Origin of the sequence: Burkholderia sp. Ax-1720, assembly GCF_011753035.1 — a bacterium.
GTDB classification, from domain to species: domain Bacteria; phylum Pseudomonadota; class Gammaproteobacteria; order Burkholderiales; family Burkholderiaceae; genus Burkholderia; species Burkholderia gladioli.
In genome coordinates, this window is record NZ_VWWK01000009.1 from 56,091 (window position 1) to 98,660 (window position 42,570).

A 42,570-nucleotide genomic window follows, 5' to 3' on the forward strand; every position below is an offset into this window, starting at 1 on the left:
CGTGGAAGAGAAATGCATCGGCGCACCGCGCTCGCTGCCCCTGTCTGACGAGAAGCAAGCCTAGAGGCGATGCGCCGATCCAACAATTGAAATGATTTTATTGCAGCGATTACGGATGGTGATGCTTGGCTCGCGCGATTGCCGCCGCGAAGGCGGCCTCGCCCTCAGCCCGAGCTGGTCGAATCGCGCAGCAGCCCGAGCCGCACCAGGCTCTCGGCGGTCGCGACGATCGCCTCCTCGCGCGAGCGCGGCGCCCAGCCCAGCAGGCGCCGGGCCTTGTCGGCGCTGGCGTTCATGTCGACGCCGAGCAGCGGCACCATGGCCCGCATCGACGGGTTGGCGAGCGCGATCAGGCGCATCAGCCAGTTGGGCAGCACGCGGGTCGGCACCCGGCGCGCATCCGCCCCCATGCGATCGCGCAGGACGCGGGCGAGCTCGTCCATCCACATGCTTTCGCCGGCGATCGCCAGGAAGCGCTCGCCCTTGGCGGCGGGATGCGTCATGGCGAGCAGGTGCAGGTCCGCCAGGTCGCGCACGTCGACATAACCCGAGTTGATCCTCGGGCATCCCGGCTGGCCGTTCATCAGGCTGGTAACGATGCGAATCGAATGCGAGTAGTCAGGGCCCAGCGCCGGGCCGAGCACGGCGGTGGGATTGACGGCCGCGAGTTCGAGCCCGCCCCCTTCCCTGGCGATGAAATCCCAGGCGGCGCGTTCCGCGAGCGTCTTCGACTTCTGGTACGGCGCGATCGGGCTGGACAGGTCGCTCCAGTCGGCCTCGGTGAAGGGACGGGGATGATCCGGCGCGTGCCCGACGCCGACCGCGCCGAACGCGGAGGTCAGCACCACGCGCGCGACGCCGGCCTCGCGCGCGGCACGCAGCACGCGCAGATTGCCGTCGACGGCGGGCCGGATCCACGCCGCTTCGTCCACCTGGTCGCCCGACGGGGTCGGCGAGGCGCCGTGGAGCACGTAGCGGCAGCCGGCGGCGGCCTCGGCCCAGCCGCGGTCGTCGCCCAGGTCAGCGGCGACGAAGGCAAGGCGCTCGCCCGGCTCGGCGCCGCCGGTCCTGAGATTGGCCCGCACCTCGGCTTCCCGCCCTGGCGAGCGAACCGTGGTCCGCACTCGATAGCCGCATTTGAGCAGCGCCAGGATGCAGTGCTGGGCGATGAAGCCGGTGCCGCCCGTGACCAGTACCCACTCGTTGTTCATGTCGATTTCCTGAAGGCCGCCCGGCGGCCGATGGTCGTCGCAGCCCGGGCGGTGCCGCGGGCTGGGACAAGGAAACGCGAGATTACGGATGAGTCGCCGAGCCGGGAATGCTCGAACGTGCGCTTTACTTGCGCGATCGGACGGGAAACCGCGCCGGTGTGGTCAGGCGCGTTCGTGAATGGGCAGGAAGATGGCGATGATTAAACGGATCGCGGCGACGCCGATACAGCCGGCGTCGCGCGCTCAATCGCGCGTCGCGCCCTTGGCCGGACGTCCGGCCCAGTAGCCGGCCAGCAGCGAGCCCGACAGGTTGTGCCATACCGAGAACAGCGCGCCGGGCAGCGCGGCGATCGGCGTGAAATAGAGCTTGCCCAGCGTCGCGGCCAGGCCCGAGTTCTGCATGCCGACCTCGATCGCCAGCGTGCGGCACACGGCTTCGTCGAAGCCGAGCAGGCGCCCGCCCCAGTAGCCGCCGAGCAGGCCGATCGCGTTGTGCAGCACCACGCCGACCATCACGACCAGGCCCACCGAGGCGATGCTGTTGCGCGTGCCGGCCACCACCGCGGCGATGATCAGCAGGATCGAGACCATCGACACCAGCGGCAGGTAAGGCTCGATCGCGTTCACCGCGCGGCGCAGCAGGTGGTTGACGATCAGCCCGACCACGATCGGCAGCGCGACGATCTGCAGGATGCTCATCAGCATGCCGTGCACGTCCACGGCGATCGAGGCATCGACGTACAGGCGCGTGAGCAGCGGCGTGGCGAATACGCCGACCAGGGTCGACAGCGCGCTGATCGTGACCGACAGCGCGACGTCGCCGCGCGCGAGGTAGATCATCACGTTCGACGCGGTGCCGCTCGCCACGCTGCCGACCAGCACCATGCCGGCGGTCAGGTCGGGCGGCATGCGCAGGACCTTGGCGAGCCCCCAGGCGGCCAGCGGCATCACCAGGTAGTGCAGCACGATGCCGGCGATCACCGGCGCGGGGCGCGTGAACACGCGCCGGAAATCGGCGAGCGACAAGGTCACGCCCATCGACAGCATGATCAGCGTGAGCAGCGCGGTGACGTGCGGCGCGACGGGCGAGAAGGAAGCCGGCGAGAAATAGGCGGCGAGCGAGATCAGCACGGCCCACAGGGGGAAGAGTCGGGTAACCCGGGCAAGCATGAGGCGAATCCTTGGTCGATCTTGTGTTGGAGGCGAATGGCGGTGCCGCCCCGGATGCAGCGGGCGCAATCGGCCCGGGCGGGCCTGGCCGGCATCTCGATCGATGCGCGAGGCGCGGAGCCGATGGCGGGTTCGCCGCCGATCGGCCGGATGCCGGCCCGGGTGGGGAGCGGCACGCGTCCGGGAGAAGCACGAAACCGGCGATTCTACTCCGCGAGCGCTCTCCATCCCTTCCGGTGCCGGCGCCCTGCCACGGCCAAGCTCGGGGCCCGGCGCCGACCGCCCTGCAAGACCGGCCCGGATCTCGCCGCCGCGGCCGCCCTCGCAAGATCAAGACCCAATCGTCCTCAACGCCCCTTGCTCGCCGCCGCCACCCACTGATCGAAGGTCGCCTTGTTCGCGGCGATCCACTGGTCCGCCAGCGTCGTGACGATCGCCGACGATCCATGCGCCTGGCTGATCGCCAGCTCCCAGTTCGACCAGGTCGACGAGGGAAAATGGATCTGCTCGACCAGCGCGCGCACCGGCGCATTCGCGGCGATGAAGCCCTTGTTGGCCACCGCGCTGTAGTTCCACGAGGCCATCGCCATCCGGCACGGATTCGCCCCACCCGCGCAGCCCGGCACGTCCTTCACCAGCGCCGAGCCCGCGTTCGGCACGTTCGGCGGCAGCGCGTCGGCCGGCGTGGGCAGCCACACCACGTCCTTGCCCGGCACCAGCTCGCTGGTGGTCCAGGACGGGCTCCAGGCATAGAAGAAGGCCGGCTCGCCGCCCTTGATGCGCGACACCACGTCGGCCATCAACGCCTCGTACTTGCCGGTGACCGGCTTGACGGTCTGCCGGAGCCCGAACTTGTCGAGCTGGTAGTTCACCACGTCGCCGCAACTCCAGCCGGGGTCGCAGCTGATCAGTTGCGCCTTGCCGTCGTTGCCGAACAGCGCGGCGATCTTCGGGTCCTTCATCTGCTCGAGGCTGGTGATGTTGTGCGCGAGCGCCGTCTTGCGGTCGATCAGGTAGCCGTTGATGCCGCCGCCGTCGATCTGCCCGCGGCCCACCTGCACGGCGCGATCCTGCACCGCGCGGAAATCCGGGTCGCTCTGCGGGAAGTTGACGTCGGTTTCCAGGTCGACGTCGCCCTGCGCGACGGCCTGGAAGAACAGCACGGTGCCCATGGTCTTGAGCTTGACCTCGTAGCCCATCGCCTTGAGCGCCTTGATGGTGATCTGCACCGACACGTAGTTGGCGCCGAGGCCGTCGGTCTGCGCATAGTTGATGGTCTTGCCGGCGCCCGGCAGCTCGGCGGCGGATGCCGTCGCGCCGCCGGTAGCGAACATCGCGACGCACGCCAGGGCGGCCAGCGCCGGTTTCAGTCTGTTCATGATCGATCTCCATGCCTGTCTGGATAGGGTGTGCTGCATGCCGGCACGCCAGGCGCGCCGGTCTGTTCTTGTATTCCACTTGCCGAGAACCGCCTCAGCGGGCCGACAGGTTCGCGTCGGACGCCCAGGACGGCAAACCATCCACCTTGGTCTTGACCACCTTCGTCACCACGTAGGTGAAGTACCGCTCGATGCCGAGCTGCGCGCCGAGCAAGCCGTCGATGAACTGCTGGTAATGCTCGATGTCGCGCGACAGCACCTGCATGACATAGTCCACGCCGCCGCCGGTGGCCAGGCACTCGACGATCTCCGGCGCCGCCGCGACCCGCTCCTCGAAGCGCCGCATGTCCTGCGCGGTGTGCCGCGCGAGCGTCACCTCCACCACCACGCGGCTGCCGGTGAACGCGCCGGCCCAATCCACCTCCGCGCGATAGCCGCGGATCAGCCCTTGCGCCTCCAGGCGCTTGACGCGCTCCCAGGCCGGCGAGATCGACAGGTTCACCTCCTGCGCGAGCCGCGATTTGGTGATGCGCCCCTCGGTCGAGAGGATCCGCAGGATCGCGATGTCGTAACGATCGAGCTTGATCCGCCCCGCCCCGGCGCCTGCCTGTTCAGCCTTCATGGTCTCCCCCTATCCTCGACTGGAGGACCTACCTTAGGGGATGCCAAAAAACCGTGCTTCCTCCGAAACGAGGAAAGCGGGCCGCGGCGCTCCGTCGTTCGCTAGCAGCGCCGCCCGGCTCTCGTGCGTTCCGCGGGTTTACCTGGCGCCGGCCGCGACGCGATCCGCAACCTGGTCGACCGCCTGCTTCACCCGCGCGACGATCTCGTCGGCCTCGCCGCGCGTCATCACCAGCGGCGGCGCGAAACCGAGGATGTCGCCGTGCGGCATGGCGCGTGCGATCACGCCGCGTTCGAGCGCGGCCGCCGACACCTGCGCGCCGATCTTCAAGGCCGGATCGAAGGGCTGGCGCGCGTCCTTGTCGGACATGAATTCGAGCGCGGCCAGCATGCCCACGCTGCGCACCTCGCCCACCAGCGGATGGGCGCCGAACTGCTCGCGCAGGCGCTCGCCGAAATAGGCGCCGACCTCGGCCGCGTTGCCGGCCAGGTTCTCGCGCTCCAGGATGTCGAGGTTGGCCAGCGCGGCCGCCGCGCAGACGGGATGCCCCGAATAGGTCCAGCCGTGCCCCATCGGGCCATGCTCGCGCGAGCCGCGCGCGATCACCTCCCACACGCGCTCGCCGACGATCACGCCCGACAGCGGCGCATAGGCGCTGGTCAGCCCCTTGGCGACGGTCACCAGGTCCGGCTCGATGCCGTAATGCTGAGCGCCCATCCTCGAACCGAGCCGGCCGAAGCCGCAGACCACCTCGTCGGAGATCAGCAGGATGTCGTGGCGGCGCAGCACCTGCTGGATGGCGTCCCAGTAGCCGGCCGGCGGCGCGATGATGCCGCCGGTGCCCATCACGGGCTCGGCGATGAAGGCCGCGATCGTATCCGCCCCCTCGCGCGCGATCAGCTTCTCCAGTTCCTCGACGCAATACGCGACGAATTGCGGCTCGCTCATGCCGGCCGGCGCCTTGCGATACCAATGCGGGCAGATCGTATGCCTGACGCGATCGATCGGCAGGTCGAAATGCTGGTGGAAGCTCGGCAGGCCGGTGAGGCTGCCGGTCACGATGCCCGAGCCGTGATAACCGCGCTCGCGCGAGATGATCTTCTTCTTGTTCGGCCGCCCCAGCACGTTGTTGTAGTACCAGACGATCTTGACCTGGGTTTCGTTGGCATCCGAGCCGGACATGCCGTAATACACCTTCTTCATGCCCGCCGGCGACCACGCGATGATGCGCGACGAGAGCTCGATGATCGCGTCGGAGGAATGGCCGACATAGGTGTGGTAATAGGCCAGCGCCTTCGCCTGGGCATGCATCGCGTCGGCCACCTCGGTGCGCCCGTAGCCGATGTTCACGCAATAGAGCCCGGCGAACGCGTCGATATACTCGCGCCCCTGGTGGTCCTCGATGCGGATGCCCTTGCCGCCGCGGATGATCTTGCCCGGCAGGGCGCCGGAAGCATGGTCGTAGGCATGGGTCGACGGGTGCATGAAATGTTCGCGGTCCTGGTCGAACAGCGTGTCGAGCGGCTGAGTCATGGAATCTCCTGTTGTGCTTGCGTCAGGCCGTCGGCGTCACGGGCAGGCCGAGATCGCCGAGGCAGAAGTACTTGGTTTCGGTGAACGGCTCGAAGCCCTCGCTGCCGCCCTCGCGGCCGAGCCCCGAAGCCTTCATGCCGCCGAACGGCACCGGCGCGCCGGTGAAGCTCGAACCGTTCACCGAGATCATCGCGAAATCGAGCCGGCGCACCAGCTGGAAGATCAAGTCGGCGCGCGTCGCGCACACGTAGGCGGCCAGGCCGTATTCGGTATCGTTGGCCGCCGCGACCACCTCGTCCAAGGTGTCGAAGGCGCTGACGGCCGAGATCGGCGCGAAGTTCTCCTCGTCGACCACGCGCATGCCGGGCCGCGCGTCGGCGATCACGGTGGGCTCGAAGAACCAGCCGCCCAGCGCATGCGCGCCGCCGCCGGCCAGGATGCGCGCGCCCTGCTCGCGCGCATCGGCCACGCGCGCGGCGGTGGCATCGAAGGCGGCCTGGTGCATCAGCGGCCCGATCTGCACGCCAGGCTCGAACGCCGGGCCCACCTTCAAGCCCCGCACGGCGGCGGCATAACGTTCGAGGAAGGCCTCGTAGAGCGGCCGCGCCACGTAGATGCGGTTGGCGGCGCAACAGTCCTGCCCGGAGGTCTGGAACTTCGCCTCGACCGCTACCGCCACCGCCCGTTCGAGATCGGCGCAGGCGGTGACGACGAAGGGCGCGTTGCCGCCCAGCTCCAGCGCCACCTTCTTGATGCCGGCCCCGGCGACGGCCTGCATCACCAGCTTGCCGACGCGCGTCGAGCCGGTGAAGCTGACCGCGCGCACGCGCGTGTCGGCCACCAGCGTCTCCATCGCCATCTGCGGCTCGCCGAGCACCACATTGAACACGCCGGGCGGGAAGCCCGCTTCCTCGGCGAAGTGGGCCAGCGCGAGCGCGGAGAACGGCGTCTCGTGCGCGGGCTTGACCACCACGCTGCAGCCGATCGCCATCGCCGCGGCGGCCTTGCGGGTGATCATCGCCATCGGGAAGTTCCAGGGCGTGATGAGCGCGGCCACGCCGACCGGCTCGGCGATCGTGCCCAGCTGGGCACCGTCGATATGGGAGGCGATGGTGCGCCCTGCCGGGCGCCTGGCCTCGTTGGCGAACCACTCGATGAAGCTCGCGCCGTAGCGCAGCTCGCCCCGGGCCTGCGCCAAGGGCTTGCCCTGTTCGAGCGACAGCAGGGCCGCGAGATCGTCGAGATGGCGCAGCAGCAGCGCGTGCCAGCGCAGCAGCAAGGCGCTGCGCCGCGCCTGGGGTACCCAGCGCCAGCTTTCGTGGGCGCGTTGCGCGGCATCCACCGCCGCCACGATCTGCGCCCGATCGAGCATCGGCACCTGGCCGATCACCGATCGGTCGGCGGGATTGCGCACCTCGAGCGTCGCGCCGCTGTCGCTCGACAGCCAGCGGCCGTCGACATGGCACAACGAGCGGATCGGGACGGGATGTCCGGTAAGCATGGCATCGACTCCAGAAGGAACGGTATGGCCATTACTATGTCCCGGCGGGCTGCCCGAAACTTTTGGTTCCGGGGCGCCCGGCTTGCGGTTTTTTCTGCTTGTCGGGCGGCGCGCGGAAAGAACCGGAACCCACGCCGCCCTGCCCGATTCAGCCCCAACCGATTCAGCCCAGCGCGCCCTCGCTCAGCAGCACCTCGTGCGCGGCCTTGAAGGCACCGAGGCCGTGAGGAATTCCGGAATACGCCGTCGCGTGCAGCAGGGCCGCCTTGATCTCCTCGACGCTCACGCCGTTGTTCAAGGCGCCCTTCACATGCAGCTTGAGCTCGTTGGTATGGCCCGCCACGGTCAGCAGCGCGATCTGCATCAGGCTGCGGGTGCGGCGGTCCAGGGTCTCGTCGCCCCAGGCCCATCCCCAGGCCCAGGTGGTAGTCGCACGCTGGAACGCCATCATGAAATCGTCGGCCTTCGCCATCGAGGCATCCACATACTCGGCACCCAGCACCTCGCGGCGGATCGGCAGGCCCTTGCGGAACAGCGCGTCGTCTTCGTTCATCTCCATTCTCCTTTCGTCGGGCGAAAAAAAAGCGCACGGCTCGCCGTGCGCCCGGTCGAGGCCATGCCTTACTTCGCCTGGCTGGCCACCGTGATCCATTGATCGAGCTGCGCCTTGTTGCCGGCCATCCAGTCGCCGGCGAGCTGCGTGATCAGCGCCTGGCTGCCGCCTTTCTTGCTGATCGCGTATTCCCAGGCGGACCAGGTGGTCGAGGGGAACTTGATCTGCTCGATCAGCGAGCGGATCGCCGGATTGGCCGCGATGAAGCCGCGGTTGCCCACGGCGCCCCAGTTCCAGGACGCCATCGCCATCCGGCAGGGGTCCGCGTCGCCGGCGCAGCCCTTCACGCCGCTCACCAGCGGCGAGCCGCTGTTGGGCATGTTGGGCGGCAGGGCCGCTTCCGGCGTCGGCAGCCACACCACGTCCTTGCCCGGCACCAGGCTGCTGACGGTCCAGGACGGGCTCCAGGCATAGAAGAAGGCCGGCTTGCCCTGCTTGATGCGCGCCACCGTGTCGACCATCAGCGCCTCGTACTTGCCGCGCACCGCGCGCACCGTGTCCTGCAGGCCGAACTTCCTGAGCTGGAAGTCGACCACGTCGCCGCAGCTCCAGCCCGGATCGCAGCTGATCAGTTGCGCCTTGCCGTCCGAGCCGAACAGCGCGGCCAGCTTCGGGTCCTTGAGCTGGGCGAGATTGGTGATCTTGTAGGCGTCGGCGGTCTTCTTGTCGATCAAGTAGCCGTTGATGCCGCCGCCCACGATCATGCCGGTGCCGACGATCTGCGCGTCCTTCTCGACCGCGCGAAACGCCAGCTCGCGCTGCGGGAAGTTCACGTCGGTGGCGAGGTCCTCGTCGCCCTGCGCCACCGCCTGGAAGAACAAGGTGGTGTTCATGGTGGTCAGCTTGACCTCGTAGCCGAGCCGCTTCATGGCCGCCATCACGATCTGGGTGGCGACGTAGTTGCCGCCGAAACTGTCGCCCTGCGAATACTGGATCGTCCTGCCCTTGCCGGGCATGTCCTGCGCGAACGCCGGCACGCCTGCCATCATCACCGCCGCGAGCGCTGCCGCGCCGCATGCTGCCGCCAACCTCTTCATCGAGCTACTCCTGCGTGTGGATACGATCGTCCATGGACGATGCTTGCTGGGAATCGATCCGGCGCCATGCCGGCGACCGGGAACACGGCGCGGCCGCCCCGCGCGGCCGCGCGCCTGCGCTGCATGACGTCAGAGCGCCTGCTTGGGATCGCTGCGCTCGGGCAGGGCCGGCGCCGCGGCCTCGCCGCGCCCGCCGCCGCGTACCAGCCGCGCCAGCACCGAGCGCAGCGAACCGCCCGCGCCGGGCTGCGAACGCGCCAGCTTCTGCGTCACGCGGTCGAGCATCATGGCCAGCAGCACGATCGCCACGCCGCCGATCGCGGCCTGCCCCACGTCGAGCCGGCCCAGGCCCTGCAGCACCACCAGGCCGAGCCCCTCGGCGCCGATCATCGAGATCACCACCGACATCACCATCGCGGTCAGCACGGTCTGGTTCAGGCCGCCGAGGATGGTCGGCACGGCCAGCGGCAACTGCACCTCCCAGAGCAACTGGCGGCGATCCGCGCCGAACGCGAGGCCGGCCTCGACCAGCTCGTGGTCGACCATGCGGATGCCGAGATTGGTGAAGCGGATCAGCGGCGGCATCGCGGCCGTCACCACCGCCACCTCGCCCGACACGGTGCCCACCCCGAACAGCATCACCACCGGCACCAGGTACACGAAGGTGGGCGTGGTCTGCATGATGTCGAGGATCGGCTGCACCACGCGCCAGACCCGCTCGCTGCGCGCGCAGGCGATGCCGACCGGGATCCCGATCACCGCGCAGAAGGCGATCGCGGTGACGATCAGCGCGAGCGTGGTCATCGCGTCCGACCAGACGCCGAGCACCGCGATGGCCAGCAGCCCGAGCAGGGTGAAGGCGCCGATCGCGCGGCCCGCGAAGCGCCAGGCCAGCAGCGCGCAGACCAGGCAGAACAGCGGGAACGGCACCGCGTGCAGGGCGTCGATATTGGCCTCGAGCAGCTTCTGGATCGGCCACTTGACGGCCAGGAACAGCGGACGCAGGTGCAGCGCGATCCACTGCACGGCGGCCTGGATCCACTGCGCGATCGGGAATACCGCCAGATCGTCGGCTTTAAGCATGATGAGCTCCGTTGACGCTGCCCGCGCCGATGCGTGCGAGGACCTGCCCCGCTTCCAGCCGGCCGACCAGCCGGCCCGATTCGTCGAGTACGCCGAGCGCGCGCGCCGTGCCGAAATGGCCGGCCACGTCGATCAGGCGCGCATGGCCCGGCACGCAGGCGAACGCGCCGTCCAGCGGCGGCAGCGCGGCGCCGTCGCGCAAGGCCTGCAGTTGCGTGTCGCCCACCGCGCCGAGCATGCCCAGCACGCGCGCCTCGCCGTCCACCACGAAGGCCGGCCCCGGCCCCGCGCAGCCGAGCACGGTCCAGCCCTCGCGGCGCACCAGCGGCGCGAGCGGCGTCATCGAGGCTTCGGCGTTGAACAGGCGCGAACGATCGACCTCGCGCGTGAAGGCGGCCACGTAGTCGCTGCCGGGCGCGGTCACGATCGACTGCGGCGTGCCCTCGCGCACCAGCTTGCCTTCCGACATGATGGCGATGCGCGTGCCCAGCTTCAGTGCTTCCTGGAAGTCGTGCGTGATGAACAGGATGGTCTTGTTGAGGCTGCGCTGCAGGCGCAGCAGCTCGTCCTGCATCTCGGTGCGGATCAGCGGATCGAGCGCGCTGAAGGCCTCGTCCATGATCAGGATGTCGGCGTCGGTGGCCAGCGCGCGCGCCAGGCCCACCCGCTGGCGCATCCCGCCGCTCAGCTCGTGCGGCATCTTGCTGGCCCAGCGCGCCAGGCCCACCACCTCCAGCACCTGCTCGGCGCGCTTGCGGCGCGTCGTGCCGTCCACGCCGCGCAGCTTCAGGCCGAACTCGACGTTCTCGATCACGCGCCGGTTCGGCAGCAGGGCGAAATGCTGGAACACCATCGAGATGCGCTTGCGGCGCACCTCGCGCAGCTCGCGCTCGCCCAGCGCGCAGAGGTCGACGTCGTCGAGCAGGATGCGCCCGGCGCTGGGCTCGTTGAGCCGGTTCACGCAGCGCGCCAGGGTCGACTTGCCGGAGCCGGACAGGCCCATGATCATGTACATCGCGCCGGCCGGCACGCTCAGCGACACGTCGTCGAGGCCCACCACCTGGCCGGTGTCGCGCAGCACGTCGGCCTTGCTGGCGCCCTGGCGCAGCATGCCGAGCGCGCGCTCGGGGCGATCGGAGAACACCTTGTACAGATGCTCGATTTTCAGGCGTTCAGTCATCAAGCTCACTCCTTCGGTGGAACGGGCCGGGCACCCGGCTCGGCCTGCCCGGTCGGCAGTTGTTGCAGCGGCGAAAACGCGGTCGGCACCAGGATCCGGTTCTCGGCCTGCTCGATCAGCTCGGACAGGCGCGGAATGAAGGCCTGCCAGCGCGGGTCGGCGGCGAGCCGCTGGCGGCGCAGGCGGCGGTCCTCCAGGTCGGCATAGCCCCACCAGTGCACCACCTGGGACAGGCAGCCGATCTCGGTGGTGAAATACCCGAGCAGGTTGCCCAGCGTCGGCTGCTGCATCGGCAGCGCCTCCTCGGCCACCAGCTTCAGGAAGCGTCCCATCGCGCCGTTGCGGATCCGGTAGATGCGCTCCTCGACGATCATCGGGCCGCCTCCCCGCTGTCAATCAGGAACTCCCGCATCAGCGCGGCCACCTGCTCGGGCGCCTCGTTGAGCAGCGAATGGCGCAGCTTCGGCAGGATCGCCAGCCGCGAATCCGGAATCCGTTCATGCATGTAGCGTGCCATCCGCGGGTTCGAGCCGGCATCGTGCTCGCCGGTCGCGATCAGGGTCGGCATCGCGATCTGGTCGATCAGGCCGCCGAAATCGGTCTGCGCCAGCACCCGGTAGGCCGCCGCGTAGCAGTCCGGATCGTTCTGCGCGTTGCGCCGGCGCAGTTCGTCCACCAGCGCCGGGTGCCGCGCCTGGAAATCCTCGCTCAGCCAGCGCGACAGCGAGGCGTCGTAATGCGCGCCGCGCTCGCCCGCCTGCAGGGCGGCCAGCCGCTCGGCCACGCGCGCGCGCTCCTCGGCGGTGCGCCCGGCCACGGTGGCCAGCAGCATGAGCCGGCGCAGCCGCGCCGGATGCGTCAGCGCGAGCCGCTGCGCGATCAGGCCGCCCAGCGAGAAGCCGGCCAGGTCGAAGCGGGCGAAGCCGGCGTGATCGGCCAGCGCCAGCACGTCGCCGACGAAATCGTCGATCTCGTAGCGCCCCTTCACGCGCTCGGAGCGGCCGTGGCCGCGCAGGTCGAAGCTGAGCACGCGAAAGCCGCGGCCCAGCGCGTTGATGGCGCCCTGCCAGGCCTCGAGATAGGAGCCCACGCCGTGGATGCAGACCAGCTCGCGCGGCCCCTCGCCCTGCAGGCGATAGGCCAGGCGCACGCCGTCGACGTCCAGGCTGCCCTCGATCGCGTCGGGCGGCGCCTCGGGAAGTGCGTCGCGCATGGCTCAGGCCCCCGCCGCCGCGGCCTGGCGCTCGCGCTCGCGCGCGGCGAAGTGCGGCATGATCTCGTCGATGAACAGGCGCAGCGTCTTCATCTGCAGCTCGAAGGGCAGGTTGAACGACAGGCCCAGGCAATACTGGTCGACGCCCTCGTCCTCGTAGATCTGCAGCTTGCGGATCACCTCGTCGGGCGTGCCGAACATCAGGTTGTCGCGCACCGCGGCGGGATCGTAGTTGGCGCGGTTGGCCACGGTCTCGAAGGGCACCGCTTCCGGGAAGCCGTTGTGCACGGTGCCGATGTTCTGCATCAGGTTCTCGAAGTAGCGGCCGTAGTCGACGCTGTGGCGCACCGCGGTCTGCCAGTCCTCCTCGCGATCGTAGACGCAGGTGCGCCGCTGCATCATGAAGCGCGGGCGCGGATGCTCGGGATGGTCGGCCACCGCCTTGCGGAATTTCGCGCCGAGCACGGCCACCTCGGAAGGCGGCGCCGACAGCGGCGTGGACAGGATGTTGGCGCCGATGCCGACCGCCCAGTCGAAGCTGCCGGGGTCGCGCGTGGCCACCCAGATCGGCGGATGCGGCTGCTGCAGCGGCTTGGGCACCGAGGTGGCGAGCGGGAAGCGCCAGTAATGGCCGTCGTGCTCGTAGTCGCCTTCCCACAGGCGCTTGACGGCCGGCACCAGCTCCTTCATGTAGGCCACGCCTTCCTGCTGGGGAATGCCGCCGGCCATCCGGTCGAACTCGTATTGGTAGGCGCCGCGCGCGATGCCGAACTCGAGCCGGCCGTTGCTCAGGTGATCGCACATGGCGGCCTCGCCGGCCAGCCGGATCGGCGACCAGTACGGCGCCACCAGGGTGGCGGTGCCCAGCCGGATGCGCTCGGTGTGCTGGGCCAGCCAGGTCAGTACCGTGAACGGGTTCGGCGAGATGGTGCATTCGATGGTGTGGTGCTCGGCGGTCCACAGCGTCTCGAAGCCGCCTTCGTCGGCCACGCGCGCCAGCGCCAGCAGCCGGTCGCGCGCCTCGGTCATCGACGCCTCGGGGGAGAACCGCTCCATGCTCAGTGATACGGCGAATTTCATAGATGCCTCGTGTCGGATGGAAACGCGCGTTTCAACGCAGACGAATGACGAACGGGTCCTGCATCGCGCCCGAGTAGTCGAGCACCACGTTCTTGAGCCGCGAGAACTCGCGCATCACCTCGAAGCCGCCGCGCCGGCCGTAGCCGCTGTGCTTGAGACCGCCGTTCGAGGACATGTAGGCGGCCGAGCGGTAGGTGTTGATCCAGACCGTGCCGGCGTCGATGTCGCGCGCGAAGCGCATCGCGCGGTCGATGTCGCGGGTCCAGATGCCGGAGGCCAGGCCGTATTCGGTGTCGTTGGCCAGCGCCATCAGCTCGGCCTCGTCGTGGAACGGCACCACGCCCACCACCGGCCCGAAGATCTCCTCCTGCATGAAGCGCATCGAGTTGGTGGCCTGGGTCATCACGGTCGGCTCGAAGTACCAGCCCTCGGCCAGCGCGCCCGTGTTCGGGCGGCGCCCGCCGGCGGCGATCCGCGCGCCCTCCTCCACGCCCGAGGCCACGTAGCGCTGCACCTTGTCGAGCTGGGTGGCCAGCGCGAGCGGACCGATATCGGTGTCCTCGTGCATCGGATGGCCCACGCGCACGCGCCGGGTTCGCTCCACCAGGGCCTCGACGAAGCGCTCGTAGACCGAGGCCTCGACGAAGCAGCGCGAGCCGGCCACGCAGGTCTGGCCCGCCGCGGCGAAGATGCCCGACACCACGCCGTTGACGGCGCGCTCGATCTCCACGTCGCCGAACACCACGTGGGGAGACTTCCCGCCCAGCTCCATCTGGCAGGGCACCAGGTTTTGCGCGGCATTGCCGGCGATCTTGCGGCCCGTCACGGTGCTGCCGGTGAACACGTACTTGGCGACGCCGGGATGGCGCGTGAGCGCCTCGCCGGTGGTGGCGCCGTCGCCGGTCACCACGTTGAACACGCCGGGCGGAATGCCCGCCTCGATGGCCAGTTCGGCCAGCGCCAGCGAGGAGGCGGTGGCGTGCTCGGAGGGCTTGACCACCACCGTGTTGCCGATCGCCAGGCACGGTGCGAGCGTGCCGGTCAGCATCATCAGCGGCGAATTCCACGGGATGATCATGCCGACCACGCCGATCGGCTCGCGCAGGTTGAAGTTCAGCATGTCGAGCTTGTTGACGGGGATCGTGTCGCCCTGCAGCTTGTCCGCCATGCCGGCGAAATACAGATAGGAATCCGGAATGGCACGCATCTGCGCGCGCATCTCCTTGAGCAGCTTGCCGTTGTCGCGGCATTCGAGCAGGGCCAGCGCGTCGGCGTTCTCGAGCACCAGCTCGCCCAGGCGGCGCACCAGCTTGCCGCGCTCGGTCTGGGTCATGCGCCGCCAGGCGGGGTTCTTCAGCGCGGCCTGGGCCGAACGCACGGCCGCGTCGACGTCGGCCGCGTTCGACTGCGCGAACTCGTACCAGGGCGTCGAGGTGGTGGGGTCAAAGCTCGGGGCGTAGCTGCCGCTGGCCGGCTCGACGAAGCGGCCGTCGATGAAATTGCCGATGCGGGCATGCTGCAGGGTTTCGACTGTGGTCTTCATGAAATGTCCTTGGTCATCCAGCCTGGGTTCAGGACTGCACGTGATGGCGCCACGGCTGCGCGGCGCCAACCGTCGCGACGCGGCCGCCGTCGTGCGAGCCCATGTAGATCGAATAACTGCCGCCGCCTGCCGTCTCGCGCACGAAACGGCGCAGCATCGCGCGCATCTCGACCGAGGCGATTTCGTCATAGGGAAGCGCGTCGGGGGCGAAGAAGCGGAATTCCGGCGGCAGCGCCAGCGCGCCGCGCGGCTCGGCCAGGCGGGCCCGGTAGATCAGGTAGCCGGAATCGTGGCCGTCGGTGTCGTAGACGGAATAGAGGAAGGTGTCGTCGGGCACCAGCGCCAGCGAGCCGCCGCCCGCCACCGGCAGGCGAGCGTCCACCAGCCGGCGCGGCGCGGTGGGCAGCACCCAGCCGCCCTTGCCGTCGGCCACCAGCAGCACCTCGCCCTGCGCCTCGATCAGGTAGCCGACGATCATGTCGGTGGACGACAGCCAGCCCGGCGGCAGCGGGTCCTTGACCTGCGCGTAGCGGCCGCGGCAGAAGCCCAGCGGCGCCGCGGGGCTGGTGCCGAAGGCCTGCACGCGGCCGATCAGGATCAGGTGGTCGCCGGCCTCGACGCGGTCGTGCATCGAGCAGTCGAACCAGGTCAGGCAGTCGGTCAGCACCGGCGCGCCGGTATGCACCACGTCGTGGTTGATCGCGGCGAACTTGTCGGCCGCCTTCGAGGCGAACAGGTTGGAGACATCCACCTGGCTGTCGCTCAGCAGGTTCACCGCGAACTTGTCGGCGGCGGCGAAGGCCGGGTAGCTCGACGCGCCCGCGCCGACGCAGACCAGCAGCAGCGGCGGGTCGAGCGAGACCGAGGCGAAGGAGTTGGCCGTCATGCCGCGCGGGCGGCCCTCGGCGTCGATGGTGGTGAGCACCGTCACGCCGGTGACGAAGGTGCCGAAGGCACGGCGCAGCGCCTTCGGGTCGATGGTGGTTCGGTTATCGGATACTGCCGCTTGCATGGCCATTCACCTCGTACATCGTTGTCCTGAGGTGAATGTAGGTGGCTGAAATCGGGCTGGCTTCCTGCGGATCGAAGGAGAACCGGGGGAACCTCACCTGCTGTTCGTCGGACCGGGAAAACCACTAGTCGGGACTTCACAGGCGAGCTGGTGACGGGGCCCGCGACGCGCGCGGGCCCCGCCGGCAGGCGCTGGCGAGGGCGTCCCGCCTAGTGCGCGCCGTGCGCCGCCGCGGCCACCGGCGGGCTGCCCTCCAGCAGGTTGTGCAGTTGCAGCGCGAGCTCGATTGCGAAGCGCCGCTCGGGCGTCTCCACGTCGATGCCGAACAGGTCCGAGATACGCGACAGCCGGTAGCGCAGCGTGGTCACGTGCAGGCCCATCGCGTCGGCACAGGCCTGGCTGCGGCAGCCGTGGCGGATGTAGATCGCCAGCGTGTCGAGGTAGGAGGCGCGGTGGCTGGCGTCGTATTCGACGATCGGCCCGATGGTGCCGGTGATGAAGGCCCGCACGTCGGGCGAATCGGCCGCGCCCATCAGCATCGGCAGCGGCCCGAGGTCCGGCACGCTCAGCGCGCCGGTCTTGCCGAACGAGCGCGCCACGCGGATCATCCGCCAGCAGCGGTCCCATTCGTTGGCCAGCTCGGTCAGGCCCGCCACGCGGTCGCTGGCCACCAGGGTGGGCTCGCCGCCGAACAGCGGGCTCAGTGCCGCGCACAGCTGGCGCGCGAAGGCGTTGATGCTGGCCAGCGGCCGCTGGCCGTCGTCGGGCAGCAGGCAGACCAGGCCGCCGCCGACCGTCACCGGATGCGCGGCCAGCTTGTGCTGGGCCGCGATCAGGCCGGCGGTGCGATGGCATTCGGCCGAGCGGTCCAGCGCGGGGCCCTCGCGGCGCGGATAGTCGACCACCAGCAGGCGCATCGGCGCGCCCAGCGCAATGCCGAGCCGGCGCGAGCGCTCCACGATGTCCTGCTCGTCGCGCCAGCGCCGCTCGACGATCTCGAAGAACAGCTCGGTCAGGGTGCGCGTCTCGGCGCGAAAGCGGATCACGCTACGCATCAGCTGCACGCTCATCGCGAACTTCGCGCTCTCGATCGCGAGCGCCTGCAGGTCGCCCTCGGCGCGCCCGCCGAAGCTCAGCAGCGCGCCCACCGTATCGCCGTCCACCGTCAGGGGCTCCACGTCGGCCGTGAGCGGCACCCCGCCCGGCAGCTCGAAGCGCACCCGCCGCAAGGCATGGCGCGCGATCGCCTCGCGCGCGGTCTCGCGCATCTGGCGGCCGGTCTCGCCGTCGAGCAGGGCGCGCCAGGCGGCGCCGTCGAGCCCCTCGACGGGCGGGCGCGAGGCCAGCAGCTCGCCGCCGTAGAAGTCGATCACCAGCACCGGCGAGTCGAGCAGGTCGGCCAGCATGCCGGTCAGCGTGTCCATCGAGCCGCCCACCAGCACCTCCTGCAGCATCGCGCCCTGTACCGAGAGCACGCGCCGCAACTGCTCGGCGGCGGCCTGCTGGGCGCGCTGGCGATGGGCGCGCTCGATCGCGATCGCGCCGAGGTGCACCACCAGCTCCATGAAGGCCAGGTGCTCGGGTGCCACGTCCACCACCTTGCGCGCCGACACCACCAACACCATCGGCCGCCCCTCGGCATCGCAGCTCGCCATCGGCAGCACCAGCACGGTGCGGTAGCCGCGCTCGGGCGCCTCGCGCCGGTAGCCGAGGAATTCGGTGGTCTCCAGCGCGTCGCGGATATAGACCGGCTCGTTGCGCTGCAGCGCGACCAGCGCGGGGCTGGTGGCCAGCTCCCAGCGGTCGGCCAGCGCGCGCTTGAGCAGGGTCGGGTCGCGCCGCGCGATCACCAGCGCATAACCGTGCGCGATATCCACGCTCATGATCGAGCCGAGATCCCAGGAGCCGTGATGGCAGGCCAGCTCGATCAGGCTGTGCAGCAGCGTGTCGACGTCGGCATCCGCATTGATTCGGCTGGCGACGTCGCGCAGGGACGACATGAGCGACAACGTATCCGGCATCGAGAGCTCCTGTTGGGCGTGGCTGACTATACGACTTATCGCAGTGTCAAAAAAGTCGTGCTTCCCCCGGAACGGAGGAAGACGCTCGAATTGACGCTACTTAGCATGCCTCGCATCGATCACGTCATCCGATGGGAGTGCTGATGAATACCGATTTGCAAGTGCGCAAGATCTCGACCTTCGTCGAGGAACTGATGGTCGAGGGCGGGCGCGCGGCGCCGCGCCCGATCACCACCGTGGTGGTGGCCGCCGTGCTGAAAAACCCCTGGGCCGGGCAGGGTTTCTGCGAGGACCTGCAGCCGGAGATCCGGCGCCTCGCGCCGCCGCTGGGCGCCGAGCTGACGCGCCGGCTGGTGGCGCTGATGCCGGCCGCGCGCGTGGAAGCCTATGGCAAGGCCGCCGTGGTGGGCGTGAACGGCGAGATCGAGCACGCCTCGGCGCTGATCCACACGCTGCGCTTCGGCAACCTGTTCCGCGAGGCGGTGGACGGCACCGCGTTCCTGAGCTTCACCAATACGCGGCTCGGGCCGGGCTCGATGGTCTCGCTGCCGATGATCCACAAGTCGGCCACGGGCCAACGCTCGCACTTCCTGACGGCGACATTTCAGATCGCCGACGCCCCGGGCCCCGACGAGGTGCTGGTGGCGATCGGCGCGGCCGACGGGGGACGCGCTCATCCGCGCATCGGCGATCGCTTCATCGACATGGCCGAGATGGAGGCCCGCAAGCCGGCCGAGGCGCAGAACTGGGGCGACTGAGGCGCGGGCGCGCCCTGGCGGCGCGCCTGCTCCGAGCCCCGGCGCCGCTGCTCCGCTTTTCCTCCGATTCGCAGCAAACCCCGGCGCGCCGCACGGCGCGCCCGCTCCACCGTTTCCGCCGCCACGGCACCCGCCATGAACGACATCATCATGCTGGCCACCCGGTTGCCCGCCGGGCAGGAGGCCGAGTATCGCGCCGCGCTCGCCGCGGCGATGCCGGACGAGACCATCGTGCCGCTGCGCGAGGCCGATGCCGATGCGCGCGCCGGCGCGAGGATCGCGATCGTGGCGCGTCCCGATCCCGCCGAACTCGCCGCCCTGCCCCGGCTCGCCTGGATCCAGAGCCTGTGGGCCGGCGTCGAGCAACTGGTCGAGAGCCTGCCGGCCACGGCGCCGCCCGTGGTCCGGCTGGTGGACCCGGAAATGTCGCGCACCATGGCCGAGGCGGTGCTGGCCTGGACCTACTACCTGCAACGCGAGATGCCCGCCTACCGCGCCCAGCAGCAGGCGCGCGAATGGCGGCAGCGGCCATATCGCAAGCCCCAGGACATACAGGTCGGTATCGTCGGCCTCGGCACGCTCGGGGCGGCCGCCGCGACGCGCCTGCTCGAGGCGGGCTTTCGCGTGGCCGGCTGGAGCCGCTCGCCCAAGCGCATGGCCGGCGTGGATGCCCATCACGGCGCCGAGGGCCTGGCGCGCCTGCTCGGCGCGAGCGAGATCGTGGTGTGTCTCGTGCCGCTGACCGACGAGACGCGCGGCCTGTTCGACCGGCACACGCTGGCGGCCATGCGGCCCGGCGCGGCGCTGATCAACTTCTCGCGCGGCCCGGTGGTGGTCACCCCGGATCTGCTGCAAGCGCTCGATGCCGGCCGGCTCTCGCATGCGGTACTCGACGTGTTCGAGGTCGAGCCGCTGCCCGAAGCCTCGCCGCTCTGGGCCCATCCCGCCGTGACGGTGCTGCCTCACATCTCGGCGCCGACCGACCTGCACACGGCGGCGGCCGTGGTCGCGGCCAACGTCGCCGCCTATCGCGCCAGCGGCCGCATTCCGGCCGGCGTCGATCTCTCGCGCGGTTACTGAGCCGGCGCGAACCCTTTCGTTTCATCCGGCCCGAGCCGCGCCATCGGTCGTCTTCGTCCGCTGGTGTGTACCCGCACGCCGGCGCAGTGCCAGCAAGGCTTCGATTCATGCAACACGACCACCACCAGGGGAAATCATGAGCAAGGCAGCAGGCTTGGAAACACGCATCGCGGCAGCGGTGGCGACGGCGCTGGCGATACTCGCCGGCAGCAGCACGGCGGCGCAGGCACAGAGCAGCGTCACGCTGTACGGCATCATCGACGAAGGGCTCAACTACACCAGCAACGCGAAGGGACACGGCACCTTCCAGATGAAGAGCGGCGACACCTTCGGCAGCCGCTGGGGCATCGCCGGCTCCGAGGACCTGGGCGGCGGCACGCGCGCGCTGTTCCGCCTCGAGAACGGCTTCGACGTGAATAGCGGCGCCTTCAAGCAGGGCGGCCGCGAGTTCGGCCGGCAGGCCTGGGTCGGCCTGCAGTCGGACCGGCTCGGCACGCTCTCGTTCGGCCGCCAGTACGACCCGACCATCGATCTCTGGAGCGGCCTGACGGGCGCGGGCGGCGTGAGCGGCGACGTCGCCTCGCATCCGTTCGACAACGACAACGCCGACTTCGATTTTCGCGTCAACAACTCGGTCAAGTACACCAGCCCGAACTTCAACGGCCTGAAGGCCGAGGCGATGTACGGCTTCAGCAACGACACCGGCTTCGCCAACAACCGGCTCTACAGCGCGGCCCTGCAATACAAGCTGGCGGGCCTGACCGCCGCGCTCGGCTACCTGAAGATCGACGCGGGCGGCTCGGCCAACGGCGCGGTGTCCACCGACACGGTGTTTACCGGCTCGTCCGAGCAGAACATCGTGGCGGGGCTGTCCTACGCGTTCGCGGCCACCAAGCTGGGCCTGTCCTATTCGCATGTCGACGTCTACGACCCGACCGCCAACGCCTATATCGCCTCGACGGCCACCCAGCCGCCGGGCGGCCGCTGGCAGTCCTGGAAGTTCGACAACTTCGAGGTCAATGCGAAGTACGCCTTCACGCCGTCGTTCTGGCTGTTCGGCGCCTATACCTTCACCGAGGCGAACCTGCACGCCAGCACCGGCGATTTCGAGCCGAAGTGGCACCAGCTCTCGCTGATGCTCGACTACGACCTGAGCAAGCGCACCTCGCTCTACATGCAGGCCGCGTACCAGCACGTGGTCAGCGCGCATACCGGCACGGCCTTCGATTTCGCCACCACGCCCGCCTCGGCCGGCGCCTCGTCGGGCGAGAACCAGACGCTGGTGCGGCTCGGCATGATCCATCGCTTCTAGACGCGCTCGCGCGTCGTTTCCGCGGCCGGTTCGCTCGATGCGCCGGCCGCGTCCCGATCCCCCGGCGGATCCCTTTTCGAGGTAGCAGATGCAGAAAGACCTTCTGGTCGACGCCGATCGTCGACACCTGATTCACCCGGCCGTGGCCTATCGCGCGCACGAGGCGCGCGGCGTGACGATCCTGGATTCGGGCCACGGCGTATGGTTGCGCGACGCCGACGGCCGCGAGCTGCTCGATGCCTTCGCCGGGCTCTGGTGCGTCAACACCGGCTACGGCCAGGCCAGCATCGTCGAGGCGGCGATGCGCCAGATGAGCCGGCTGCCCTACGCGACCGGCTATTTCCACTTCGGCTCGACGCCCGCCATCGAGCTGGCCGAGCGGCTCACCGCGCTGGCCCCGGCCTCGCTGTCGCGCATCTACTTCACGCTGGGCGGCTCCGACGCGGTCGATTCCGCGGTGCGCTTCATCACCTACTACTACAACGCGATCGGCAAGCCGGCGAAGAAGCACTTCATCGCGCTGGAACGCGGCTACCACGGCTCGTCCTCGTTCGGCGCGGGGCTCACGGCGCTGCCGGTGTTCCATCGCGGCTTCGACCTGCCGCAGGCGACCCAGCACCATATCCCCTCGCCCTATCCGTATCGCAGCGCCACGCCGGACGACCCGCGGGCGATCATCGCAGCGTCGGTCAAGGCGCTCGAGGACAAGGTGGCGGAACTCGGCGCCGAGCACGTGGCCGCCTTCTTCTGCGAACCGGTGCAGGGCTCGGGCGGCGTGATCGTGCCGCCGACGGGCTGGCTGAAGACGATGCGCGAGGCCTGCCGGCGGCTCGGCATCCTGTTCGTGGCCGACGAAGTGATCACCGGCTTCGGGCGCACCGGCCCGCTGTTCGCCTGCGAGGCCGAGCAGGTCGAGCCGGACCTGATGACGGTGGCCAAGGGCCTGACGGCCGGTTACGCGCCGATGGGCGCCGTGCTGATGGCCGAGCATGTCTACCAGGCGATCGCCGACGGCGCGCCGGCCGATGCGCCGATCGGCCATGGCCAGACCTATTCCGCGCATCCCGTCAGCGCGGCGATCGCGCTGGAGGTGCTGCGCCTCTATCACGAGGGCGGGCTGCTGGAGAACGGCCGCACGCGCGCCCTGCAGTTCGGCGCCGGGCTCGATGCCCTGCGCGAGCATCCGCTGGTGGGCGACGCGCGCCATCGCGGCCTGCTCGGTGCGCTGGAGCTGGTCAGCGACAAGGCCGCGCGCACGCCCTTCGATCCCGCCGTGAAGCTGCCCACGCGCCTGTTCGACGCGGCCGGCCGCAACGGCATCGTCCTGCGCGCCTTCGGCGACGGCACGCTCGGCTTCGCGCCCGCGCTGTGCCTGAGCGAGAGCGAATGCGAGGAACTGTTGGCGCGCGTGAAGCGCGTGCTGGACGAGGTGCTCGACGAGACGGAAGTGCGCGCGGCGCTCAGAGGCCGGCTCGTGGCCTGAGCTTGCGCGCGCGCCGCATCGCCTGATCGGGGGCCGTGCCGCCGATCAGGCCTTGCTCGTCGACGCCGCTTCGTGAAGCTCGGCATCGCGTGCGCGACGGCGCCCATGCCAGCGCGCGTAGGCGGCCGCCGCCAGGGGCGCCAGCAGCGAGGTGACGATGGTCGAGGCCGCGATCTGCGGCGTGGCCATCGCCACCAGCGAGCCCAGGCGCGGGTCCACCGCCGCGATCGCGGTGGGTGTCGCCACCGCATTGCCGGCGGTGGTGGCCGCCGCCATGCCGGCCACGCCGGTGCCGCCGGCCAGCCGCGAGGCCAGCACGTTGCACACGGCGCCCGCGGCCAGCGTGATGAGCCCGAGCAGGATGCCGGACAGGCCCGCGCCGAGGATCGCGTGCAGGTTGATCTGCGCGCCGAGGCCGAAGGCGAAGAAGGGGATCAGCAGGTCGCCGCCGGACTTGAGGAAGCGCCGCATGTCCTCGTCGAGGTTGCCGAGCACCATGCCGATCACGATCGGCAGCACGGTGGCCACCAGGTCGATCACCGGGATGGTCGCCAGCCCGGACAAACCGAGCGCCACCATCGTCACGAACGGCCCTTCGAGGATCGAGAGCACCGCCAGCGCGCCGCGGTCGACCTCGTCGCCGAACTGGCGCGTCACCGCCGCGTACAGGCCCATGTTGGCATTGGTCACCGCGGCGATGATCGCCATGCCCGACAGGCCGAACAGGCCTTGAGGCCCGCACAGCCGGCTCACCGCGAAGCCGATCGCCACGCCGCTGGCCAGCTTGGCGAGCGTGATCGCCGCGCCGTTGCGCAGCGCCCGGGGGGCGGTGCGCAACTGGATCTCCGCCCCCATGCAGACGAAGAACACCGCCAGGATCGGCAGGGCGCCGTGGGCGAGCTGGGTGGAGAAGCTGCCGATGGCGAGGACGTGCGGCGCGAACGTGTTGAGCACGCTGCCCCACAGAAGGGGAATCACCATCATGCCGCCGGGAAAGCGCTCGATGGCTCGTTTGATCTTCATGCCGAGTCTCCGTCCGGTGCGCACTGCGTGGCGTCGCGTCACCGGCACTTGATTGGTATTGCGAATCGAATCGATCGCGGCGGGCCGCTTCCTCGCGCCTGGCGCCCGCCGTGCCGCCTTACATCTGCGCGCCGATCATCCAGGGCACGAATTCCTCGTTGCCCACGCCGAGCGCCTCGCTCTTGCTCTTGCCGCCCGAGGCGACCTCGATGATCATGCGGAAGATCTCCTCGCCCTTCTGCTCGACCGAGGCGCCGCCCTCCATGATCTCGCCGCAGTTGATGTCCATGTCGTCCACCATGCGCCGGTACATCGCCGAGTTGGTCGCGACCTTGATCGACGGCGCCGGCTTCGCGCCGAAGCAGGAACCGCGTCCGGTCGTGAACACCACCAGGTTGGCGCCGCTGGCGATCTGGCCGGTCGCGCCCATCGGGTCGTAGCCCGGCGCATCCATGAACACCAGCCCGTTCGTGTCGACCGGCTCGGCGTAGCGGTACACGCCCATCAGCGGCGACGAACCGCTCTTGGCCACCGCTCCGAGCGACTTCTCCAGGATCGTGGTCAGCCCGCCGGCCTTGTTGCCGGGCGTCGGATTGTTGTCGATGCTGCCTTTTTCACGCTCGGCATACGATTCCCACCAATGGATGCGCTCGACGATCTTCTCGCCCACCTCGCGGCTGACCGCGCGACGCGTCAGCAGATGTTCGGCGCCGTAGATCTCCGGCGTCTCGGTCAGGATCGCGGTGCCGCCGTGGCTCACCAGCAGGTCCACCGCGGCGCCCAGCGCGGGGTTGGCGGTGATGCCGGAATAACCGTCGGAGCCGCCGCATTGCAGCGCCACGCTCAGGTGGGAGACCGGCAGCGGCTCGCGGCGCGCCTGGTCGGCCAGCGGCAGCATCGCCTCGACGGCGCGGATCGCGGCGTCCACCGTCTTCTGCGTGCCGCCCTCCTCCTGCATCACCAGCGGCACCAGCAGCGGCCCCGGCTCCACGCCCTCGGCGACGAACATCGCGCCCATCTGGTTGGCCTCGCAGCCCAGCCCGATGATCACCACGCCGGCAAAGTTCGGATGCCTGACGTAACCGCCGATGGTGCGCCGCAGTTGCTGGATGCCCTCGCCGTGATGATCGATGCAGCAGCCGAAGCTGTGCGTGATCGGCACGATGCCGTCCACGTTCGGGTAGGCATCGAGCGCGCCGGGCGCCGCGAAGTGCTGGCTCACCAGCTTGGTGACGGTGGCCGAGCAGTTGACGGTGCTGATCACGCCGATGTAGTTGCGGGTCGCCACGCGCCCGTCGGCGCGGCGAAAGCCCTGGAAATCGAGCGGCGCGGCGGCGGGCGAGACCGGGCGGAGGTCCTCGCCGAACGCGTAGTCGCGATTGAATTCGCCGATCGACAGGTTGTGCACGTGGACATGCTCGCCGGCGCGGATCGCCTGCGTGGCGAAGCCGATGATCTGGCCGTAGCGGCGCACCGGCGCGCCCTGCGCGACGTCGCGGCAGGCGATCTTGTGGGCGGGCGGAATCTCGGCGCTTGCGACAAGATCGTCGAATTCGGCGAGAATCGTTCCCGCGGCGATCGCGCCGCGCGCGATCAGCACGTCGTCCTTGTCGTGCAGCTTGATGGCGAGCGTGGGCTGGCTCATGTGATGCCTCCTGATTGTGGGGTCGAGCTGCCGGGCCGCGCCTGTCGTGTGGAACGCCGCATGCGCTGGATCGGTTGCAGGCATCATCCGGCGAAGGCCGACGGCGGCGCAAATTGGTCAGGCCACTTTTCCGGGCGGCCGGCCAGGCGGGTCAGGAGTGGAACGGGGTATGAAAAGCACGGGTGCGCTGAATCGGACTGTCCGGCAGATCGAAACCGGTATTTCGGAGGGACGATGGCTGGCCGGCGAACGCCTGCCGGCCGAACGGGCGCTGGCCGAGTCGCTCGGCGTGTCGCGCGCGACGGTGCGCGAGGCAATCGGCCGGCTGGTCAGCAAGGGCTTGCTGGAGAGCCGGCACGGCAGCGGCGTCTATCTGCTGGGGAACAAGCCGGTGGGCACGGCGGCGCCGTGGATGCAGCTGATCGCGGAAACCCCGCCGCTGCGCTCGGAAACGCTCGAATTCAGGATGGTGTTCGAATGCGCGGCGGCACGCTTCGCCGCGCAACGCGCATCGGCGCAGCAGGTGGAGCGCTTCGAGGGGATACTCGAGCGCATGCAGGCGGCCGTGCAGCAGGCCGATGTCGACGAGGAAGCGCGCACCGATTGCGAATTCCACGCCATGCTCACGGCGGCCTCGCACAACCGCATGCTGGACCAGTTCTATGCCGGCGTGATCACCATGCTGCGCGAGCATATCGCCAGCAATACCTACGACGCGACCGTCAACAACCTCAATGCGGCGGTGCAGGCGCGCGATCGGCTGCTCCAGCACGAAACCATCTATCGCGCCATTCGCGACCGCAATCCCGACGCGGCGCAGGACGCGATGTTCGCGCACATCGACTATGTGGGGCGGCAGTTCAACGTCGAGTTGGGCGGGTAAGTGAGCAAGTAAGTGGTCGAATAAGCGGCCGACGCTTTCCGCGAAACGCGGCCTGCGCCCTCGGCGGGACGCGAGGCCTGGTTTCGCCTGCCTTCCGGCGGGAATCAGCGGAACGGATCGGCCGGCAAGCGCAGCTATATCTGCCCGAGCAGGACCAGCACGATCACGATGACCAGCACCACGCCCAGCAGGCCGCTCGGCCCGTAACCCCAGCTGCGACTGTGAGGCCAGGTGGGAATCACGCCGACCAGTATCAGCACGATGATGATCAGTAAAATCAGTCCCAGTGACATGTCGTACCTCCTTGGATTTGTATGAATGACGCCTTGTCCGGGCGAATCCCTGGCCGGAGCTCCCCTGGCCTGGGCGTCGGAATCGATGTCGCAAGGCGCGTACCCAGCCCGCCGCCCGCGCGACTTGCCGGAAACCGCGCCATGCCCGTGGCGCCTCGCCTGGGTCGACGACATGCCGGTGACGCGCCATGGCACGGATGTCCGGGCATCCTTCATCACCGCCGGAGCAAGCGCGCTCGCCCCACGCGGCGTATGTCGGCAAGTGCGTCGGCAAGTACATCGCCGACGGTAAGATTTTCACGAGTTCGCATCAAGGAAAGGGAAGGCGCGGAAGACTTGCGCCGTTCGAGCCGAACGGTGAACGCGGTCACTCAAGACTCGCGCCGGCGGCTCCGGAAGAATGCCCAGATCATCGCGGTGGCATCCGGGCCGCGCGCCGCGTTGAACGGCAGTCGATCGTCGCCGCCGCTCCAGGCGTGGCCGAGCCCTCGCACCATGCAGACCCGCACGATCGCGCGCCGGCCGCGCCGGTGGTCGATCACCAGGCGGTCGCCGTGCTCGGTCAGCACGCGCGTGCCGGCAATTTCCGCGCCGTGCTCGTCGACCAGGCCATTGGCCCGCAGCCACTGGCGTGCCGCCTGCTCGGCATTGATCTTCGCGACCACGCCGTCGAGTTCCCCGTGCACGATCAGCACCGGCATGCCCGGGTAGCCGCCGACCGTCACCATCGCGTCGACCAGCGAAACCGGCTCGTCGCGGCTGCCGTGCTGCATGACGCGCAAGGCATTGACCGACGAACGCGCGGCACCGACCACCGCCCCCGAATGAAGCGCGAGCGCGGCGAACAGCGACGGCTCGTGCAGGCCGAGTTGCGCGGCCAGGCTGGCGCCGGCCGACATGCCGGCCAGGTAGACCCGCCCCGCGTCGAAACCGTGCCGCGCGATCATGGCGCGCACCAGCGAGCCCACCGCATCCGTGTCCGAACCGGGCGCCGGCGGATCGAACCAGTTCCAGCAGCGATGCGCATGCCTGCCGGTCGACTGTTCCGGCAACAGCACCGAAAAACCATGGCGATCGGCGAGGCGGTCGATGCGGGTGCCGAGCGCGAACGCCTCGGCGGTCTGCTTGCAGCCGTGCAGCATCACCACCAGCGGGCCATCGGGCTGCACGCCGGGCGGCTGGTACAGCAGGTAGCCGAGGTGATTGACCAACTGGCCCGGCGCGGGCCGTGCCGAATGGAAGGAGCGCGTCCATCTGCCGAGCCGCGACAAGCTCGGCCGGGCGCGCACGCCACGACCGGCTGCCGAGGGCTTGGCCGGCTTCGGCGAGGCCGCCGCGGTGCTGCCGGTCCCCTTGCGCGTGGCGGGCGAACGCCTGGGCGGCGCGGGCTTCGAGGCCGACTTGGCGGGTTTCACCGCGCCGCCTCGCTTCGGCTTGCGCGTCGCCGGGCTCAGGAAGCTGCCGAGCAGCTTCAGCCAGGCGTGGGAAGATCGACGAGGCATGGTCGGATAGGCGTGCATCGTGGCGCCGTCAGCGCCGCGATCGCATTGGGATGAGGATGGGTTCAACCATACAGGAAGACCAGGTAACGCTGCCCGCGGCCCGGGGCGAGCACGGTATCGAGCCACCGCCGGCATCGCTCGCGCACCCAAGCGCCGCGCTCATTGCGTCGGTCGATCGTCGAAATCCCGGCGGGCCCTTTCCACCGCCTCCAGGTTGTTCGCGGCCCAGACCCATACGCCACAGAACGCGGCGCCCAGGGTGATGCCCAGGTCGGTGAGCCGGTACTCCACCTTGGGCGGCACGACCGGATACACGGTGCGTACCACCAAGCCATCGCGCTCCATCGCGCGCAAGGTCTGCGTCAGCATCTTCTGGCTGATGCCCTCGACCTGTTCGGCGAGACGGCTGAAACGCAGCGGCGATTGCTCCGTGAGCACGTCGAGGATCAGCATCGTCCACTTGTCGGCGACACGACCGATCAGTTCCCTGACCAGGGAAGCGATCCGCGGATCGATATCGATCGGCGGCGTGAGGCTCGCGTAGTACTGCGCGGCCGCGATCTGCTCCTTGGTGAATTCGGGGATTCGTTTCATCGCCACACTCTCCGCTGGGTAAGTATATGACTTTCAGGTGCCTTCTTCCCTTCGGGAAGCATGCCCGCCAGACTACGCTCATGCTCAACCTGGCGGGAGCCAAACCATGAAAATGATCGGAAGAACCGTGTTGATCACGGGCGGAACCAGCGGCATCGGCCTCGAACTGGCGAAGCAACTCACCACGCGCGGCAATCGCGTGATCGTCACGGGACGCAGGGCCGACAGGCTGGAAGCCGCGCGGCAGGCCGTGCCGGGCCTGCACACGTTCGAGAGCGACGTGCGCGATCCGGCGAGCATCGAGGCGCTCTACCAAACCGTGTCCGACAGGTTTCCCTCGCTGGACACGCTGGTGAACAACGCGGGCGTGATGCGCAACATCAAGCTGGACCAGTCGTATCGGCTGGATGACCTGACCGCCGAGATCGACGGGAACCTGAAGGGATCGATCTGGATGGTCCAGGCCTTCCTCCCCTTGCTGCTGCGCCGGCAAGGCAGCCTGATCGTGAACGTGTCCTCAGGCCTGGCCTTCGTGCCGTTTCCAGCCGCGCCGATCTACAGCGCGTCGAAGGCCGCGATGCATGCCTATACGCAGTGCCTGAGGGCGCAACTGGACGGCAAGGCGGTATCGATCGTCGAGCTGGCGCCGCCCGCCACCGAGACGCCGCTGTTTCGCGACGAGTTCGCCGAACAGATGCAGGGAGAAAGCGCCATGAACGTAAGCGTGCTGGTGAAGCACGCCATCGCCGGCATCGAGGCCGGGAAGCCGGAGATTCGTCCCGGGCTGAGCAACGTGCTGAAAATCGCCAGCCGCGTGGCGCCGAGTTTCATGCTCCGGCAGATGGTGAAGCTCGGGCGGCCGAAAACATCCGGTGCATGAACTTCCCGACAAGGGCGTGCCGATCGGAAAACTCAACGACCTCGGGCTGCAGTGAATGCCGCGGCGGGGATAAGCGCCGGATAGCGACGCGTTGCGAATCCGCTCCGCGAAACACAACTGCCTCGCGCTAACCGTCGGAAAGCACCGCCGCGAAACGCTTCCGATATTGCCCCGGTGCCGTTCCGACGATACGGCGGAAGTGCTCGCGCAACGAGGTCGCGGATCCGAAGCCGGCCTCCTGCGCGATCTGCTCGATCGATAAGGCCGTCGTCTCCAACAGCGCCTGCGCGCATCGCACGCGCTCGGCGAGCAGCCATTGCAGCGGCGGCATACCGGTTTCCGTAACGAATCGCCGAGTGAGAGTTCGGGTGCTCGTGTGCGCCCGATGCGCGATGGCTTCGAGCGTCAGCGGCACCTTCAACTGCAGCTGCATCCATTGCAGCAGCGGCTGCAAGGAGGACGACGCGGGCGCGGCGTCGTAGCGAATGAACTGCGCCTGTCCGCCATCGCGGGCAAGCGGCACCACGGCGAGGCGAGCCGCGTCGGCGGCCGCCGACGCGCCATAGTCGCGACGGATCAGATGCAGGCACAGATCGATTCCCGCCGCCGCGCCGGCCGAGGTCAGAATGTTCCCCTCGTCGACAAACAGCACCGCCGGATCGACCTCGATTGCCGGATAGCGCCGGGCGAGCTCGGTCGCCGCCAGCCAGTGGGTCGTCGCCCGCCGGCCGTCCAGCAAGCCCGCAGCGGCGAGCACAAAGGCGCCGGAACAGATCGACGCGATCCGCGCGCCACGGGCGGCGGCGTCGCGCAAGGCCGCCAGCATCTTGGGCGACAAGGGCAGGCGCGGATCCGCGACGCCCGGCACCACGATCGTGTCCGCCTGCGCCAGGAAATCAAGTCCTCGTTCGATCTGTGCAACGAAGAAATCACTCCTCACCCGTCGCGTCTCGCCGCACAGCGTCACCCGGTACGGCTGTTCGACGCCCGCGACGTGGGCTCGCGAAAACATTTCACCGGGGATCGCCATGTCGAAGCTGACAAAGCCAGGCAGCAGCAGAACCGCAATGGTATGCATGAGTTGGGGTGGCCGGAATCCGTCGAATAATGGCATTTTAGCCAATGGTGCCCGTCGGTGCGGAAAGGGACAATGCAGTCCGATCCCATCGCCGAGTCAAGCATGAACAGCACCGTTGCCAATCCAACACGCAGTCTCCGCATCATGGCAGCGGTCGAGGCCAGCAGCCTCGTGCTGCTGGTATGCGTAGCCGTGCCGCTCAAGCACCTCGGCGGCATGCCGATGGCTGTCCAGTGGCTGGGGCCGCTGCACGGCGCGGTGTTCGTCCTGTATTGCTGGATGGTCGTCAGGCTGGCGTCGAGCCAGGGGTGGAAGGCCGCCGAGGTGATCCGGCTGGTATTGGCTGCAATGGTGCCGTTCGTTGGCTTTACGAGCGTGGCGTGGCTCGCTCGCAAGCAGGTTTCATGATGATCTATCTGTTGATCAAGGCGCTCCACGTCGCGTCGGTGATGACCTTCGTGGCCGGAACGCTGATTCTCGCCATGTGCATCTCGATCGATAATCTCGTGGTCCTGCGCGCCATGCGCCGCTGGAATTCCAGCGTAACGACACCGGCGCTCACCCTGGTCTGGATCACGGGCCCGTCGATCGCCGTGATGGGACATTGGTTCGGCGCGGTGTGGCTGAGCGTCAAGCTGGTGCTGGTGGTCGGATTGTCGATACTGCACGGCGTGCTGAGCGGCTCGCTGCAACGCGCGCAGCACCAGGGCCGGCTATGCCATTCATCCATGTTTCGGTTTCTCGCGCCTGCCACCTTGGCGCTGGCGCTCGTGATCGTCGGTTTGGCGGTAATGAAATCCGCCTAGCGGCATCGAGGCTACAGGAGGCAATCCGAGCTGGCGCGCGACAACCGATGGTCGTGCTGCATGCCCGCTTCGAGCCGATGTCGCAGATCACCCAGGCGTTCGCGCAGACACTGGGCGAACTCGACATCAATGCGTTGCGCCGGCCGTGCGGCAGCGCGGCGGCCTGATCGCCCATGCCGCCACGAACGGGAAATCGTGGCGCGAACGATCAGGCCGTATACCGTGCCAAAAATTTCCTGGCACGCTCGGTGCTCGGCTGCTGGAAAAAAACCTCGGGCGAGCCGGTTTCCACCAGCTTGCCGCCATCCAGGAACACCACCTGGTCCGACACTTCGCGCGCGAAGCCCATCTCGTGGGTGACCACCAGCATGGTCATGCCTCGCCCGGCCAGCGCCCGCATCACGCCGAGCACCTCGCCGACCATCTCGGGATCGAGCGCGCTGGTGGGCTCGTCGAACAGCAGCACGTCGGGACGGATCGCCAGCGCGCGCGTGATCGCCACGCGCTGCTTCTGGCCGCCGGACAGACGATGCGGATAGGTATCGGCCTTGTCGGCCAATCCCACCTGCTCCAGCAAGGCCATCGCCTCGCCGCGCACCTCGGCGGCGGCGCGCCCATGCACATGGAGCGGCGCGGCCATCACGTTCTGCAGCACCGTCATGTGCGGCCAGAGCGCGAAATTCTGGAACACGGTGCCGATCCGGCCGCGCGCGGCGGCCAGTTGCGCGCGCGACATCGGCCTCGCCGCGGCGCCCTCGCCGATGCGGCCGATCGGCTGGCCGCCGAGCTCGATGGTCCCCCTGCCCGGCACCTCCAGCCAGTTGATACAGCGCAGCAGCGTCGACTTGCCCGAGCCGCTCGGGCCGAGCAGGCAGGTGGTCGTACCCTGCGGCACGTCGAAACTGATGTCGCGCAGGATCTCGACGCCGTCGTAGTCCTTGCACAGCCCGCGCACGCTGATCGCCGCGGATGCGGTTGCTTTCATGTTCACCTCGAAGGGGAGCGGCCGAGCCGGCCGATCGTCCAGTCGGTCAGCAGCGACATCAGCCAGTACAGCAGCATCGCCAGCAGAAACGGGGCGAATGGCGAGAAATAGTTGGTGCTGACGAAATTCGCCGCGAAGGTCAGTTCCTCGACGGTGATGATCATCAACAGCGCGCTGTCCTTGATGATCATCACGGCCTGGTTGACGAGCACGGGCGCGGCCGCCGCCAGCAACTGCGGAAACACGATGCGCCGGTACAGCGCCAGGCGCGTGAAGCCGAACGCGTCGGCCGCCGTCAGCGTGTCCTGCGCCAGCGACAGGCCCGCCGCGCGCAGGATCTCGACGAAATAGGCGGCGTGGTAGATCGCCAGCGAGCTCAGGCCGGCGCCGAGCGCGTTGAAGCGCAGCCCGACGGCCGGCAGGCCGTAATAGACCACGTAGGCGAACAACAGGAACGGCACGCAGCGCATCAGGTCCGCCAGCAGGCGCACGACGCGCGCCACGGGCCGCGGCCCCTCGCGCAACAGCACGTAGCCGAGCATGGCCAGCGGCAGGCTGACGGCGAGGCACAGGGCCACCAGCACCACCGACGTGGCGGCGCCCGAGGCCAGGACCTCGCGCGAAGCCCAGAGCGAAGTCAGGCTGTTCATGAGGACAGGTATCCGTAACGCTGGGCGGCGCGCCGTTCCAGCAGGCGTTGCCCCTGTACCCCGAGCGCGATGATCAGCGTGTAGAGCACGGTGGCGGCCAGGAACGGCGGCAGCGGGTCGTAGGTATCGGCGCCGATGCGGCCCGCCGCGCGCGTGATGTCGACGATGCCGATCACCGAGGCCGCCGGCGTGATCTTGAGCAGCAGCGTGATTTCGCTGACGAGCGGCCCGAGGCTGGCGCGCCAGAGCTGCGGCAGCACGATGCGAACCAGGGTCTGCCATCCCGAGAAACCGAACGCCGTGCCCGCCTCGAGCTGGTCGACCGGCAAGGCGAGCAATGCCGCGCGCCAGATCTCGCAGTTGAAGGCCGTCGTGTTCAGGCTCAGCGCCAGCGCGGCCGCGGCCATCGGCGGCAGGTCCAGGCCGGCGGCCGGCATCACGAAGAACACCAGCAGGCACAGCGTCACGACCGGCGTGGGTCGCATCACGCTGACATAGGCGGCGATCGCGCGACCGAGCACCGGTACCCGGCGCCAGCGGGCCAGCGCCAGCAGCAGGCCCAGCGGGATGCCGACCGCGACGGCGCACAGCGCCAGCAGCAGTGAGACGCCCGCGCCCTGCAGCAAGGCCAGATAAGAGCTTGTGGTCATGGTGAAGATCGGCCGCGCGACGGATGAGGGCCGCGCGGCGCGTCCGGTGAGGTTCGCTTCAGTTGCCGCTCAATGCCGACAGCGGCATCGATTCGAAGGTGGTGCCGAGCCACTTGCGCTGCAGCGCGTAGAGCGAGCCGTCCGCGCGCGTGCTGGCGAGGAAGCTGTTCAGGTAGCGCAGCAGTGTCGTGTTGCCCTTGGCCACGGCCCAGGCCGCGTAGGTCGGGGCGCCGACCGCGGTGCCCATGCGGAACCGGTCCGGATGCTCGTGGACCAGGCTGGTGAGATTGACCACGCCGTTGATCACGTAGTCGAGCCGGCCGTTCGACAGATCCTGGTATGCCTCGGGAAACGACGCGTACTGCACCACCTTGCCCACTTGCCCGCCATGCGCGGCCAGGGTCTTGCCGAGATCGGCGAGCGCGGCATACGAGCCGCCGCCGGCCTGTACGCCGACCACCTTGCCCGCCAGGTCGGCCACCGACTTGATGCGCGTTTCACCGTTGCGGACTACGTAGTACTGGGTCGCATCGGCCACCGGCATGGTGAAATCGAGCGTCTTCGCGCGCTCCGGCGTGACCACCACCGAGGTCAGCGCCACGTCGTACTTGCCGGTAGTCACGCCCGGCAGCAGCCCCGACCACGGAATGATGTTCTGCTCGATCCTGAAGCCCGAACGCTTGCGCAACTGCTCGAGCAGCGCATTGTCGAGGCCTGCGGGCTTGCCGTCCTGGATGAATTCGAAGGGACGGAAGTCGTCCTCGGTGGCGACCGTCAGCACGCCCTTGGCCTGGACCTGCTCCAGCGTCAGCGCGCTGGCGGCATCGGCGCAGGCGGCGAACACCACGCAGGAGGCGACGGCGTTGACAAACCAGTTCTTCAGCAACATGACAATCTCCTTGAATCAGCGAGTGGTGTCCGCGTGGCGGCGGGCGATGAAATCGATCTCGACGAGGGCGTCGTAAGCCAGCCCGGTCACGCCCACGCAGGTGCGCGCGGGCAGGCGGCCGGGCTCGAAAAAGCCCTGGTAGGTGGCGTTGAAGGCGGCGTAGTCCTCGCCGAAACGCGTCAGGTAGGCGCGCGCGACCACCACGTCGCCGAAGTCGAGGCCGAGCCCCGCGAGCACCGTCCGCAGGTTGGCCATGACATTGGCCGTCTGGGCCACGATGCCCTCGGGCAGCACGCCGGGCGTGGCCGGGCTGTCGGGCATCTGCCCCGTCACGAACACGAAGCCGTCGGCTTCCGTCGCGTGGCTGAAGGGGGCAACCGGCGTGGGCCCGCCGGGGATCATGTGAAAGGCGATGGGGGACGGCGACATGGGCCTGCTCCAGAGTGACGATGCCCCTGCTTTGCAAGCCCTGTGCCAGGATTTTTTTCGAGACAAATTGTCCTATTTTTCTCCGTTATACTCGGGCAAATTGTCTCTATCACGCCTTTGGTGCAGCCACAAATTGGTGCAATCCAGGCATCGAAGCGGGGATTTCCATGAAAGACCAGGACAACAATCCATACAATCCGAATCGCCCCGCCGGCGCGGTCAAGCCCCCCTGGCTGGTGGCCATCGAGATCTCGCGCGGCCCGCGTTACCTGGCGATCGCGAACGGCGTGAAGGCGGCCCTGGTCAACGGCACGCTGAAGGTCGGCGACCGCCTGCCGCCGCAGCGCGAGCTGGCCCGGCTGCTGCAGTTGAACCTCGGCACGGTGACCCGCGCCTTCGACGAATTGCGCAGCATGGGCCTGATCCAGGGTACCGTCGGGCGCGGCACCTATCTCACGCTGCCGGCCTCGACGGACAGCCCCGCCTCGCTGTGGGATCACTCGCAGCCGCAAGGTTTCATCGATCTCTCGCACAACTTCCCCGAGCACGCGCCGGGCATGGCCGGCGCGCATGCGCTGCTGGGGACGCAACTGCGCGTGGAAGATGCCGCGCGCCTGCTCGCCACGCAGGTGGACGCCGGCCATGTCGCGCACCGCGCCGCCGCGGCACGCTGGCTCGACAGTCGCGGCGTGCCGGCCATGGCGGACCATCTGGTCGTGACCTGCGGGGCCCAGCACGGCCTGTTGCTCGCGCTCGGCGCGCTGACGCGGCCGGGTGACATCGTGCTGACCGAGGAGTTGACCTATTACGGCCTGAAGTCGGCCGCCGCGATGATGGGGCGTTCGCTGGTGGGCGTGCGCATGGATGCCGAAGGCCTGCTGCCCGAAGCGCTCGACATGGCTTGCCAACGCTCGGGCGCGAAGGTGCTGTTCTGCTGCCCCACCCTCCACAACCCCACCACCGCCACCATGAGCGCCGCGCGCCGGCGCGAGATCGTCGAGGTCTGCCGGCGCCGCGATCTCCTGATCGTCGAAGACGACGTCTATGGCTGGATGCCCGAGGAAGCACTGCCCTGCCTGGCGATTCTGGCGCCGGAGCGCACCACCTACGTGACAGGCCTGTCGAAGCTGGTCGGGCCGGGCTTGCGCATCGGTTTCGTCGTCACGCCGCCGCAGCATGTCCACGCGCTGGGCGTCGCGTTGCGTGCCACCACCCTGATGGCGTCGCCGCTCAACGCGGCGATGGCGACCAGCGTATTGGAATCCGGCGAGATGACCCACATCGTCGAGACGATCCGGGAAGAAACCCGGGCGCGACAGGCACTGGTCGCGGCGAGCCTGCCGGCATCGGCGATCGTGACGCGCCCGGGCGCGTTCTATTTCGGACTGCGTACCGGCAACCACCAGACCGGGCAGGGTTTCGCCCGCGCCGCGGAAGCAGCCGGAATCGGCGTCACGCCCTACGATCTTTTCGAGGCCACGCCCCTGACCGGCAGCACCCTGGTACGCGTCTGCCACAACGCGGCCCCCGATCGCGACAGCCTGCGCCGGGCCCTGGCGGGACTGGCGCGGATGCTCGACCAGCCGGTCGCGGCGCCCCCGTTCAGGCAGGGGATCTGAGGGCCGCAAGAAACAGGCGTCATGCGAAGCGGCGGCAAGCCATGCGCTCGCTCGCGGTTCGCGCGGGCCCGAGCAAGTGCAAGGAGGCCGCCATTACGCAACGCCAGTCATTGACGAGCGCCGGCGCTCCCCGCCTCAACCGATACCGAGCGCCTGCAACACTGGCAGATGAAGCTCGGCGAAGCGCCTGGCCTGCGCCACCCGCTCCGCCAACGAAACCGCCGTATCCACGGGTGGCGCCGCGATATTCAGCACGTCTTCGGCGAATTCGGCCCACTGCACCGGATCCGGTTTGCCCTGCCGCCGCGCCAGCAGGAACAATTGTGCAACGCGCGGCATCAGTACCCCCGAGCCCGACACCGGGCTCGCCAGGAATCCCACCTCGTCGCTCATGCGCGCCGCTTCGCAGATCGCCACATTCAGGCGTTCCGCACCTGAGCGAGCAAGGTCGATTTGTTCGTCATCCTGCGCATTGAGCAGCGCTCCCGTTCCGATCAGCAGTGTGACGGCCTTGACGATCCGCTCGAGCGTGATGCCCCGTGCGCCAAGTGCCTGCTCGATATTGCCAAGCGCGGTGGGTCGATGCTCGGCCAGCAGGTCGAGGATCGGGCCGTACAGGGCTTCGGGCAAGGCCGCCTCGCCCAAGGTGCCGCGTACCTTCAGGATCACGGAGGCACGTGGCAAGGCCAGGACCACGCGATGTGCGCGCAGGGCGGCATCGCGCGCCGCGTCGTCGAGCCGGCGCGGCGCCTTGATCCAGTAGTCGCGCCGCAGCGACCGGTTGAGGCAGACATCGCGCACGGTCTCGCGCAGGCCGATGTCGGCGATCTGCGCCAGCATCGCGCGTTGCGCCGCGTCGAGATGGATCTCCTCCGCCCGGTCGCGGTAGTCGGCGGAGCCGGCGTAGGTCAGCCCGGCATCCGCCAGCGACGCATGGACCTCCTGGAACGACATCGCGCGCCAGTCACGATTGAAATACTCGTGCGCCAGATAGCGCGGATCCGCCCGCGACAGGGCCTCGACGCGTTCGGCCAGCAGCGGGTTCACCACGGCGTAACCAGGCTGGGTCGCAAACACGCCGCGAACAAAATCGATCGCGGCCTTCACGCGCATGGCAATCGCCTGCTCGGTGGGCACGGCCTCGCCGGCCTTGGCGACATCGGCCGCGGCGTTGAAATGGAAATGCCGGTACAGCAACTCGCGCACCGGCAGCATCGGTGTCCAGCCCGGCTGGGTGTTGTAGCTGAGATAGAGCACACCGCCCGGTTTCAGCTTGCGAGCGATGAACTCGCCGATCAGAGCGCGACTCTCCTCGGAAACCCAGCTCCAGATGCCGTGCATGCCGATGAAATCGAAATCGGGCAGGTCGTCGCGCAGGCAGAACGTCGAGAAACTCTCGCCGGACAGGCTCGCCTGCGATCCGGCATGCTGCGCGAGCCGTTGCGCGAAGCCGGCGTGGGCCGCGTTGAAGTCGGTGCCATGCCAGCGCGTGGTGGAACCGGCCGCATGAATGTTGACGCTGACGCCGTAGCCGAATCCGAGCTCGCAGGCGGTCTCGACGGCAGGTACCGCGAACCCCGCCTGTAGCAACGGAAGCTTCAGCCGCAGCGGGTTCAGTTCGTCGCAATAGCCGAACGTGTAGGCCACCTCGTCCACGCTGCCCACATTCCAGTTGTTCATCTGCCGCGTTCCTATGGGTTTGCCGTTGCGGGCGACAATACATGACTCAGGGCATGGACTTGCCCCTGCATGACCAGACACGCAGTCACGCTCAGGTTGGAGAATTTGCTTGCTGGCGAGACTCGCGCGCGAGCGGTATTTCAAGGCGCGGTGCGGATGCGACTCGTTGTAGTGGTCGAACGCAATGAAACGTCATTGTCTCGTCGGCAATGTAGCAGGAATCGCTGTCGCTCAACCACTCGATTTCGCTGTCGGCCTTCAACGCACCGGCGAACGTGGGCTGGGCGGCTACGCCGCGTAGCCCAAAAACACGGGGAAAGTGATCGGTGTTGCGGCCATTTGGATGGAATGCTTACCTTCCGTCTTTTCTCGTCCGCAATCCCGACAGCCTGACCGTATCAGCCGACGGGCTTCGGTTTTCACACTCGGCCGATCATCGATCGTGTCCCGCCTCTAGCGGACCTGGGACAAGCCATCCTAGTTGACACGACACTCGGTCAACCAGGAGGACGAGCACGGCTGATGGAACGTCTCGCCCATGAAGTAATACCCCGCGCCACGCACCGTTCGAATGAAACGGCTACCGCCACGGTCATGGAGCTTGTTCCTGAGTTGCTTGATATGTACCTCGACGACATTGGTGCCCGGATCGAAATTACGCTGCCAGACCGCTTCGAGAATCATCCGGCGCGTAACGGTGCGTTGCGGGTTCAACATCATGAATTCCAGCAGCCGGAATTCCGTCGGCCGAAGCATCACCAGGGTTGAATCGATCAATGCGACCCGCCTGATCCGGTCGAGCGTGATGCCTGGCGCATGGAGTTGCGGCATCGGTTCGGCGGACGAGGACGGGCGGACACGCGACTGCCTGCGATGCAATGCCATGACGCGGGCCGCCAACTCCTCGTCGACGAACGGGAAGGACAGGTAATCGTCCGCGCCCGAGCGCAGCATTCGCACGCAGCGATCGGTGTTGCTTGCCGCATCGAGGGCGAGGATCGGCGCTATCGTGCCGATCGCTCGCCACGCGGTGATCAAGGTCATGCCGTCGATACCCGGCATATCGAAAGCCACGATGATCAGGCGGTAGGCGCCGCCGATCGTTCGATGCAGCGCGTCGTGTGCTACCCGCGCATGCTCGACCCACCACCCTTCCTGATGCAGAGACGCCGTGATCCTCCGCGCGATCTTGTCATCGTGCTCGACCAACAGAATCCGGCCGATGTTCGCGTCTTGCCGGGCCGCGCCACGCCAATCCGATTGGTACGAGATCGGTACGGACATCATCGGTCAGCCGCCGAAGTAGATGTCACAGAAGCTGGCGGGACCGACACATGACGGACGGACGCCCGGCGACGCGAAAAGACGCGGAACCCGGCGCTTCGCGAGCCCGGCCTCGCTACGGGCCGACGGCTCGCTGCCGAGCGCCTGGTTCGCCCCACGCTCTTGTGCGGCAACCTTCGCTTCCGCCGCCTCCAGCTGCTCGGGATAGTTGGCGTCGTCACCGCCAGCCGGATCGTATCCGGCGCGTTCGAGCTGGATCAGCTCGGCGCGGACCTGCGCCCGCGTCAGTGCGCCTGTCGATTGCGCAAAGGACAAGGTGGGGCCGACCAGCGCCGCCATGGCCAACAGGACCATCGCAGACTTTTTCATGATTCGCTTCCTCGATCAATTCAATTGGATTGAATGGACATTCCATCGATACCGCCGAAGCACCCGGCAATCGGGATATTCGTCGCGGTCGATTCGTCTCGTTTGAGCGTCGAATCGATGGAGAAAGCTTAGCGAAACGATCTCGCCCGGAATAATACGAAGTTGCGATATGAGACATGACTTGTCGCTATGCCACGGCCGCCGAGCTTCACCCACGCCTCAAGCGCGTGCTACCTGTGCGCGTCTGCTAAGCGGGCACCCCGACGCTGGCACTCACCAGGTCGATCAGCGCCTGTGAGCTCGGCGACAGCGACCGGCCCTTCAACCAGACCAGATGCAGCGCGCGTTCGATGCGCAAGCCGTCGACGGATACCACGGCCAGATCCCCGCGCCGCAATTCGTCCGTGACGCTCAGCAAGGAGACGTAGCAAAGCGTGTGTTGCGCGATCAGCATTCGTTTGATCGCCTCGGTGTCGCTGACCGACATCAAGGGCATGATTTCCAGCCCTCGTTTCGCATAAGCCTCCTCCACGATCGCGCGCGTGCCCGACCCGGGTTCGCGCATGATCACGGCGTGGTCGACCAGATCATCGGGCTGCACCGTTTTGCCGGCGAGCGGATGGTTGGCGGCCGCGATAACCGCGATCTCGTCCGAGCCGATCGATCGCGCATCCAGCACGCTTGCGTCGAAGGGACCTTCGACGAAGCCGAGCGAAAACCTCGAGTCCCTCAGCCCAGCCTCGACACGTTCGGTGTTGCTGACAGTCAAGTCGATGCCGATTCGCGGATAGGCGGCGTTGAAGCTTGAAATCAAGCCGGGCACGAGGTAGACGCCCAGCGTCGCGCTTGCCCCGATATTCAGGTGGCCCTTGCCGATGCCGGCAAGTTCCTTCATTTCGGCTTCAGCCGCATCGGCCAGCGTGAAAATCCTGCTTGCATGGTGAAACAGGACCCGGCCGCTTTCGGTCAAGGCAACGCCACGCGGCAGACGATCGAACAGGACCAGCCCGACACGTTGCTCGAGTTCGCGGATCTCCCGCGTCACGGCCGGCTGGCTGACATGCAGACGCTCCGCGCCGGCACTCACGCTGCCGGCTCGCGCGACCTCATAGAAAGCGAGAAGATGGGTGAAATTCATGGGGAATATTCGATTAGTTGGAGTGACTCGCCAGCATCAACGATCGTCGTCGTGCCAGCGGCCCGGCGCGCGATTGTCGGCGTCTCGTCGTGCTCGCGCAATGGCCGCTTCCTGATGCGGATCGACACCTTCGGATCGCGGCGCGGAGCTTCCGGCATTCTCGCTCCTGCATATCAATTTGGTATCGAAGCAATCGAAAAACAGTATTGTTCGCGTGTGCAGCCACGCCCTAGACTGTCATCGCCGATCGTCATATCGATCCTTCTCCTCGCGCAAGGGCAAACGCATGCAATCAGTTCCCGTCGATTCGGCCAGCTGCCCGGCCAGGCCCGAATGGCTTGCCGGCTGAGACAATGGGCAAGGTCTATCTGGTAGGCGCGGGCCCGGGCGCCGACGACCTGATCACGCTTCGCGGTGCGCGCGTGCTCGGCATGGCGGATGTGGTGCTCCACGACGCACTCATCGAACCCGCCATGCTCGATCTTGCCCGGCCACAGGCGATTCGCATCGCGGTAGGCAAACGTCATGGGCAGGCCGGCGTGGACCAGGGCGACATCAACGAGATGATCGTCGACGCCGGCCGCCGATATCCGGTCGTGGTGCGGCTCAAAGGCGGAGATCCCATGCTGTATGCCCGCGCGGACGAGGAAATGCGCGCGCTCGAGGCTGCCGGGCTGCCCTTCGAAATCGTCCCCGGCATTACCACGGCGCTCGCAGGCGCGGCCGCGATACGCCGCTCACTGACCCTTCGAAGCGTTGCACGCAGCGTGTGCTTTTCGACTGCCAGCCACGCAAGCGGCTCGGCGCCCGGCATACCGTCGCTGGACGCCGATTCACACGTGATTTACATGGGACGCGAACGCGCCTCGGATATCGCCCGACAATTCCTCCAGGCCGGACGGGCGCCGGATACCCCGGTGGTGGTGGTCGAGTCATGCAGCACCCGGCGGCAGCGGATCCTGGAATCGACGCTGCATGAGATCAGTATGGGTGCAGCCACCAGTTGGTTCGCCCCCTCCCAGCCGTCGCTCCTGATGATCGGTGAGGCATTCGGCAAGCGGTAGTGCGGCACGCCTTCCCGCTCAAACCGCGAACCGCCGCCGAAAGAGCGGCAAGCTCGCGTCCACCGCGCCCTGGTAGCGTTCCGAGAACTCCGTGAAGGCGTTCAGCGCATCATGCGGGTCGCGATCGGCGCGCACCGCGAAGGCGTCGAAGCCGCAGCGCGACATGTAGTTCAGCTGGTCGCGCAGCACGTCGCCGATCGCGCGCAGCTCGCCGGTCCAGCCGTGGCGATTGCGCAGCAGGTGCGCCGTGCTGTAGCCGCGGCCGTCGCCGAAGCGCG

42 protein-coding genes and 1 pseudogene are annotated in these 42,570 nt (G+C 68.3%); 10 read left to right on the forward strand and 33 right to left on the reverse strand.

All coding sequences use genetic code 11. From position 1 onward, the window contains the following. Positions 1–164: 164 nt before the first annotated feature. The 16 genes from F3J18_RS05075 to F3J18_RS05150 all read right to left on the reverse strand — a co-directional run bounded on the left by F3J18_RS05075 (position 165) and on the right by F3J18_RS05150 (position 18,198). Complete coding sequence (locus tag F3J18_RS05075; RefSeq protein WP_166911755.1) at positions 165–1,211, reverse strand: aldehyde reductase; 1,047 nt, start codon at positions 1,209–1,211, stop codon at positions 165–167. Positions 1,212–1,454: 243 nt separating this feature from the next. Continuing rightward, a complete protein-coding gene (locus F3J18_RS05080) occupies positions 1,455–2,381 on the reverse strand; it encodes a bile acid:sodium symporter family protein (RefSeq protein WP_166911757.1) in 927 nt (308 codons plus the stop codon). A gap of 347 nt (positions 2,382–2,728) precedes the next feature. Further along, positions 2,729–3,760 (reverse strand): glycine betaine/L-proline ABC transporter substrate-binding protein ProX, encoded by a 1,032-nt coding sequence (proX, locus tag F3J18_RS05085; protein ID WP_166911759.1) that lies wholly within the window; start codon positions 3,758–3,760, stop codon positions 2,729–2,731. A gap of 94 nt (positions 3,761–3,854) precedes the next feature. Beyond that, positions 3,855–4,382 carry an Lrp/AsnC family transcriptional regulator gene (locus tag F3J18_RS05090; RefSeq protein WP_013690827.1) on the reverse strand — a complete coding sequence of 176 codons (528 nt, stop codon included), beginning with the start codon at positions 4,380–4,382 and terminating at the stop codon, positions 3,855–3,857. Between the two features lie 138 nt (positions 4,383–4,520). Next, positions 4,521–5,915: an aspartate aminotransferase family protein gene (locus F3J18_RS05095; RefSeq protein WP_166911761.1), complete on the reverse strand. Its 1,395-nt coding sequence runs from the start codon at positions 5,913–5,915 to the stop codon at positions 4,521–4,523. 22 nt (positions 5,916–5,937) lie between these two features. After that, positions 5,938–7,416: an NAD-dependent succinate-semialdehyde dehydrogenase gene (locus F3J18_RS05100; protein ID WP_025097128.1), complete on the reverse strand. Its 1,479-nt coding sequence runs from the start codon at positions 7,414–7,416 to the stop codon at positions 5,938–5,940. Between the two features lie 163 nt (positions 7,417–7,579). Next, on the reverse strand, positions 7,580–7,969 hold the full coding sequence (locus F3J18_RS05105) for a carboxymuconolactone decarboxylase family protein (protein WP_025097127.1): 390 nt from the start codon (positions 7,967–7,969) through the stop codon (positions 7,580–7,582). 68 nt (positions 7,970–8,037) lie between these two features. After that, the gene (gene proX, locus F3J18_RS05110) at positions 8,038–9,066 is read right to left on the reverse strand and encodes a glycine betaine/L-proline ABC transporter substrate-binding protein ProX (protein ID WP_046578219.1); all 1,029 of its coding nucleotides are present in this window, start codon (positions 9,064–9,066) and stop codon (positions 8,038–8,040) included. A gap of 129 nt (positions 9,067–9,195) precedes the next feature. Further along, positions 9,196–10,149 carry a proline/glycine betaine ABC transporter permease gene (locus F3J18_RS05115; RefSeq protein ID WP_096751484.1) on the reverse strand — a complete coding sequence of 318 codons (954 nt, stop codon included), beginning with the start codon at positions 10,147–10,149 and terminating at the stop codon, positions 9,196–9,198. Further along, positions 10,142–11,329 (reverse strand): glycine betaine/L-proline ABC transporter ATP-binding protein, encoded by a 1,188-nt coding sequence (locus F3J18_RS05120; RefSeq protein WP_025097124.1) that lies wholly within the window; start codon positions 11,327–11,329, stop codon positions 10,142–10,144. The genes F3J18_RS05115 and F3J18_RS05120 overlap by 8 nt, the downstream gene beginning before the upstream one ends. 5 nt (positions 11,330–11,334) lie before the next feature. Further along, a complete protein-coding gene (locus F3J18_RS05125; protein ID WP_166911763.1) occupies positions 11,335–11,703 on the reverse strand; it encodes an NIPSNAP family protein in 369 nt (122 codons plus the stop codon). Beyond that, on the reverse strand, positions 11,700–12,542 hold the full coding sequence (locus tag F3J18_RS05130; protein WP_166911765.1) for an alpha/beta hydrolase: 843 nt from the start codon (positions 12,540–12,542) through the stop codon (positions 11,700–11,702). Before F3J18_RS05130 ends, F3J18_RS05125 begins: the two co-directional genes overlap by 4 nt. A 3-nt stretch (positions 12,543–12,545) precedes the next feature. Further along, complete coding sequence (locus F3J18_RS05135) at positions 12,546–13,622, reverse strand: LLM class flavin-dependent oxidoreductase (protein ID WP_025097121.1); 1,077 nt, start codon at positions 13,620–13,622, stop codon at positions 12,546–12,548. A 31-nt stretch (positions 13,623–13,653) separates the two neighbouring features. Further along, complete coding sequence (locus F3J18_RS05140) at positions 13,654–15,165, reverse strand: aldehyde dehydrogenase (protein WP_025097120.1); 1,512 nt, start codon at positions 15,163–15,165, stop codon at positions 13,654–13,656. A 28-nt stretch (positions 15,166–15,193) separates the two neighbouring features. Continuing rightward, positions 15,194–16,177 carry a flavin reductase gene (locus tag F3J18_RS05145; RefSeq protein ID WP_025097119.1) on the reverse strand — a complete coding sequence of 328 codons (984 nt, stop codon included), beginning with the start codon at positions 16,175–16,177 and terminating at the stop codon, positions 15,194–15,196. A gap of 209 nt (positions 16,178–16,386) precedes the next feature. Then, positions 16,387–18,198, reverse strand: a complete 1,812-nt coding sequence (locus tag F3J18_RS05150; protein WP_166911767.1) for a helix-turn-helix domain-containing protein — start codon at positions 18,196–18,198, stop codon at positions 16,387–16,389. 143 nt (positions 18,199–18,341) lie between these two features. On the opposite strand from F3J18_RS05150, the gene F3J18_RS05155 reads away from it, so the two are divergent. The 4 genes from F3J18_RS05155 (at position 18,342) to F3J18_RS05170 (ending at position 22,831) form a co-directional block, all read left to right on the forward strand. Beyond that, positions 18,342–18,956 (forward strand): amino acid synthesis family protein, encoded by a 615-nt coding sequence (locus F3J18_RS05155; RefSeq protein WP_166911769.1) that lies wholly within the window; start codon positions 18,342–18,344, stop codon positions 18,954–18,956. Between the two features lie 135 nt (positions 18,957–19,091). After that, the gene (locus F3J18_RS05160; protein WP_166911771.1) at positions 19,092–20,036 is read left to right on the forward strand and encodes a glyoxylate/hydroxypyruvate reductase A; all 945 of its coding nucleotides are present in this window, start codon (positions 19,092–19,094) and stop codon (positions 20,034–20,036) included. Between the two features lie 136 nt (positions 20,037–20,172). After that, on the forward strand, positions 20,173–21,348 hold the full coding sequence (locus F3J18_RS05165; protein ID WP_025097115.1) for a porin: 1,176 nt from the start codon (positions 20,173–20,175) through the stop codon (positions 21,346–21,348). An 88-nt stretch (positions 21,349–21,436) separates the two neighbouring features. Further along, positions 21,437–22,831: an aspartate aminotransferase family protein gene (locus tag F3J18_RS05170; RefSeq protein ID WP_166911773.1), complete on the forward strand. Its 1,395-nt coding sequence runs from the start codon at positions 21,437–21,439 to the stop codon at positions 22,829–22,831. 45 nt (positions 22,832–22,876) lie between these two features. Here the strand turns inward: F3J18_RS05170 and F3J18_RS05175 are convergent, their stop codons facing one another. Both F3J18_RS05175 and F3J18_RS05180 read right to left on the reverse strand, forming a co-directional pair. Further along, the gene (locus tag F3J18_RS05175) at positions 22,877–23,854 is read right to left on the reverse strand and encodes a 2-keto-3-deoxygluconate permease (protein ID WP_013690844.1); all 978 of its coding nucleotides are present in this window, start codon (positions 23,852–23,854) and stop codon (positions 22,877–22,879) included. Positions 23,855–23,972: 118 nt separating this feature from the next. After that, positions 23,973–25,499: an altronate dehydratase family protein gene (locus F3J18_RS05180; protein ID WP_166911775.1), complete on the reverse strand. Its 1,527-nt coding sequence runs from the start codon at positions 25,497–25,499 to the stop codon at positions 23,973–23,975. 169 nt (positions 25,500–25,668) lie between these two features. Here F3J18_RS05180 and F3J18_RS05185 point away from each other — a divergent pair, with 169 nt between their 5' ends. Further along, positions 25,669–26,382 carry an FCD domain-containing protein gene (locus tag F3J18_RS05185; RefSeq protein ID WP_166911777.1) on the forward strand — a complete coding sequence of 238 codons (714 nt, stop codon included), beginning with the start codon at positions 25,669–25,671 and terminating at the stop codon, positions 26,380–26,382. 134 nt (positions 26,383–26,516) lie between these two features. On the opposite strand, the gene F3J18_RS05190 is transcribed toward F3J18_RS05185, so the two are convergent. The 3 genes from F3J18_RS05190 to F3J18_RS05200 form a co-directional block, all read right to left on the reverse strand. Further along, positions 26,517–26,675, reverse strand: coding sequence for a DUF3309 family protein (locus F3J18_RS05190; protein WP_013690847.1), 159 nt, complete (start codon positions 26,673–26,675; stop codon positions 26,517–26,519). A 371-nt stretch (positions 26,676–27,046) separates the two neighbouring features. Next, positions 27,047–28,195 carry a PHB depolymerase family esterase gene (locus F3J18_RS05195; RefSeq protein ID WP_240154604.1) on the reverse strand — a complete coding sequence of 383 codons (1,149 nt, stop codon included), beginning with the start codon at positions 28,193–28,195 and terminating at the stop codon, positions 27,047–27,049. 141 nt (positions 28,196–28,336) lie between these two features. Beyond that, entirely contained in the window at positions 28,337–28,771 is a 435-nt protein-coding gene (locus tag F3J18_RS05200; RefSeq protein ID WP_166911779.1) for a helix-turn-helix domain-containing protein, read from the reverse strand. A gap of 37 nt (positions 28,772–28,808) precedes the next feature. On the opposite strand from F3J18_RS05200, the gene F3J18_RS05205 reads away from it, so the two are divergent. Beyond that, positions 28,809–29,651 (forward strand): SDR family NAD(P)-dependent oxidoreductase, encoded by an 843-nt coding sequence (locus F3J18_RS05205; RefSeq protein ID WP_345892517.1) that lies wholly within the window; start codon positions 28,809–28,811, stop codon positions 29,649–29,651. 127 nt (positions 29,652–29,778) lie between these two features. On the opposite strand, the gene F3J18_RS05210 is transcribed toward F3J18_RS05205, so the two are convergent. Continuing rightward, the gene (locus F3J18_RS05210) at positions 29,779–30,729 is read right to left on the reverse strand and encodes a helix-turn-helix domain-containing protein (protein WP_166911781.1); all 951 of its coding nucleotides are present in this window, start codon (positions 30,727–30,729) and stop codon (positions 29,779–29,781) included. Between the two features lie 102 nt (positions 30,730–30,831). Here F3J18_RS05210 and F3J18_RS05215 point away from each other — a divergent pair, with 102 nt between their 5' ends. Further along, complete coding sequence (locus tag F3J18_RS05215) at positions 30,832–31,137, forward strand: DUF3817 domain-containing protein (protein ID WP_025097099.1); 306 nt, start codon at positions 30,832–30,834, stop codon at positions 31,135–31,137. Beyond that, positions 31,134–31,535, forward strand: a complete 402-nt coding sequence (locus F3J18_RS05220) for a CopD family protein (protein ID WP_240154605.1) — start codon at positions 31,134–31,136, stop codon at positions 31,533–31,535. The genes F3J18_RS05215 and F3J18_RS05220 overlap by 4 nt, the downstream gene beginning before the upstream one ends. 208 nt (positions 31,536–31,743) lie before the next feature. Here F3J18_RS05220 and F3J18_RS05230 read toward each other — a convergent pair whose 3' ends face one another. Genes F3J18_RS05230 through F3J18_RS05250 form a run of 5 tightly spaced genes read right to left on the reverse strand, consistent with a single transcriptional unit; the run spans position 31,744 to position 35,138 of the window. Continuing rightward, positions 31,744–32,520 (reverse strand): amino acid ABC transporter ATP-binding protein, encoded by a 777-nt coding sequence (locus tag F3J18_RS05230; RefSeq protein WP_025097097.1) that lies wholly within the window; start codon positions 32,518–32,520, stop codon positions 31,744–31,746. 2 nt (positions 32,521–32,522) lie between these two features. Next, on the reverse strand, positions 32,523–33,170 hold the full coding sequence (locus tag F3J18_RS05235) for an ABC transporter permease subunit (RefSeq protein WP_166911783.1): 648 nt from the start codon (positions 33,168–33,170) through the stop codon (positions 32,523–32,525). Continuing rightward, on the reverse strand, positions 33,167–33,820 hold the full coding sequence (locus F3J18_RS05240; RefSeq protein WP_166911785.1) for an amino acid ABC transporter permease: 654 nt from the start codon (positions 33,818–33,820) through the stop codon (positions 33,167–33,169). The genes F3J18_RS05235 and F3J18_RS05240 overlap by 4 nt, the downstream gene beginning before the upstream one ends. Positions 33,821–33,878: 58 nt before the next feature. Further along, complete coding sequence (locus F3J18_RS05245) at positions 33,879–34,709, reverse strand: transporter substrate-binding domain-containing protein (protein WP_166911787.1); 831 nt, start codon at positions 34,707–34,709, stop codon at positions 33,879–33,881. Between the two features lie 15 nt (positions 34,710–34,724). Further along, positions 34,725–35,138 carry a RidA family protein gene (locus F3J18_RS05250; protein WP_205195308.1) on the reverse strand — a complete coding sequence of 138 codons (414 nt, stop codon included), beginning with the start codon at positions 35,136–35,138 and terminating at the stop codon, positions 34,725–34,727. A gap of 167 nt (positions 35,139–35,305) precedes the next feature. Here F3J18_RS05250 and F3J18_RS05255 point away from each other — a divergent pair, with 167 nt between their 5' ends. Beyond that, on the forward strand, positions 35,306–36,757 hold the full coding sequence (locus F3J18_RS05255; protein WP_240154606.1) for a PLP-dependent aminotransferase family protein: 1,452 nt from the start codon (positions 35,306–35,308) through the stop codon (positions 36,755–36,757). A 135-nt stretch (positions 36,758–36,892) separates the two neighbouring features. Here F3J18_RS05255 and F3J18_RS05260 read toward each other — a convergent pair whose 3' ends face one another. From F3J18_RS05260 to F3J18_RS05280, 5 genes are all read right to left on the reverse strand, one after another. Beyond that, positions 36,893–38,437, reverse strand: coding sequence for a class I SAM-dependent methyltransferase (locus F3J18_RS05260; protein ID WP_166911789.1), 1,545 nt, complete (start codon positions 38,435–38,437; stop codon positions 36,893–36,895). Positions 38,438–38,914: 477 nt separating this feature from the next. Then, a complete protein-coding gene (locus tag F3J18_RS05265; RefSeq protein ID WP_166911791.1) occupies positions 38,915–39,724 on the reverse strand; it encodes a response regulator transcription factor in 810 nt (269 codons plus the stop codon). A gap of 3 nt (positions 39,725–39,727) precedes the next feature. Next, positions 39,728–40,090, reverse strand: a complete 363-nt coding sequence (locus tag F3J18_RS05270) for a DUF4148 domain-containing protein (protein WP_166911793.1) — start codon at positions 40,088–40,090, stop codon at positions 39,728–39,730. A gap of 247 nt (positions 40,091–40,337) precedes the next feature. After that, entirely contained in the window at positions 40,338–41,228 is an 891-nt protein-coding gene (locus F3J18_RS05275) for a LysR substrate-binding domain-containing protein (RefSeq protein WP_025097088.1), read from the reverse strand. Next, positions 41,225–41,386 (reverse strand): hypothetical protein, encoded by a 162-nt coding sequence (locus F3J18_RS05280; RefSeq protein WP_166911795.1) that lies wholly within the window; start codon positions 41,384–41,386, stop codon positions 41,225–41,227. Before F3J18_RS05280 ends, F3J18_RS05275 begins: the two co-directional genes overlap by 4 nt. A gap of 195 nt (positions 41,387–41,581) precedes the next feature. Here F3J18_RS05280 and cobA point away from each other — a divergent pair. Further along, positions 41,582–42,289: pseudogene (gene cobA / locus F3J18_RS05285) on the forward strand (uroporphyrinogen-III C-methyltransferase); the annotation flags it as partial. A gap of 21 nt (positions 42,290–42,310) precedes the next feature. On the opposite strand, the gene F3J18_RS05290 reads toward cobA, so the two are convergent. Next, the coding region (locus F3J18_RS05290) for a DUF934 domain-containing protein (protein WP_166911800.1) at positions 42,311–42,570 on the reverse strand (260 nt) is incomplete at its 5' end.

Coding starts and splice junctions, on each gene's coding strand:
- F3J18_RS05235 (WP_166911783.1), bottom strand. CDS start 33,170: ATGAACAGCCTGACTTCGCTCTGGGCTTCGCGCGAGGTCCTGGCCTCG.
- F3J18_RS05230 (WP_025097097.1), bottom strand. CDS start 32,520: ATGAAAGCAACCGCATCCGCGGCGATCAGCGTGCGCGGGCTGTGCAAG.
- F3J18_RS05275 (WP_025097088.1), bottom strand. CDS start 41,228: ATGAATTTCACCCATCTTCTCGCTTTCTATGAGGTCGCGCGAGCCGGC.
- F3J18_RS05135 (WP_025097121.1), bottom strand. CDS start 13,622: ATGAAATTCGCCGTATCACTGAGCATGGAGCGGTTCTCCCCCGAGGCG.
- F3J18_RS05245 (WP_166911787.1), bottom strand. CDS start 34,709: ATGTTGCTGAAGAACTGGTTTGTCAACGCCGTCGCCTCCTGCGTGGTG.
- F3J18_RS05165 (WP_025097115.1), top strand. CDS start 20,173: ATGAGCAAGGCAGCAGGCTTGGAAACACGCATCGCGGCAGCGGTGGCG.
- F3J18_RS05265 (WP_166911791.1), bottom strand. CDS start 39,724: ATGATGTCCGTACCGATCTCGTACCAATCGGATTGGCGTGGCGCGGCC.
- F3J18_RS05220 (WP_240154605.1), top strand. CDS start 31,134: ATGATGATCTATCTGTTGATCAAGGCGCTCCACGTCGCGTCGGTGATG.
- F3J18_RS05075 (WP_166911755.1), bottom strand. CDS start 1,211: ATGAACAACGAGTGGGTACTGGTCACGGGCGGCACCGGCTTCATCGCC.
- F3J18_RS05140 (WP_025097120.1), bottom strand. CDS start 15,165: ATGAAGACCACAGTCGAAACCCTGCAGCATGCCCGCATCGGCAATTTC.
- F3J18_RS05215 (WP_025097099.1), top strand. CDS start 30,832: ATGAACAGCACCGTTGCCAATCCAACACGCAGTCTCCGCATCATGGCA.
- F3J18_RS05100 (WP_025097128.1), bottom strand. CDS start 7,416: ATGCTTACCGGACATCCCGTCCCGATCCGCTCGTTGTGCCATGTCGAC.
- F3J18_RS05175 (WP_013690844.1), bottom strand. CDS start 23,854: ATGAAGATCAAACGAGCCATCGAGCGCTTTCCCGGCGGCATGATGGTG.
- F3J18_RS05260 (WP_166911789.1), bottom strand. CDS start 38,437: ATGAACAACTGGAATGTGGGCAGCGTGGACGAGGTGGCCTACACGTTC.
- F3J18_RS05145 (WP_025097119.1), bottom strand. CDS start 16,177: ATGCAAGCGGCAGTATCCGATAACCGAACCACCATCGACCCGAAGGCG.
- F3J18_RS05195 (WP_240154604.1), bottom strand. CDS start 28,195: ATGCACGCCTATCCGACCATGCCTCGTCGATCTTCCCACGCCTGGCTG.
- proX (WP_166911759.1), bottom strand. CDS start 3,760: ATGAACAGACTGAAACCGGCGCTGGCCGCCCTGGCGTGCGTCGCGATG.
- proX (WP_046578219.1), bottom strand. CDS start 9,066: ATGAAGAGGTTGGCGGCAGCATGCGGCGCGGCAGCGCTCGCGGCGGTG.
- F3J18_RS05160 (WP_166911771.1), top strand. CDS start 19,092: ATGAACGACATCATCATGCTGGCCACCCGGTTGCCCGCCGGGCAGGAG.
- F3J18_RS05125 (WP_166911763.1), bottom strand. CDS start 11,703: ATGATCGTCGAGGAGCGCATCTACCGGATCCGCAACGGCGCGATGGGA.
- F3J18_RS05155 (WP_166911769.1), top strand. CDS start 18,342: ATGAATACCGATTTGCAAGTGCGCAAGATCTCGACCTTCGTCGAGGAA.
- F3J18_RS05200 (WP_166911779.1), bottom strand. CDS start 28,771: ATGAAACGAATCCCCGAATTCACCAAGGAGCAGATCGCGGCCGCGCAG.
- F3J18_RS05185 (WP_166911777.1), top strand. CDS start 25,669: ATGAAAAGCACGGGTGCGCTGAATCGGACTGTCCGGCAGATCGAAACC.
- F3J18_RS05210 (WP_166911781.1), bottom strand. CDS start 30,729: ATGCATACCATTGCGGTTCTGCTGCTGCCTGGCTTTGTCAGCTTCGAC.
- F3J18_RS05180 (WP_166911775.1), bottom strand. CDS start 25,499: ATGAGCCAGCCCACGCTCGCCATCAAGCTGCACGACAAGGACGACGTG.
- F3J18_RS05105 (WP_025097127.1), bottom strand. CDS start 7,969: ATGAACGAAGACGACGCGCTGTTCCGCAAGGGCCTGCCGATCCGCCGC.
- F3J18_RS05090 (WP_013690827.1), bottom strand. CDS start 4,382: ATGAAGGCTGAACAGGCAGGCGCCGGGGCGGGGCGGATCAAGCTCGAT.
- F3J18_RS05150 (WP_166911767.1), bottom strand. CDS start 18,198: ATGCCGGATACGTTGTCGCTCATGTCGTCCCTGCGCGACGTCGCCAGC.
- F3J18_RS05115 (WP_096751484.1), bottom strand. CDS start 10,149: ATGCTTAAAGCCGACGATCTGGCGGTATTCCCGATCGCGCAGTGGATC.
- F3J18_RS05250 (WP_205195308.1), bottom strand. CDS start 35,138: ATGTCGCCGTCCCCCATCGCCTTTCACATGATCCCCGGCGGGCCCACG.
- F3J18_RS05130 (WP_166911765.1), bottom strand. CDS start 12,542: ATGCGCGACGCACTTCCCGAGGCGCCGCCCGACGCGATCGAGGGCAGC.
- F3J18_RS05255 (WP_240154606.1), top strand. CDS start 35,306: ATGAAAGACCAGGACAACAATCCATACAATCCGAATCGCCCCGCCGGC.
- F3J18_RS05190 (WP_013690847.1), bottom strand. CDS start 26,675: ATGTCACTGGGACTGATTTTACTGATCATCATCGTGCTGATACTGGTC.
- F3J18_RS05240 (WP_166911785.1), bottom strand. CDS start 33,820: ATGACCACAAGCTCTTATCTGGCCTTGCTGCAGGGCGCGGGCGTCTCA.
- F3J18_RS05170 (WP_166911773.1), top strand. CDS start 21,437: ATGCAGAAAGACCTTCTGGTCGACGCCGATCGTCGACACCTGATTCAC.
- F3J18_RS05080 (WP_166911757.1), bottom strand. CDS start 2,381: ATGCTTGCCCGGGTTACCCGACTCTTCCCCCTGTGGGCCGTGCTGATC.
- F3J18_RS05120 (WP_025097124.1), bottom strand. CDS start 11,329: ATGACTGAACGCCTGAAAATCGAGCATCTGTACAAGGTGTTCTCCGAT.
- F3J18_RS05095 (WP_166911761.1), bottom strand. CDS start 5,915: ATGACTCAGCCGCTCGACACGCTGTTCGACCAGGACCGCGAACATTTC.
- F3J18_RS05280 (WP_166911795.1), bottom strand. CDS start 41,386: ATGCCGGAAGCTCCGCGCCGCGATCCGAAGGTGTCGATCCGCATCAGG.
- F3J18_RS05270 (WP_166911793.1), bottom strand. CDS start 40,090: ATGAAAAAGTCTGCGATGGTCCTGTTGGCCATGGCGGCGCTGGTCGGC.